This is a genomic window from Frankia sp. ACN1ag (genome assembly GCF_001414035.1).
GTDB lineage: Bacteria > Actinomycetota > Actinomycetes > Frankiales > Frankiaceae > Frankia > Frankia torreyi.
Genome location: NZ_LJPA01000026.1, coordinates 56,082 through 109,201 on the forward strand (window position 1 = coordinate 56,082; position 53,120 = coordinate 109,201).

The following is a 53,120-nucleotide window of genomic DNA, read 5'->3' on the forward strand; positions in this document are numbered from 1 at the left end:
CCAGGCGTCGGCGTTCCCGGCGGTGGCCCGGGCGAGCAGCACCCGCGAGCCGGCCCGGGCCTGGGCGCACCAGGCCCGCAGCAGGCTGTTGACCATGCCGGCATCCGCGTGACGGCCGAGTGAGGCGGGGGCCGGCGCCGAGGCTGTCGGGGCGGCTGCTGTGGCCGAGGCGGCTGCCGTGCCCGGCGCCGCGGCGGGCACGACGGGTGGGAGGGGCCGGGCGGGCAGGAGGGGAAGGCCCGTCCCGGCGGTGCGCGGCGAGCCGAGCGGATCTCCCAGATGCGACGGGTCCGCAGGGCCTGACGGCTGGTCGGCGGCGCCTGCGGGACCGGCGGCTGCCGCGGACGTCCGCAATGTCGACGACGGCGTGCCGGCCCCGGTCTCGGCCCGCGAGGAGGCCTCAGGTACGGCAGCCAGGCCGCCCGCGGCGCCCGCGGCGCCCGCGACGCCCGCGGCGGGTGCGATCAGCGGGGGTATGCCGGCAGCGGCGGGCTGGCCGAGTGCGGTGGGCGCCGGCGGCCGGACCTCGGCAGCCGCCTCGGTGCCGCCGGTGCCGATGTTGGCGGCGCTGCCGGTGTCGGTGTTGGCGCGGCCGATGGGGGCGCCCTCGCCGAGGGTGATCGTGCGTAGCTCGTTCATGCGGGTGCCGGCCACGTCGAGTCGGGTCTTCGCCCTGGCGACCGGATCGCGCACCAGCGATACCTGGAGGTTCTCGACCCGCCGTTTGACGCTGTAGAGCGTCTCACCGGGCAGAGCGTCCTGCGCGCTGACGGCGAGACCGGCCAGGGCCACCGCGCCGGCGAGGGAGACGGCCAGCAGCGGACGGGCGGCGCGCAGGACCCGGCCTCGCCGCGCCGGGGCCGGACGCACCCGCCGCCCGGTGTTGCCCGAGCCGCGCGCCGCGGTGCTGGTCTGGTCGGTGAGAGAGGCGAGCAGGTGGGAGCGCACGGCGTCACGGCGGACCGGATTCATCCGGGGGGTCGGGAGGTCACGCAGAGCCGCCGCCGCGTTCGCCAGGCGGATGTCGGAAGCGTCGGTCGGCGGGCGCCGGCCTTCCAGCAGCGCGGCGGCCCGCTCGGCGCGGGTCCGGCGCAGCCGCCACCACCGGGAACCGCATGACCCAGGCCCGGGTTGTTCCACCCCGGCGGAATCCCGGTCGCGGCCGCGCGCTGCCCTCACGTCCTCCCCCTGGGAGCGGTCGCGCGGCGGCGGTCTGGGAGCCGGCTGCCCCCGTGCCGGCCCGACCGAGGTCTACCGCCGTTCAGTTACCGAACTACCACACAGTGTTCACGTGTACTGTACTACCCTTTTCGATCTTGGAGTTGGGCTGCGGGAACTGGGCTGTCACCCGGTCGGTCGGGTTGCCGAGCACGGCGAACCGGTCGATCTTCAGCCCACGCTGGCGCAGGACGTTCTCGGCGTCGCGGTAGGTCTTGCCGATCACTTTGGGGACGGTGACCTGAACGCCGCTGCTGTCACCGCCGCTGCTGTCACCGCCGCCGGTGGAGTCGGTTCCGTCGTCGGGCAAGGCGGCGACCGTCAGCGTCACGGTGCTCTTCGGCGCGATCGGCTGGCCGACGCCGGGGTCGGCGCCGATGACGTTGCCGGGGGTCGTGTCCTCGGTCACGGCCAGATCGCGCTGGACCGTCACGCCCGCGACGCCGAGGGCGTCGATCTCCGCCTTGGCCGCGTCGTAGGGCTTGCCGATGATGTCGGCCGGCATCTGCCTGGTGTCCGGCCCGCTCGACATGATCAGGGTGACGCCGTCGCTGGGCTTGAGCACCGTGTTGACGGCCGGGTTGGTGCCGATCACATGGCCGGCCGGGACGGTGTCGCTGGCCTGGTTGACCAGCCCGCCCACGGTGAGGTTGACCTCCTTGAGCCGGGCCGTGGCCTGGTCCTGCGTGAGGTTCGCGAGGTCCGGCACACCGACGGTCGCCGGCCCGGAACTCAGCCGCAGAGTGATCACCGCGCCCTTGTCGACCTTCGCACCGTCCTTGGGGTCCTGCTGGGCGACATGGCCGGCGGCCACGGTGGGGTTGGCGACCGGATCGAGGTAGGTCGGCCTGAGCCCGTGGTCCCGCAGCATCGCCTCGGCATCCGACTTGCTGAGGCTGGTCAGCAGCGGGACCTCGATCTTGTCGCTGGACAGCAGGCGCAGTGCGAGAAAGCCGAGCAGCAGGACCAGGACAGCCGCGCCGCCCACGGCGAACGGCGCGTACCGGCGCGCGCCTGAGCCGGGGCTGGCGGCACGGCGGCGCCCGTGCCCGGCGCCGAGGTAGCTGGTGGAGGTCGGGGTCGGTGGGGCGGCGGAACGGTAGAGCGCCCCGGTGCCGGGCTGGCTCGCCACGCCGCCCGCGTACGGCCGCCCGCCGGCGGCGTCGTGCTCCGCGATGCCCGCTCTCGGCTGTCTCGACTCCGCACCGGTGAACGGAACGGCGCCGTGCGGATCGTCGTAGTCGGCGTCGTAGTCGGTGGGCTGGAAGGGGCGGGTGTAGTCGGGCCCCGGGTCCTCGGGGGGCGGCCCCATCAGGCCGATCCGCTCGACCTCGCCGGTGAAGCCGGTCTGGTAGGCGTCCGGCGCGGGCAGGTACGGCCCGATGCGGTGCAGCTCGTCGAGCAGCGCCGCGCCGTCGGCGGGCCGGCGGGCCGGGTCGCGTGCCGTCGCCCGCAGCACGAGGCCGTCGAGCTCCGCCGGCACGCCCTCGACGACGGTGGACGGCGCCGGCACGTCGCCGTGGACGGACTGGTAGGCCATCGACATCGGGGTCGCGCCGCTGTGGGGAAGATGGCCGGTCAGCGACTCGAACAGCACGACCCCGGCGGCGTAGACGTCGCTACGGGTGTCGGCGGTGCCGAGGGTGACCTGCTCGGGCGCGAGGTACCCGACGGTGCCCATCACCACCCCGTCGGTGAGCGCCTGGGTGGGCTGGCCGAGCGGGCGGGCCAGGCCGAAGTCGGCGACCTTCACCTGGCCGTCGTCGCCGAGCAGGATGTTCTCGGGCTTGATGTCGCGGTGGATGATGCCCGCGTCGTGCGCGGCGGCGAGCGCCTCCATCACGGGCTCGATGATCTCGACGGCCTCGGCGACCGGCAGCCGCCCCCGGGCGCCCAGGTGCTGGCGCAACGACCGGCCGCGTACCAGCTCCATGACCAGGTAGTTGATCAGACCCGCCGGGGTGTGGTCGGAGCCCTGGTCGAGCACCGAGACGACCCGGGGGGTGTTCAGGCGCGCCACCGCCTTGGCCTCGCGGTGGAAACGGCCGACGAACTCCGGGTCGTGGTTGAGGTTGGGATGCATGACCTTGAGGGCGACGAGCCGGTCCAGCCGGTTGTCGTGTGCGACGTACACCGTCGCCATGCCGCCGACGGCGAGTCGTTCCTGCGCCGTATAGCGGCCGTCGAGAAGCCGACCTATGACGGGGTCGGCCACGGTGGCATCCACGGGAGACAGTTTACGATCGTCGCCGAACCATGCCGCTACCGGAGCCACGTGGAGTTAGCTCCGGATTCGACTGAGGGGCGGCGGCGAACGCAACGCCATGCCCGCGGACATGGCGTTGCCTATCGCCTTACCGGCCGATGCTCTTCGGTTGAATACCTGACCCTGCCGGTATGCGGCGATCGCGCTGCGCGGATCCGCCGCGGCGCACGGATACCGCCGCCCATCCGCCCCGGCCGGCGATGGGCGTGCCCCGGCACGTTCGAGTCGTCGCCGTCCGTGAGGATGAGATTCGCGGGACGTCGCCCGTCGGGGTGCCGCCCCCGATCCGCGGGCCCCCGGTCCGGCCGCCGCACGTGGGCGGCGTGCATCGATCCGGCTCGGTGGCGGTTGCGGGCCGGCTAGACTGGGGTCGCACCGGGGAGCCCGTGGACATGGGCTGAGAGGCCGGCCAGGAACACCGTCGGCGACCCGCATACCCGATCGCGGTCATGCGCGCGTGGGGAGGATGGTCATCATGTCGCAGGCTCCGTCAGGTCGCGCCGTTCCCGCGTCGGAGTGGTCCCGGCCGCCCGGCCCGGCGCTGTCCGGCGCCGTCGAGCCGGTCGAGAGTGATGAGCTCGTGATCGCCGGGCGGTCCTACGGCAGCCGCCTGCTGGTCGGGACGGGCAAGTTCGCGGCTCACGAGGTGATGCGCGACAGCCTGCTCGCCTCCGGCGCCGAGATCGTGACGGTCGCGCTGCGCCGGGTCGATCTCGACCGCGCCGGCGAGGGCGACGTGCTCGACTTCGTCCCGCCGGGGATGACGCTGCTGCCCAACACCTCCGGTGCGGCGGATGCGGCGGAGGCGTTGCGGCTGGCCCGCCTGGGCCGCGCCGCCACCGGCACCGGCCTGGTCAAGCTGGAGGTCACCCCGGACCCGCGGACGCTGGCCCCGGATCCGATCGAGACCCTGCGCGCCGCCGAGCTCATGGTCGCCGACGGCTTCACCGTCCTGCCGTACTGCTCGGCGGACCCGGTCCTGGCCCGCCGCCTGGAGGAGGCCGGCTGCGCCACGGTCATGCCGCTGGGTAGCTGGATCGGCTCGAACCGCGGGCTGCGCACCCGGGACGCGATCGAGGCGATCGTGGCGGGTGCGGGCGTGCCGGTGATCGTCGACGCCGGCCTCGGTGTGCCCTCCGACGCGGCGGAGGCCATGGAGATCGGCGCGGCAGCGGTGCTGGTCAACACGGCCATCGCGGTGGCGGCCGACCCGGTGCGGATGGCCCGGGCCTTCGCGCTGGCGACCGTCGCCGGGCGGCTGGGCCACCTGGCCGGGCAGGCGGGGACCGGGACGGCCACCGCGGCCTCCGCGTCCTCGCCGCTCACCGGCTTCCTCGGCGCTCTCGGCACCCCCGCGAACGGCAACGGCAGGGTGGCCGGGTGAGCGCGCCGCCGGGAGAGTTCGCCCGCGAGCTCGTCGCGCTGGACCTGTCCGGCCTGTCCGACCGGTCGCGGCGCGCGACGACGGCGGAGGTCGACGAGGTGCTGCGCCGGGTCCTGCCCGCCCCGGGCGGCCGGGGCGAGCCGGCGCCGGGGCGGGTCGGCCTCGACGAGCTGGCCGTCCTGCTCTCGCCGGCCGCGACGGGTCGGCTGGAGGAGCTCGCCCTCGCCGCCCGGACGACCACGCTGCGCCGCTTCGGCCGGGCCGTGCGACTGTTCGCCCCGCTGTACGTCTCGAACGCCTGCCTGTCGTCCTGCACCTACTGCGGCTTCGCCAAGGGTCTGCCGGTCGCGCGGCGCACGCTCAGCGTCGACGAGGTGGCGGCAGAGGGTCGGCTGCTGGCCGAGCGGGGCTTCCGCCACGTGCTGCTGGTCGCCGGGGAACACCGCATCGAGGTGTCCGCCGACTACCTCGTCGCCGTGGTGGAGCGGCTGCGGCCGATGTTCCCGTCGCTGTCGATCGAGACGCAGACCTGGTCGGACGACACCTACGCCCGGCTGGTGCGGGCCGGGCTGGAGGGCGTCGTCCACTACCAGGAGACCTACGACCGGGCCCGTTACGCCGAGGTGCACGTCGCGGGCTGGAAACGCGACTACGACCGCCGGCTGTCGTCGTTCGAGCGGGCCGCGGGCGCCGGGGCACGCCGGCTCGGGATCGGCGCGCTGCTCGGCCTCGCCCCGGACTGGCGGGCCGACGTGCTCGCTCTGGCCGCCCACGCCTCGTTCCTGTCGCGGCGGTACTGGCGGACCGAGGTGTCGGTCGCGCTGCCGCGGATCAAGCCCAGTGCCAGCGAGTTTCCGCCGGTTGTCGTCGTCTCCGACGCCGAGTTCGTGCAGGCGTACGCGGCCCTGCGGCTGTTCGAGCCCGACCTCGCGCTGACGCTGTCCACCCGGGAGCCGGCGGCGATGCGCGACGGCCTGGTCCGCATCGCCGTGACGACGATGAGCGCGGGTTCCTCCACCGAGCCCGGCGGCTACGGTTCGCCGGGTACCGCTCAGGAGCAGTTCTCGATCTCGGATGAGCGCCCGCCGGCCGAGGTCGCCGCGATGCTCGTCACGGCCGGCTACGAGCCGGTGTGGAAGGATGCCTTCCCTCTCGTCGACCCGCGGTGATGGCGGAACTCGACGCCGTCGGCGCAGAGCACTCCGCCCAAGGTCGTTCGGAACCCGGCCCGGCGGAGCCGGCCCGGACGATGCCGACACTAACGCGCTGTTCTGCGTGCGGACGGTGTCGACGCAATTCCCCTATGCGCGGTTTGAGGGTAGATGTGGCGCACTGTTCGTAATGTAGAGAGGGCATGCTCCGTCCTTCACGACCCGAATGACCGCGCGCGTCGGTAAGACCACTAGAGTGCCGGGCGTGCCTCGCATTCACCTGGTGTCGAACCTGCCCGGGGTGAACGCGCTCGGCGACCATCTGCGCGCAGCGGGTCTCGGCCCGACCTCGGCACGGTCGGCGGACGCGCTTCTCGTCCTCATCGATCGTCCCCTCGACCACGTCGAGCAGGAGCTGCTCGATCGCGCCCGGCAGTCCGTTCCGGTGCTGCTCGCCGGCCCGACTGTGCGCGCCCTGCCCGCCGACAGCCCGCTGGTGGAGGCCTCCGGCCTCATTCCCGGCCGGGCGACGCCCCCCTACGAGCTGCGGTTGCAGGCCGGGCCGCAGGGCGGCGCGATCATGGCCCGATCGGGTGACTTCCGTCCCCGGGAGAGCTGGGTCATCCCGGAGAAGGTCGCCGATGACGTCGAGCGGCTGGTGCTGATCCGCCACGAGATGGGCGACTATCCCGTCTGCACCTGGCGGCCGGCGACGGGGCTCGGCATGTTCACCCTGGGCACGGGTGCCGCCGTGCTCGGCGACGCGGCCTATCACCGGCTCGTCGGGCGGTGGCTGCGGCACTGCCTCGGCGTGCACGACGCGCCGCCGGTCGGCGTCGGCCTGCTCGGCACCCCCGACACCACCGCGGCCCACCACGCGGGCCTCGACGCGACCGAGGGGCTGGAGCTGACCGCCCTGTGCGACGGCGGCCCGGGTCGCGCTCCCGCGCACGCCGCAGGTCGCCTGCCCCGTCGGGTCGAGGACCCCGACGACCTGGTGAACGACCCCGAGCTCGGCGTGGTCGTCGTCGCCACCCCGACGCACACCCACCTCGAATGGGCCGGACGGGCGCTGGAGGCCGGCAAGCACGTGGTCGTGCAGGCGCCGCTGTGCCTGGCGACGTCCGATGCCGACCAGCTCGCCGAGCTCGCGGCCGAGCGTTCCCTGCTGCTCGCCGTCTACCCGGAGGGTCGGGCCGACCCCGGCTATCGCGCGCTGCGCGCGGCCGTCGGTCGTGGCGCGATCGGCGAGCCGCTGCGGCTGGAAGTGCACCGCGGCGGGCTGCGTCGACCCGTCGGGACCTGGCGCGATGACGAGCGGATCAGCGGCGGCCAGCTCTACGATCGCGGCGCCGCCGGCGTCGACCAGGTGCTCGCGCTCGTCGACGAGCCGGTCGAGTGGGTCAGCGCCGCGGAGCTCAAGCGGGTCTGGTACCACGTCAGCAACGCCGACCACAGCCGGCTGCTGCTGCGCTTCGCGAGCGGCGCGGAGGCACAGATCACCGTCTCCGACCTGACGGTGGCGGCCCGTCCGAGCCTCGAGGTGCTCGGCAGCGTGGGCACGCTGATCCTCGACGACGCCCCCGCCGCCGCGAACCTCGAGCCGCCTGACGGTGGGCCCGCGGTCACGGGCCGGCACGCCGGCCGCCGGGCCGCGCAGGACGACGACGCGGCCGGGGCGGCCTCGTTGCTGCTGGCCACCTACGACGGCGTCCGGACCCGCTATCCGCTGCCGGCGCCCGGGTCGGCCCGGGTCGGCACGGAGGTGTTCTACCGCGACCTCGCCGACAGCCTGGTCTCCGGTTGGCCTCTTGCGGGCTACGGGGTCGAGGCGGCCCGCCCGGTGGTTGCGGTGCTCGAGGCGGCGGTGCGTTCGGTGGCCACCGGCGGCGCGCAGGTCGTGCCGCTGTGATCAGGTCGCCGTGACCGTGCGCCGGCCCTGAACGTCTCCGGGACTGACGAGGTCACGGGTGGTGCGGACCCCGCCGGCACCCCACGACGCCGTTCCGGACTTAGGTGTTTACTGTTGACCATGGATTGGCTGACCCTGCCTGACGCCGCGACGCAGTTGCAGGTTCCCGTGACCCGAGTCCGGCAGATGGTGCGCGACCGAACGTTGCTGGCCCGGCGGGAGGGCGGCGTCCTACGGGTGCCGGCGGAGTTCATCGGCGACGGCGCGGTGGTCAAGGGCCTGCCCGGCCTGCTCACGCTCCTCGCCGATGCGGGGTTCACCGACGACGAGGCCCTCGACTGGCTTTTTCGGGAGGACCCGAGCCTGCCCGGCACCCCGATGCGGGCGCTCGTCGAGAACCGTGGCAAGGAGGTCAAGCGGCGAGCCCAGGCCCTCGCCTTCTGACCAGGCAGCGTGGTCGTGGGTCCTGCGTGGTCGTGGGTCCTGCGCGGTGCTGGGCTTCCGGGCTGTCGGGGGCTGCCGACTCCCGTAGGGTCGGGTCATGGTCGATCGCCCGCCGCCCGCCTCGGCGCCGGCGCCCACCCCGCCGACGGGACCTGCCCGGGCACAGGTCGTCGTCAACGGCGCCGCCCGCGTGGTCGCGGACGGCCAGCCGCTGCCCGACCTGCTCGCCGAGCTCGGCCTGCGGCCCGGTTCGGTGGTCGTCGAACGCAACGGGGTGGCGCTCACCCCGTCGGAGTTGTCCGGCATCCGGCTCGCGGATGGTGACACCTTGGAGATCGTGCGTGCCGTCGCCGGAGGATGAGTTGACCACAACGGGACCGACGCCGCCCGCCGACGCGGGGGACAGGCCGGCGGCAGCGGACAGGCCGGCGGCAGCGGACGGGTCGGTGCGGGCGGACCGGCTGCGGCGGCTCGCCGACGCCCGGCTGTATCTCTGCACGCCGCGGCGGGCCGAGTTCGGCCCGTTCCTCGACGCCGTGATCGGCCCCGCCGGCCGTGGTGGCGTCGACCTGGTGCAGCTTCGCGAGAAGAGCCTCGAATGGGCCGACGAGGTGCGCGGCCTGCGCGAGATCCAGGCGGCTGGCGCCGGCCGGGAGACCCTCGTCAGCGCCAACGACCGCGCCGATCTCGCCGCGTTCACCGGAGTCGACATCCTGCACGTCGGCCAGGACGACGTACCGCCTGCCTTCGCTCGCCGGCTGGTCGGTCCGGACGTCCTGATCGGCCAGTCGACGCACAGTCCCGAGCAGTTCCTGGCGGCTCTGGCCGATCCAGACGTCGACTACGTGTGCGTCGGTCCGGTGCACGCGACGCCGACCAAGCAGGGACGGCCACCGGTCGGGCTGGGGCTGCCCCGGCTCGCCGCCCGCCATGCCCCGCCGTTCGAACCGGGCGCGAAGCCCTGGTTCGTCACCGGCGGGGTCGGTCCGGACACCCTCGACGACATCCTCGCCACGGGGGCCCGCCGGGTGGTGGTGGTGCGAGCGTTGACCGCCGCCGAGGATCCCGCCGCCGCAGCCGCCGCGCTCGCCCGGCGGCTGCGTACCGCTTCCAGCGGCAGCGCGTGCGGCACCTGAGCTACCTCGCCGTCCTGGCCGGCTGCCTGCTCGGCACGGCGCCGCTCGAACTGTTCCTGGGTACCAGGGTCTACGCCCGTCCGCGTCGCCTGCTGCTGACGCTGCTGCCCGTCGTCGCGATCTTCGTCGGCTGGGACGTGTACGCCATCGCCGCCGGTCAGTGGAGCTTCGATCCGCGCGGCGTCACCGGCGTGCGGCTCCCCGGCCACCTGCCGCTGGACGAGCTGCTGTTCTTTCTCGTGGTTCCCGTCTGCGCGGTGATGACGCTGGAGGCCGTCCGCTCGGTGCGCGGCTGGCCGGCCGGTGACGAGCCGGACGACGATCCCGCCGGCGAGTCCGCCGACCTCGCCGACGCCGACGCAGACTCCGCCGCCGACGCAGACTCCGCCGCCGACCTCGACGCCGACCTCGATGCCGACGCTGACTCCGCCGCCAGCCTCGACGCCGGCCCCGGCTCCGGCGACCTCGAGGTGGCCAAGGCCCCGGGCGCGGCGGGCGGGCCAGGGGGCCCGGGGGGATGAGTTACACGGCGCTGGCGGTCCTCGGAGTCGCCGTGGCGGTCGCCGCGGACCTGTGGCTCCTGCGCACCCGGCTGCTGACCCGGCGGATCTTCTGGGTCTCGTATGGGATCATCGTCGTCTTCCAGTTGCTCGCCAACGGAATCCTGACCGGGTTCGGCATCGTCGTCTACGAGCCGGGCGCGATCGCGGGGCTGCGGATCGCGTACGCCCCGGTCGAGGATCTGCTGTTCGGCTTCGCACTCGTCACCCACACACTTACCTGGTGGGTCTGGTGGGGTCGTCGGCTGGACCGGTCACCCCGACGCCGCCCCGCCCCCGCCGAGCGCCACAAATAGCCACGTTGCGTTACATTTGCGAAACTGAATGAAATCTCTCCGCACTCCGTGACGGAAACGAGCGAATTGGCTCCCTGGAGGTCATCCATCGGCCTAACCTCGACCGTGATGACGCACGATGTTGCGGGGGGCCCAGGTTCCGCGGGGCGGCACCGTTCTCCCTGGGGTAAGCCGGGCAGGATTCTGCCCATCCGGTGGGGGCGCATCATCGCCGTAGTGGTTGCATTGGCGCTGGTGGTTGTGAGTCTGGTGCTGATCCGTGGTCGATTGGCCGGGGATGGCCGCGCCGCCGGGCCCGTCCACCGCTCCGGCGTCCCGACCGCCCCGTTCGCGCCGAGCGCGCAGAGACCCTCGGACGTGCTGACCGCGACCACGGCGACTCACCGACCGAGCTCGACTGCGGCCGCATCCTCGACCCCCGCGGTCGGCAGCGCCGCCGCGACCACGACCGCGCCGGCTCCGGCGATCGTCTCGCCGTCCGGCGCGCCCACCGGAGTCCGTTCGCGCGCCGCGGGGCGCAGCGGCGCCGCGGTCGTCCCGATCGCACCGCGGCCCACCGGTTCGGTCCTCGCCGTGAGCGCGACGACCGTCGATCTCGGCCCGGTCGACTCGGTCTGGCGGCTCGACCTGCGCGGCGAGGGCACGGCACCGGTCGACGTCGCGGTCGGGGCGAGCCCCTCCTGGCTCGCCGTCGTCCCCGACCGTCCCCGCGTCAACCCGGGGGCGGACGTCCCCCTTGTGATCACGCTCGACCGGTCGGTGGCCCCGCCGGGGCCGGTCGACGTCACCGTGCCGGTCAACGCCCGCAACGGCGTGGGCGGTGCCGACGTGCGCATCACGGCCAGCGTCGACGGACCGCCGCGCATCCAATCGGTGACGGCCGCACCGGATCGGATCGTGCGGGCGGGCTGCCCGCCGGCGGCGGGCGTGGCGCGGTCGACGGTGACGGTGACGGCGCTCGACGAGACCGGCATCTTCGCCGTGGAACTGGCCGCAGTCCTGCCCGGCGGGCGGACGACGACCGAGTCGCTGAGCCTCGGCCAGGCCACGGGAGACCGCTCGACGTGGACCGGCACGCTGGCGTCGACGCAGGACCCCGGCACGATCAACTACACGGCCACCGTCACGGATCTGGAAGGTCGGCGCTCGCAGTCGTCGGGTTCGCTCGTCGTGCTGCCGTGCCCGTCCTGAGCCGGCGCCGCGGGGTGTCCCGCGCCGGTCAGCGGCCCGAAAGTGCGGCCCGAAAGTATGGTGCCGCCCGGCTCGGGGGGTGCCGGGCGGCGAATCCATCATCGCAGGAACGCCCCGGCTCGCCAAGACCTTGGCCGGTGTCCTCCACTGGCCCCTCGCTAACGTAGGCGAGTAAGGCCAGGTCAGGAGGGGCGTCGATCGGGCCGTTCCCCGGCCAGGTGGTGGCCATGGCCGCCGCCGGTGGTCGGACCCGTGGGTGTGTCGTCGAGCCCGGGTGTGTCGTCGGGGCCGGCTGCGGGTGTGGGCGGCCGGGGGCGCGCGAACAGCCGGGTCGCGGTGATGACGCCTGTGACGGCCGCCCCTGCGGAGACCGGGTCGGGCGGGGTCAGCCCGGGTCGTAGATGCTCCTCCACTCGCAGGTACTTGCGGCCGGCCCGCAGGTCCGCATCGTTGCGCAGCCGGACGATCAGCGGAAAGGCCGACAGGGCAGCGGTGTCGAACAGCCCCGTCGTGTAGACGAGCTGGACGCCCAGCCGGTCGGCGACGGCGAGCTGGAGGTCGAGGAGGTAGCCGGCGCTCGCCCGGCCGATCGGATTGTCGAGGAACAGCACGCCGGCATGCGGGGCCCGGAGCTGGCCGCGGTCGTTGGCCCGCAGGGCCGCCATCGTGCAGTACAGGATGATGGCGGCGGTGAGCTGCTGACCGCCGGAGAAGACATCACCCAGCTCGCTGACTCGCACCCGCTCGGTACGCAGGACTGCGTCCGGTTTGAGGATCTCGACCCGCACGCCACGGGGAAGCGCGGCGCGGACCCCGCGCAGCAGCAGCCCCATCCCGTCGCGGAGCACGGCGGCCGCGGCACGGGTGCCGCGTGCGTCGCCGGTCCCGACGCCGACGGCCACGCCCGGTCGGGGTCGGGTGGCCACCGCGGCGGCGGCCGTCTCGTCGACCACCCGGCCGAGGGCCTCCGTCAGCGCCCGGTCATCCGGCTCGGCGAACGTGATGCGCAGGAAGTCCTGACCCGACCAGTCGCCGAGCTGGTCGGGGAGGCGGGACAGGCGGCCGGCGGCACGCAGCGTGCCGAGCGCGGCGCGGACCATCCCCTCCAGGCGGGCGACGATCGCCTCGCGGTTGCGGCCGATGTGCGCGAGGTCGTCGTCGAGGCTGCGCAGCCGCGGCGCGAGGGCCTGCGCCCAGGCCGCCGCCCCGTCGGCCACGGCCTCGCGTCCTGCCCGCCGCATCTGACGGCGGGCGGGGCTGCGCACGGCGTCGAACCGGTCCTGCGCCGCCCAGGCGGTGACCACGTCGGCCGCCGTCCGCACGGCGCCGGCGGCCTGGCCGTAGCCGGCGGCCGCCTCCCGCCACGCGAGGCGCAGCCGATGGGAGCTCTCCCGAGCCTGGCGCGCGTCGCCCGTGAACGGGACGGCTACCGCGACCCCGTCGGCCGGCGCGGGATCGTCCATCGCCGGCCCGGCGAGCGCGGACGCGCCCCGTTCGCGCTCGCCGGCGCCGCCTGTTCCGGCGCTCGCCGGGCCCATGGTCGGCTGGGTCGCAGCGGGCAGGTCCGCGAGGCTCTCGGCGATGGCGGTGAAGGCGTCCAGTTCCTCGGTGTGCCGGGTGGAGCGCTCGACGAGGTCGTCGCGGACAGCGCGGGCCCGGGCGTGACCGTCCTCGGCGTGCTCGACCGCCGCGGTCGCGGCGCGCAGCAACTCCCCGGCGTGACCGAGATCCGTCGGGACCTGTTCCCCGGTGAGCGGCGCCACCCCGCGTCGCTGTACCTCCGCCGTGGCGGTGCGCAGTTCCTCGCGCAACGCGCCAAGCCGCTCGCGGGCGCCGTCGAGTTCGGCCCCGACCGCCGCGGCCGACCGGCGAGCCCGCGCCTCACCGGCCGCCCGGGTCGCGCTGTCTCCGCCGCTGACGCCCGCGAGAAGCTCGCGGGCCCGTACGCGCACGGCCGGCTCGAAGGCCTCGAGTGCCGCTCGGGCGGCGGCCTCCTCCCGGCGGGCCCGATCGACCTCGCCGCGCAGGTCTGCGCCGACCTCCACCTGCGCGTAGGTGCGGCTTGCGGCCTCGTAGGCCGCGCGCAGCACCGCCACGGGCGGTCTCGGCTCGTCGCCCGCGCTCGCCGTCGCCGCGGCATCGCCCGCACCGACGACGCTGCCGCTCTCCGCGCGGGCGGCCGCGGCGTTGCGGCGCGCCTCGTCCGCGCGCCGGACGGCCTCGGCGGCCGCCCGCCGCTGCGTCGCGGCGTGTTCCCGAGCTGCCCGGGCCTCGGCCAGCCGGTCCTCGGCGACCGCGGCGACCTGCTCGATCTCCCGCTCGGTCGCGGCCAGGTCGCCGACGGACCGAGCGAGCTGGTCCAGCGCGGTCGCCCGCGCGGCAGCCTCGGCGGCGGCCAGCCGCAGCGGTTCGACGTCGGCGAGCGCGCGCCGTGCCGCCTGCTCGGCTGCGGCCGCCTCCCGGCCGGCAGCGGCGAGCTCCGCCTCGGCGGCCGTCAGCGTCTCCCGGGCGGCCGTGAGCTGTGTCCCAAGCCGGTCGAGGTGTCCGGGGGGGTGGGTCCGCCGCCAGCCGGCGAGGGCTGCGGCGAGGTCACGGTCCGTCGCGATCCGGTCGGACAGCGCCGCGGCGAGCGTGGCGCGCTCGTCCTGGCGTGCACGGATGGTCTCCCGCTCGGTGGCGGCGGCCGCGGTGTCGTAGAGCGCCGGGTTCGGCCGGACCATCGTGATCCGTTCGCCGTCGATGACCGGGTCGGCGTCGTCGAGCAGGTCATCGACCCCACCCACGGCAACCACACTGTCGGGGAGCAGGGCGGCGGCGTCGAGTACCTCGCGGATCCGCGCGTGACCCGCCCGATCTGTGATGATCACCCCGTCGGCGAGGTGGGGCCGCGCCCGCAGGACCCGTTCGCGCCGTGCGGCCGGCACCGCATGCGCGAGATGGGACCAGCCGGCGACCGCGGCGATCCCGGCGGCCTGCAGGACGTCGACCGCCGCGGCGACCTCCTCGCGGGGTGGGCGCAGGCCGCCCCCGCCCAGCGCGCCGAGCAGGCGCCGGTCGGCGTCGGCGGCCACCGACAGAGCGAGCCGGCGCGCCTCCGCCGCGGCGACCGCCTCCGCCAGCCGTTCCCCGGCGGCCTCGGCGACCGCGTCGAGGATCCGGTGCGCGCCCGCGGCGGCCTCGTCGTCGCTGACGGTGGGGCTCGGGTCGGTGCCCCGGGACTCCCCGTCGGCGGCGCTGGCCTCCTGGTCGGCGGCGGCCGGCTCGTCCTCGTCCTCGCCCGCGACCTCGTCCGGTCCGCCCAGTCCGCTGGCCGGGCCCGCGTCGCCGAGCAGCTCCGCGAGTCGGCCGTCGGCGAGCAGCGCCGCCGCGCCGGCCCGTGCCTGGTCGAGCTGGCCGGTGAGCCGATCCAGGGCCGCGCCGGCCGAGACGACGCGGTGCTGGGCGGCGCGGGTCGCGGCGTCCGCCGGGCCGCGGTCCTGGGCGTGGGTGGCGTGGCGCAGCGCGTCACGCACGGCGGCGGCGGCCTGCTGAGCCTCGGCGCCGGCCCGCTGCGCCTGACGGGCGAGATCGGTGCCGCCGGGGGCGATCAGCCCGGCCCCGGCGGCGGCGGCCAGAGCGTCGAGCGCCGCCGCCCGTCGCTGGTGCAGGGCCTGTTCCCGGGCGCGCGCCTGCGCGGCCTCGTCGCTGGCGCGGCGGTCCGCGCGGTCCGCCGCGCCAGCGCGCCGGTCGTGCTCGCCGGCCTCGGCCTCCGCCTGCCGGGCCGCCTCGCCGGACGCCTCGGCCAGCCGGTTCAGGCCGAGCAGCAGGGCCCGCGCGGCGCCATCACGGTCGGCCAGCGCGGGCGCGGCGACGTCCTCCGCATCGGCGACGAGGCGGGTCAGCCGTTCCGCCTCGGCCGACGCCGCCGCAAGCCGTAACACGTCCTCGGTCGCCCGCCAGGCGTCGATCTCGGCGGCTGCGGCGCGGGCGTCGGTGACGAGCCGGTCCCGCTCCCGCTCGGCGTCGGCGAGGCGCAGCTCGGCGATCCGTCGGCGCAACGCGAGAACGGCGCCGTGCCGGCGCGACCGGGCCTCGTCGGCGTCGCGTTCCGCGTCGCGGGCGGCCTGCACCTGGGCGGCGAGCCCGGCCAGGGCGGCGGCGTCGCGGCGCACCCTGGCCCGCACGCCGTCGTGCAGGTCCGCGATGCGGGCCTGGGTGGCCGCGTAGCCCGCACCGGCGCTGGCACGCCGTTCGACCGCGTCGGCCAGCGGGGCGAGTCGCGCCAGCGCTCCCGCGACGAAGTCGCGCTCGGCGCCGAGCGCGGCCCGTTCGGCGAGCTTGGTCGCGTAACCGTCGACGACGTCGGCGATGCCCGCGGGGTCCTCGGGCGGGGTGACGGCGCGCAGCAGAAAGTCGACGAACTGCTCGTCGGAGCCGAACGAGAACGCCTCGGCCGCCTCGCCCTCGCCGGCGTTCATCGCCCGCTGGTAACGGAACAGCTCGGGATCGAGGCCGAGGGTATCCAGGTGTTCCCGCCAGGCGCCCTGGTGCGTCTCCCAGGTCAGGTCGAGCGCCGGGTCGGCCCCGTGGGCGTCGTGGAGCCGGCCCCGCAACCCGGCGAGGGTGACCTGGCGGCCTTCGGCGGTCAGCGGCAGAGAGGTGATCTCCAGGCTGCCGCCGGGGCGGAAGGAGTACCAGGCCTCGGTGAGTCGAGCGGCGTCGGCCGCGCCGCGGCCGCGCCACTCGCTCACCTTGCCGGTCACCACCCGGTGCCCGGTCACCGCGTGCTGCCACTCGCAGATGACGTGAGCGCAGTCGCCGGGCAGGACGAAGTTGTCCAGCACCCGCCCGTTGGAGGTGCCGACGACCTGCCGCCGACCGGGCAGCACCACCGAGAAGATCAGCTTGATCAGGACGCTCTTGCCGCCGCCGTTCTCCAGGAACAGCACCGAGGCGGGGGAGGGGCGCCGTGGCCGACCCGGCGCGACCGCCGTCCCCGCAGCCGCCGTCCCCGCGACCGCGGTCTCCGCAGCCGCCGTCCCTGGGTCGATCGCCGTGCCTGGGCCGACCGGGGCCACCGGCGACGGCGCGCTGGAAAGCGCGGGAACTGCGGGGAGGGCGGCGTCGCGGCGCTGGCGGGGCGTGACGGGGAACAGCCCGTCCTGGCGCGGCCCGGCGACCGGCGCGCCCACTCCCGAGAAGTCCAGCAGCACGTCACCGAAGCGGGCGCCCGGCGGCCCGATCGAGTGCAGCCGCACCCGCGACAACTCATACATCCGCGGCCTCTCCGGCCGGCGTCGTCTCCAGCAGGGCCGGCTCGTCGACGAGGACCCGCACGCTGCCGGCGCCGTCGGTGACCGTGACCACGCCGAGGGCCAGCAACTCCTCGAAGGCCGCATCCGCGGCCAGCTCGCGGACCTGGACCTGATAGCGGGGCGTGGTCCGGTACGTGCCGCCGGCCTCGTCGCCGACCGGAACCAGGCAGCCCGACTCGACGAGGAAGTTCATCGCCCGGGCGATGATTCCCGTCGTCGACCCGGCGAGGCGGCGCGCGTCGCGGGTGGTGCCGGTCGAGGTGCGCCGGGAGTAGAGGCGCCAGGCGGCCTCCAGCCGTGGCGCGTCGACCGGCGGATCGGTGTTCAGGTCGTCGGCGGTGCGTTCGGCCAGCAGCCGGCAGGTCTCCCGGACGAACGCGTCGACGCCGTGCACGCTGACCCGCCCGACGTAGGAGGCGTCGGCGAGGTCGGCCGGCCGCGGATAGGCGAGCGCGGCGACGGCGAGCTGGGCGAGGGCGTGCAGCAGCCGGTCGGCCGCGCGGTGCTCGCCGCCGGCGCGGCGGGCATAGTCGCCGATCCGAACGGCGAAGGCCGAGTCGTCGGCGCCGGCCGGGACCAGACCTGCCCGCTCGGAGACGTCGAGCACGACCAGCCCGAGGCCGGCGGCGATCGCCTGGGTCAACGCGGCGAACTCCGCCTCCCGCAGGTAACGCCGGACCAGGTCGCGGTAGTCGGGGTCGCGAGCCGGCACCAGCCGGGGCCGCAGGCCGAACGACACCAGCCGGGACGCCTCGTGGGCGTCGGCGCGCCGCCGCTCGGCCCCCTGCACCCCGTCGACCGGCCCGCCGTCGACCGGCCCGCCGTCGATCGGGTCGCCGTCGATCGGGTCGCCCTGTGGGTCCGGGACGCCCGTGTCAGGTTCCCGGCTCATCGTGACCTCCTTCCCGCCGGCGCGGCCGCGCCGCCCGCAGCCTGCAGTTCTGTCAGGACTGAAGTGATACCAGCCGGGTCCGACGATTCCGCTTCGCCCTGCGGCCCCCGGGCGACCGCATCATCCGCGACGGCTGCGGCAGTGCCGGCCGTCCCCGCGATCGCCGCCGCGCTGGCCGCCGCCGCGCTGGCCGCCGCCGCGCTGGCCGTCTCCGTGCTGGGAGCCGCGACGATCCGGGCCCGGCCGACGAGCAGGTCGGCCCCGCCGAACTCCGGATCGTGCAGCGGCGTGCCGTCGTCGACGGCGACCGTGAGGGTCGTCTCGCCCGCCTGCCGGGACGCGTCGACGCGGGGGTTGACCGCGTGCAGGGCCAGCAGCGCGACGAGGTCGACGACGTCCCGGTCGCCCCCGCGGCGGGCGTCGGCGAGCAGGGCGGACAGCCGGCGCGGCGCCGCTGGGTCGAGCTCGAGCAGCCCGAGCGCGTGGGCCCAGGTCTCGTCGTCGAACCGCGCCGGCTCGGCCAACGGCACCAGCTCGGCCTCGACCACCTCCGCGCCGAGCGTGTCGCGTTCCACCGGCGGGCGAAGCAGCAGATCGACCAGATCGAGGACCCGAGGGGCCCGGGGCGTGCGCACGCCCACCGCACCGGGGAAGAACGCCGCCGCCGGGCGCTGTGCGTCTCCGGCGGCCAATGCCAGCGTCGGCACCAGCAACTGGGCGTGCAGGTCGACGCCACCGCGCGCCGGGGTGACGGCGAACTGCTGGCGGTCCTGCTCGGCGCGGAACACGGCGCCCGCCTCCAACAGCCGGGCCTGGAGCTGGGTGTGCCGACGGATGCAGTCTCCGACGATGGCGACCAGGTCGGCAGCCTGGCGTTTGTGGTCGGCGTCGTCGGCGGAGTCGCGGTAGCGGCGGATGTGGGTGAGGATCGCGTTCTCGTACCGGTAACGCTGCTCGACGTGCTGCAGGGCCTCGTCGACGAGGGCGGGCATCGCGTGCAGCCAGTCGACGGCCAGGACGTTGCGCCGCGTCGCGTCGAGGTGTCGGCGGAGCTGCTCGGCGTACTGCACGGTGCGGTACCGGGCGGCCTCCGCCGCGCTGCGGGCGTCGGCGAGCCGGCCGCGGCGGATGAGCGTGTCCAGGGCGACCTCGGCGGCGACCTGCGCCGAGGTGATGTCGGTGTCCAATGCCCCGACCAGCACGGTCACCGCCTCGTCGGTGGCCCGCAGGTAGATCTCCCCGTGTGGATCGGCGAACTCGACGAGCAGCTTGAAGTCGAAGCGGCGCCGTTCGTAACGGCCGTCGGCGTGCAGGGTGCCGTAACCCGCCTCGAAGCCCCGGTTGACGTTGCCGACGTTGATGAGGTTGTGCAGCACCCAGGACGCCACCCGGTCGTGCTCGGCGGCCGGGCGGGCGGGCGCCTGGGCGGCGGCGAGCGGGACCAGGCGGCGGCGCACCTGGTCGTGGTCCGCGCCGCGGTCGAAATCCATCGCCACGGTGACCTGGTCGATCGCGTGCAGGCCGAGCTCGGCCATCGCGTAGACGGAGAAGTCCGCGCCGTCCAGGTGCGCCTTGCGCACGTCGAGGTCGTGCAACGGCTGCGTCAGCGCCAGCGCCTTGAGCCGGCGGATCATCCCGACGTCGCCGACGAGCCCGACCGCGGTGGGCAGCCGGTCTGGACCGGTTGTCGACGCGGGCTCGATCATCCGTCCGAGCCTAGTGGTTGGCGGGGACCGGGCCGCCCACGACCCGGCTGCGGTGCCCGGGCGGTGCACGACGGTAGGAGCGGGGTGGAGCGTTGCGGCGGGCGACCGCCGACGGGATTCCGGCGCGGTGCAAATTCAGTGCACTCTTTTGGCCGTTGGGGTGTCGGGGGCGCATGGTCGGCCGGGTACGGAAGATCCAGGGTGATCTCGCTCACGAAGCGCACCCCCGGCGGAGTGTGGGCCCGGCCGGCCGGCGTCAGGGGGAAGCGACGTGCCGGTAGTGCAGGCCTTTCATGGGTTGTCAGTGCCCTGGCGGGCGGGGGTCGAGGGCCCGCTGACCCTGGTCGCAGCGGCGTGACCCACGCGACCCAGGAGGGCTGTCGAGCGACCGTCAACAGGCCGGTGGGGTATTCTCAACTCGGTTCCATCGCGTGGCTGAGGCGTCACCACGATGAACGTTCGGCGCGGACGGGATCGACCGGGGGTGCGTACACCCGACGAGGGGTGGCGCTGGCTCGCCGGGCACCAGGCGGTGCCCGTTCTCCCTTTCTCCCACCCGCGGCGCGGCGGGTGGGGCGGGCGGGGCATCGGCGGCGGTGCCGTACGGCCGTCCCGGGGCGTGGGGTGACCGACGAGACGACGCGCCGCCAGGCGCCGAGGAAACGGGTGGACGACGCCGTGGACGCTGCTCTGGACGAGCTTGGGTTGCCGCGCCAGGCCGCTGCGCAGGCGCGGCCCGCCTGGGAGGAGCCGTCGACGGTCGCGGATGGCATGGCGACCCAGCGAGAGATGGCGGCCCAGCGAGATGCGGCCGCCCAGCTCGGCGCGGCCCTGCGCGCGTTGACCGACGCCTCCGTGCGCACGCTGGCGCCGACCGCGACCCTGCTCGACGTCGCCGCCCGGATCACTCAGTGTCTGCCCGCGTTGACCGCCGAGCAGCGCGACGTCGGTGAACCCGCGCCACTGGACGACCCGGTCGCGAAGCTGTGGCTGTACAACCCGGTCATCGGGCAGGCCAACCCGATCGCGCCCTGGCTCGAGACCACGCTGGTGGACGGGGTCCTCACCGGCCGTGCCACCCTCGGCCTGCCCTACCAGGGGCCGCGCGGTTACCTGCACGGCGGGGTGAGCGCCATGATGCTCGACCAGGTCCTGGGCGACGTCGTCAGCGCGAGTGGCCGATCCGGCCTGACCGTCTCCCTGTCGGCCCGCTACCGCCGGCCGGTTCCGCTGCTGGCGCCGCTGCTCGTCGTCGGGCGGGTCGTCGAGGTCGCCGACCGGAAGATCACCGCGGCCGGCACCATCGCGCTGGAGTCCGAGCCCGACCAGCCCCTGGTCGAGGGCGTCGGCATCTTCGTCGTTCCCCGCCCGGACCAGGCCGCCCGACTGTTCGGCGCGTTCGGCGCCCCGGCTCCCGACACCCCAGGTACGCCCGGCACAGTCCCCTCAGCCGCCGTCCCCCCCAACCAGCCGTCGACCGCCTGACCCTGTGGAGGAACGACGACCATGACCACGCCCGACGCATGACCACGCCCGACGTCGGACGGCTTCCCTCCGCACCCGCGCAGCGCGACGCCGGCACGCGGCCCGTGCGTTGGCGCCGTCCCCTGCCGCCGGTGGAACAGGTCCGGCCGGGACTGTGGAGCATCCCGCTCCCGCTGCCCTGGGCGAAGCCGGCCCACGTGACCGTCTACGTCTTCGAGACCGCGGACGGCCCCTACCTGATCGACGCCGGCTGGGACTCCGACGAGGCCTTCGCGGCCCTGGAGGCAGGGTTGGACACGGTCGGGACCTCGGCCGCCGAGGTTCAGGGCGTCGTCGTCACCCATGCCCATCTCGATCACTTCGGGATGGCGGGCCGGATCCGTGAGGCGTCCGGCGCCTGGGTGTCGCTGCACCCGTTGGACAACGCGATCCTGAGCCAGTTCGAGAACGGTTTCGCCACGCGGATCCCGGGGCTGATGGCCCGCGCCGGCGCCCCGGCCGAGGTGACCGAACACCTGGTCAAGGGCACCCAGGCGGCCGTGCGCCGGATTCCGCGCCCGGACGTCCTGATCGAGGACGGCGGGCGACCGGACATCCCCGGGTGGGAGCTGCGCGCGCTGTGGACCCCCGGCCATTCGCCGGGACACCTGTGCTTCTGGGAGCCGGCCAACCGGCTGCTGCTGTCCGGTGACCACGTGCTGCCGTCGACCGTGGTCGGCACCCCCGAACCCGACGAGTCCCATCCCGACCCGCTCGGTGACCACCTGCGCGCGCTCGCCCGGCTGCGTGGGCTGGACGCCGCAGAGGTACTGCCGGCGCACGAGCACCGGTTCACCGGCCTGGAACACCGCCTCGCCGAGATCGACGCGATGCACCGAGGCCGGCTTGCCGAGGTGCTCGCGGGCCTGCGCGCCGGTGCGAGCACCGTCTGGGAAATCGCCGACCACGTGACCTGGCACCGCCCGTTCCGCAACCTGCGCGGCGTGGCGCTCCAGAACGCTGTCACCGACACCTTCGGGTGCCTGGCCGCCCTGGTGGCGACCGGCGCCGCCCGCGTCGACGACGGCGCCCCCGCGCGCTGGCGGCTCGCCGACGCGTAGCCGGGCGCGGGTGTCCGCGGACGTGGCAGGGCACCGCCTTCCGGACTTTGGCGTAGGCGGGGATTTCGGGCCGCATCGGTTCGGGCCGCACCCATCGGTACTAGGGTGTGGGACATGACGTCCGTGTCGCTGTCCAAGGGCGGGAATGTCTCGCTCAGCAAGGTCGCCCCCAACCTCACGGCAGTGACCATCGGGCTGGGCTGGAAGGTGCGGCAGACCAGCGGCGCGGACTACGACCTTGACGCCAGCGCGATCGTCGTCAACGAGGCCGGCCGGGTGCTCTCCGACAGCTACTTCGTCTTCTTCAACAACCTGGTCAGCCCCGACGGCGGGGTCACGCACCTCGGCGACAACCTGGTCGGCGGCGGTGGCGGCGACGACGAGCAGATCAACGTCGACCTGCGAACGTTGACCCCGCAGGCGGCGAAGGTCGTCTTCGCGGTGTCGATCTACGACGCGGACACCCGCCGGCAGACCTTCGGCCAGATCCGCGACGCCTTCATCCGGGTCACCGACGCCACGACCGGTGCGGAGGTGGCCCGGTACGACCTCACCGAGGATGCCTCCACCGAGACCGCGATGATCTTCGGTGAGCTCTACCGTTACGGCGGCGAGTGGAAGTTCCGCGCCGTCGGCCAGGGCTACGCCTCCGGGCTGCGCGGGATCGCCCTGGACTTCGGCGTCAACGTCTCCTGACTCTCCCTGCCGGGAGGCACTCACGGCCAACGCGGCCCCGATCACTCCTGGCCGCCTCTTCGCAGGACCAGGGGGCCGAGAAGGGCGATCAGTTCCTCGGGGTCGAAATGATGCCGATACCGATGGCAGGCACCGTCGTTCGCGTCCTTGGCCAGGTCGTCCCACCGCAGCGTCCAGCCGGCGCCGGCCGCGAGTTGGCGTAAGAACGCCCGCTGGGTGCGGCCGTTGCCCTCCCGGAAGGGATGGATCGCGTTCATGTCGCCGTAGAACTCGGCGAGCCGGGAGACGAAGGTCTCCCGGTCGAGGTGGAGCAGATACTGATTCCTGGCGAGGCCGGTGAACAGTGCATCGAGCTGGCTGTCGATGTTGGGTGCCAGGCAGAAGGGGTGGCCGTCCTTCGCGATGTTCACGCTTCTGGTGGTGCCGGCCCAGTCGTACACGTCAGCGAAAAGCTGCCGGTGGAACCTCCGAAGGTGCGCGGCATCGTAGGCGCCCGGCAGGAGTGAGATGCCAAGCTGCGTGTAGCGGGCCGCCGAGAGCTGTTGCTCCACTTCGGCGAGTTCGTCCCGGTCGATGATCATAAGCCGGTTCCTCAGGCATTCGGAACCTGGCCAGCAGTACGGGTCACCAGCGGCAGCGATCGCGCCTCCAACGCCCCCGGGCCGACCATGCCGAGGCACAGCGGGTCTTGATGCCAGAGGTATTTCAAGGACGGTAGCGGCTATCGCCCTCCGCTATCGCCCTCAGTGATGATACCGGGCGAGAATTTCCCTGACGATGTCGTCTGCCGAACTCTCGCCGGTGGCAATCCTGCCGAGCTGCTTCGCCGTCGAGGCCGACAGTTCGTAGCCCTCGAGCCGCGCGTTACCGACCGCTGCGGACACCGCCTCAGCCGGGGACATCCTCAGGCGGGAGAAATACTCCTTCATGACCGTGGGATCGATCGGCTCGTTCGAGCGCTCGCTGTCGTCGAGCCCCGCTCGCGCATGTCGCCAGGGAGCTTCCGCGTGCGTCATCCGAGAGAGCTCCTCGCCCGTGAGCTGCCCATAGGTCTCGAGGACCCAGTTGACGAGGTGGCGGGAGCGATCGTCGAGGCGACGCGGGTCGCCACGGACCCAGGTCCTCACGCCGTAGGCCCCCCGGTGGGCGCTGTAAAGCTGGGGCACGACGGGACCGAAGGTCCAGGCCTCGATCTCGTCGGGGAAGAGGACCGTCCCGTAGGTCGCCAGGTGCCAGGCCTGCGAGTAGTAGGCCAGCTTCTGCAGGCNCATGGTGTCGACGTCTCCGAGGGTCGTGACGATCAGCGACGCGACATCATGGACGTTTTCCGCCATGGCCTGACATCGCCTCCCGGTCCGACCTCGCGGCTGCTTATACTGAAGATTTTATCGGTCCGTCGTCGGGGATGCACGAGCGCCGTCACGTCGATGGTGTGATCTCGCCGCCCCACCTGGCAGCCGCCGTGCGGGTATCGGTGCGCGGCCGGCTCGGTCGCTCGGGGCGGTCATGGATCCACGATAGATCGTTCACCTCAGGATGTCGAACATATGTTCGTATGCGTGACGTCCGTGCGGAGCGGCGCCGTATGGGGACGCCCCGGGGCCGCCGGAGGTCAGATGCGGCGCCAGCCGGTGGCGGGGCTTGAGGTGCCGATCGTGGGCACGATCCGGGTGCGCGAACCGCGCGGCGCGACGACCATGACCCGCACCGTCCGGGTGTTCGCGTCGATCCGGTAGAGGATCCGCCAGGTCCGGCCGCTGGCCTCGTGCATGCCGACCTGCTCGCCCGGAATCGGGGTGCCGGCCTTGCGCGGATCGTCGCGCAGCTTGCCGTCGAGGAACCGGCGGACCTCGCCGCGGGTGAGCTCGGCGAGCTTGGCCAGGTCCCGCTCGGCCGAGGCGGAGAGGGTGACCTCGTGCTTGTCGCTCACCGCGGGCCACCCATTCCGCCGCCCGAATGTGGCCGGGGCCGTCCCGTGCGGGAGAGGACGACTTCCGTGTTGTTCACATGGTGATCCTATGCGGCCGCCCGTCCCGCGGCCCCCGCTTCGCGCTCGTCGGGCGGGAAGTGCGGGTTCGGCACGGATGCCCGCGGGCCATCCCTCGTCCCCACGCGACCGGATGACACGGACCGTCGCCGCTGTTGACACTTGGCATGCGCTACGGAGACGACGACACGATCCGTCATCTGCTCGCCGACACCGAGGTGTGGGCGGTCGTCGGGCTGTCCAACGACACCCGCCGCACCGCGTTCGGCATCGCGGAGTACCTGCGTCGCAACGGTAAGCGGGTGGTGCCGGTCCACCCGTCGGCGCCGGTGGTCGCGGGGGAGCAGGGGTACGCGACGCTGAGCGAGATCCCGTTCGCCGTCGACGTCGTCGACCTGTTCGTCCGCTCGGAGCTTGCCGGGCCGGTGGTCGACGAGGCGGTGAAGATCGGCGCGAGGGGCGTCTGGCTCCAGCTCGGCGTCCGCGACGACGCGGCCGCGGTCCGTGCCGGTGAGGCCGGCCTGGACGTCGTGATGGACACCTGCCCGGCGATGGAGGCCCCCCGCCTCGGCCTCGGCTGGACCCGCTGACCGGACCCGCTGACCGGTCAGCGCCGGTGGCGACGCCGCACCGTGGTGCCCGCCGCCGCCGCGTCGCCGGTGTCGGCGGGACGGGTTGCCGGTCCGGCCGGGTCGAGGTGGTCCTGGCCGGCACGGCGTGTCGCCGACTTCTCAGTCAGCGACGGCCCGATCGGTGACGGCCCGATCGGTGACGGCCCGATCGGCGACGGCCCGATCGGCGACGGTCCTCCTGTCGACGCTGGCCCCGGCAGTGTGGGTTCGGGCACCGCGGGGGCCCACAGCGAGGTGCGGGTGATCTCGTCGGGGGCCCGGCGGGAGCGGCGGACCAGGGCGAGCCGGCGGGTCGCCAGCGCCGCGGCGGGCGGGATCAGGACGAGCACGGGCAGCAGGTAGCGATAGTCGAAGCAGACCGTGGCCGCCGGCACCACGAGGATCATGACGCCGGCGGCCGCGAGCAGGGCCGTGTCGGCGCGTAGCCGCCGGTGTTCGACCGTCTGGTCGTGCCAGCGTCGGCGGGCCCGGGCGCCGCGTACGCCCAGTCGCGGGGCGCGGCGCCGGGCCGGCACCGCGATCGCGACGACGGCGAGCAGCAGCATTCCGGCCAGCACCGGCCCGGGGGTGAAGCCGTACCGCTGGTACCCGCGCAGGAAGCCGGCGGCCGACTCGTGGACCTCGCGCTTCGGCGCGTCGCCGTGCAGGCCCAGCAGCGGCTCGCCGTTGTGCAGGAAGCGAGGCTCGTCCCCGGTGGGGAAGCGCCAGGTCGCGTCGGGCCAGTCCCGGTGCCCGATCGGTCGGCCGGGGCGGAAGTAGTGGGCGAGCTCCCCGCCGACCATCCGGACGTAGTCGCCGAACTGGTAGCGGATGACCTGGTGGGTGAAGTCGCGCAGCAGCGCGTCCCGCTCGTCGGCGGGCACGTGCAGCCGCCGGGACGGGCTGTTGACGCTCCACACGTAGTAGCTGGGGTCTGGCCGCTCGGCGACGGGGTGGGGGGAGCACAGCACGAGCTGCGGCCGGCTCAGGTGCAGTCGGTCGCAGTCGGCGATCGGTGCCACCCGGCCGTACATCCACACCGCGTCGCCGCCGGTGAGCGCGTACTTCCCGTGGCTTGCATGGAACCAGGTCGCGTAGCCGGCGAGCGGCACGGCCAGGGCGACGACGAAGGTCGCGAAGCGAAGCCAGCCGACCCGGCGCAGCACCAGGTAACCGACGACCAGCACGGCGAGGGCCACGCCGATCGTGCGAACCAGGCCCGCGCCAGCGAGCAGCAGCCCGGCCAGCCCGCACGCCCACACCGACGGGCGGGGCGACCAGGTCAGGGCGACGATCGCGGCGACCAGCAGCACCGCGAACAGCGTCTCGGCCATCACGTAGTGCTCGATGACCAGCTCGTAGGCGTCGAGCAGGATCGGCGCCGCGGCGAGCGCCGCGATCGGCGCCGCGACCCGGCGGTGCACCAGCAGGACGTAGAGGGTCACGCCCAGAGCCAGCCCCGCCGCGTGCTGGACGACGGTGACCCACCAGAGGCTGTCGGTGAACGACAGCAGCCGCAGGAACGCCGGGTAGCCCGCCGGCCGCATCGGGTCGGGGGCCTTCAGCGTCGACAGGCGTAGATAGGCGTAGGAGTCGCCGTAGAACTCGAACGCCGGCCGGTAGGCGTAGGCGGTGACCGCTCGCAGTGCCACGCCCGCGGCGAGCAGGATCGCGAACGGCAGATGGCGCAGCGGCCGGCGGTCGCGGCGCGGCGGCGGCCCGTCCCCACCGCCCGTGTCGGCGCCCAGGACGACCGGGGCGTCGGGTGAAGCCGGGGCCCTCGCGGCGCGCTTCGCGTCGCCGACATCATGCGGAGCGTTACCGCCGTCGCCGCGATACTCGGGTTCGTCCCCGCGCTCTGGTTCGCCGGAACGGTCCGGCTCGTCGGGGTAGACGGGGTAGGCCGGCCCCGCGGTGGCCGCCGAGGGCGTCGCCGCCGTCGTCCTGACCGGGGGCTGGGGCGGGGAGCCGCTGCCCTGATCAGGATGCGCGTGAACACGGGGCGGCGGGAACACGTGCCTGCCCAGGACGACCATCGTCGATGTCCGCCGTTCTCAGAACCCGACGGCCTCGGCCGGGTGCTCCTGCGTCTCGTAGTGCATGCCGACCAGCGGCGCTCCGCCGGGCGGATCGCCGGGCGCCCGCATCGCCGGGCGGGCGGCGGCGCGCTGATGGCCGCCGCTGGGCCCCGCGGTCAGCAGGCGCAGGAAGAACGAGCCGAACGCGGTCTGGGCGCCGAGCACCATCAGGGTCATCGCGAGCAGCGCCGGGCGCATCTCGTTCAGAGGACCGAGGTCGTTCGCGAGCCAGCGTACGAGCACCACGACGTCGACGACGAACCCGACCGTGAACAGGCCGGCCCCGAACGCCAGGCCGCGTTCGAGGGTGAACACCCGGTGGATCAGCGGCAGCGGCCAGCGGCGGCGCTCCTGCCAGCCGACCGCGTGGTTGTGGACGTCCGCGCAGACGCCGAGCAGCACGAGCTGCCAGCCGAGCAGTGCCAGCAGCGCGAACAGGATCGAGAAGTGCAGATCCAGCCGNTGGAAGCCGAGGTCCAGGGAGCCGGGGAGCAGGACCGCCTGGCCGACGAGCCCGAGCGCCAGCAGCACCAGACCCGGCAGGACGAACAGGTATCGCGGCGCGAGCAGCAGCATGAACCGCAGGTGGCGCCAGCCGTCGCGCAGCGAGTGCAGCTTGGAGTCACCCACCCGCGGGTGGTAGGTGATCGGCACCTCCTCGATGCGCAGCCCGGCCCGCCCGGCGGCGATGACCAGCTCGCTGGCCAGTTCCATTCCCTCGCAGCGCAGCCGCATCCGCAGGTACGCCTCGCGGCTGAACGCGCGCATCCCCGAGTGGGCGTCGGACGAGCGCACGTCGAACAGGCGGTTGAGGATGCCGGTGAGCACCGGGTTGCCGACGTAGCGGTGCAGCCAGGGCATGGCGCCGGGCAGGATCTTCCCGGCGAAGCGGGAGCCGAGAACGTAGTCCGCCCGACCGGCGCGCAGCGGGGCGAGCAGCGCGGAGAGGTCGGAGAAGTCGTAGGAGTCGTCGGCGTCGCCCATCACGATCAGCCGCCCCCTGGCGGCGGCGAAGCCGGCCAGGTAGGCGTTGCCGTAGCCGCGTCGCGTCTCGTGCACGACCCGGGCGCCCGCCTCCTGGGCGAGCTCGGCCGACCGGTCCGTCGAGCCGTTGTCGACGACGACGACCTCGCCGACGGCGCCCGCGGCGGCGAGCCCGGCGAGGGCCTTGCGTACGCACACGCCGACCGAGTCCTCCTCGTTGAGGCACGGCATCACGACCGAGACCTCGAACGCCTGACCGCGCGAACGGGTCGCCCCGCCGGCGGCGGGAGTCTCCCCGACGGTGTCGGCGCCGGTGCCCGTGGCACCCTCCATCGTCCGTACCCCCTCCATGGCCGGGCGTGCCCGCGACCGCCCACCGGTGGCCGTCCGTGACGGGAGTCCCTGACCGGTCGCCGGTGGGCCGGCGCCAGTCGTTCAGGCGGACGCATCAGCAGACCGACGCGAGTCATTCTCGCGGCCGGTGCCACGGATCGCTCGCCCGCAGCCCCGTAACCTACCGATCTGCTCGCATGGTCCGATTACCGGTGTCCATCTGCGGACACCTCGTGGCCTGCCCGAGCGGCTAGCACCTGGGCGCCATGCGGCTGCTGTCCTGGTCAGGACCCGATCAGTGCGCATCTCGCGATCGGCCCGCACTGTGGCGCGGCAGACACGCCGGGCCCTCCGCACGCGCCTCGGTGTGACGCTTCTTACGGGGAGGCGTAACGTCTGGTGCCCGTGCAAGCTGTTCGCGTTTCAGACGAGGTGCCGGCGCTTCCTGCGTCGACCGAGGACCCAGACGCTTCCTCCGCTTCCGCAGCCTCCCGGGCGCTTCCCCCACCCCGGCGTGGCTGCCCCCATTCCCCACCCTGCCCCACCGCCGAAGGCGCCGACCGGGACGCCGCGCGGGTGACCAACCAGCACTGGGACCAGGGCTGGAGTCTGCTGTGCAACGGGGTGATCCTGTTCGACGACACCGGGGAGATCCTGCCGACCGGTCGCACGGTCGAGCCGCGGCGTGCCCTGCCGCGGGCGGCCTGCGCCCCGCGGCCCCCGGCGCCCCGGCGGGCGAGCCAGGCTCCCGTCCGGGTCTGACCGGCCGGGCGCCGTCGGCGCCGTCCTGTCCCGCGGCTGTGTCGTGTCCCGTGGCTGTGCCGTGTCCCGCGGCTGTGAGGTTTCGTCCAGATTGATCCGACGGCCTCGCGGGCGGGTACGGTGCCGGGCGTGACGGCGAGATCGGCGGGCGGGTCTGTGCGGGGGATTGTCGGAGCGGCGCGGGGGACCGGCCTGGCCGACCGGTGGCGGGCGGAGGTGTCCCGCGGGTCCCGGGTCGGCCTGCCGCCGGCCACGAGTCCGGTCGGGCGCCGGGCCCGCCTGCTCATGCGCCGCGACATCGCCCTCGGCCGTAGTTTCGTGCAGGCGTTCACCCGGGCGGACCGCTCGCTGTTCACCGCGCTCGCCGGTGGGCGCCCGCTGCTCGACCCGGTCCTGCCGCGGCTGTCGCACGCCGCCGACCACGGTCTGCTGTGGTGGGGCGTGGCAGGGGCGCTGGGGGCCACCAAGGGGCGCCGCCGCCCGGCGGCCGCCCGCGGCCTGATCGGGCTCGGCGTCGCCAGCGTCCTGGCCAACGGGCCGGCCAAGCTGGTCTTCCGCCGCGACCGCCCGCCGACGCACGGCATCCCGCCGCTGCGCCGGCTCTCCCGCGACCTGACGACCTTCTCGTTCCCCTCCGGGCACGCCGCGTCCGCCGCCGCCTTCGCGACCGGGGTCGCCCTCGACGCACCCGGGGCGGCGGTGCCGGTGGCCGCCCTGGCCGCCGCCGTGGCGTTCTCCCGGGTGTACGTCGGGGTGCACTACCCCGGGGACGTGGCCGCGGGGATCCTGCTGGGCGTCGGCGCGGGCCTGCTCACAACGAAGGTGATGCCGCGGCGGCCCTGGGTGCCGGCGCGGGCGAGCCCGGCGTCGGCCTGGGCGCCGGCACTGCCCGAGGGGGACGGCCTCACCGTCGTCGTCAACGGGCGCTCCGGCCAGGGCAACCACGCCGATCTGCTCGCCGTGCTGCGCGCCGACCTGCCGCTGGCGGAGGTCATCGAGGTCGGGCCGGCTGACGACATGGCCGCCGCCCTGGCCGGCGCCGCGTCGAAGTCGAGGGTGCTGGGCATCGCCGGCGGCGACGGAAGCATCAACGCGGCCGCGCAGGTGGCGCTGGCCCGCGGCATGCCGCTGGCGGTCTTCCCGGCGGGCACGCTCAACCACTTCGCCGCCGACCTGGGCCTGGTCGGTGCCGGCGACTCGGTGCAGGCGATCCGCGAGGGTGCGGCGGTCGCCATCGACCTCGGTCGGGCCGACGGCATCTCCGCGGTGTTCGACCGGTTCTCCCGGATCTTCGTGAACACCGCGAGCCTCGGGGGCTATCCCGACATGGTGGCCGTGCGCGAACGGTTCGAGCGGCGCATCGGCAAGTGGCCCGCGATGATCATCGCCCTGTGCTGGGTGCTGCGCCACGAGCCGCCGTTCGAGGTGGAGATCGACTCCGAGCGCCGCCGGGTCTGGCTGATCTTCGTGGGCAACGGGGTGTACCGCCCCGACGGCTTCGCGCCGACCTACCGCAACCGGCTCGACGAGAGCCTGCTCGACCTGCGGATCGTCGACGCGTCGGCGCCGCTGGCCCGGCTGCGGCTGGTGGGGGCGGTCCTCACCGGCCGGCTCGGCCGCAGCCGGGTGTACGAGCAGCGCACGGTCGAACGGGTGCTGATCTCCTCCCACCAGCCCGGGCCGCTGCCCTTCGCCTGTGACGGCGAGGTCACCGAGGGGGTGGAGCGGATCGTGATCACCCCGAGCGGTGCCCGGCTGGTCGTCTACCGCCCGCGCCGCCCCGGCGACGGCTGAGTCGCGACGGCCGGCGCCCGACGGCCGGCGCCCGACGGCTGACGGGCGGAAGCTCGGGGCGGCCGCTGCCCGAGCCTGCCCGAGCGCTCAGCCGCCGCGGTGCTGGAGCGGGATGAGCGTGTGCAGCGGGCGGGTGAGCTGCGTGAACTGGGAGGAGTCGAGGAGGTCCTCGACGAGCAGCGCGCAGGCCAGGTCGGCGCACAGCTCCATGACCCGGTGATCCTCGCTGGAGTCGGTGGCGGCGCGCTTGCCGCGGCAGTCCGGGCACAGCCGCCAGAACCCCTCGGCGGCGCTGCGGCGCACCAGCGTCCACACCCGGCGGCGGCCGGTCACCACGGCGCTCGCGAACGCGGCGTCCATGGCCTGCTGGTGGGCGGAGTCGTCCCGGGTCAGGGCGCTGACCAGCAGCCCGTCGAAGACCTCCAGGCTGTCTGGGTCGTGGCAGCGGCCGGCGAGGACCGGCAGCGCGGCGAGGACCCGCTTGACGTCCGCGGCGGCCGGGCCCAGGTCGGGCTCGTGTGAGCGCGCCCGTGGGTAGACCGCGCGCCAGGGCCGCATGAGCGCGGCGTACTCGGCGCGGCCGAGGATGGGCCGCGCGTAGGAGGCGGCGACGGCGTCGCGCATCGCGCGCAGCGCGGTCGCCGCGACCGACGGCTCGACGGTGACGTAGTCGGCGCCGGCGAGGTCGTCGGCGTAGATGGCGCTCAGCGCGTCGAACGCGGCCAGCACCTCGACGATCAGCGGCGAGTCGGGGGCCAGCGCCTTGTCCCGAGCGGCGGCCAGGTAACCGGAGTTGCGCCAGGCGGCGGCGAGCGAGCCGAGCTCGGCGTCGGTGGTGTGCACGAGCTGGGCAAGGATGCCGAGGATGCCCCGCAGGTTGGGGTGCTCCTCCAGCCGTTCGATGCGGCGGGCTCGAAGGATCATGCCATCCGCCCGCCGCTGGTGGGGGCCCCGGCGCACACGGATCGCCGCGGGGTCACCGCGAGCCTGCCCGGCCACGGCGCGGATGGTGCCACCGCGAGTATGGGGGTCGTCGTGACACCGTTCACCTCGTCCTCCTCGACCGTCGCGGCCTGCGCCGGGCAGCCGTCGTCCGAATCCGTGCGGGTGAACCGGCCGGACATCCCGTCACCGGCCGGATCATGGGCGGCGCGGCGGATGCGGCGACCGTACCTGATCACTTCATGGTCCCGCGTACCAGGCAGGCCACATCTCGTCGCTCTCCGAGACCGTAGCTGCGCGGGGCGGCGTGCGCGGGGAGTGCCGCCTGCGTGGGGTCCGCGGCGTGGTACGCCGCGTCGCCGATCTCCCGATGTCACCTCCGTGAGACTAGTGTTCGCGGNCCCGATGTGGAACTCGTTGTGCCTTTAGGCGGGGCATGACGGTGGTGGCACGGCGGTGCCATTTCGGGCGCAGGACGGATCGGCATGGCTGCCGGAGGCGGTGTGGCACGTCGGTGTCGGCCATCCTGGTCACGCAGGGCGACGACGGCGCCGGTGTGCACCGGCGCGCCGCCGCAGAACCCCGCCGGGGTGAGGCTCGTGACACCACGGCCGGGCCGGCGGCGGCCGGCCGACGGACTCGGCCGGGGCCCGCTTGGGCGGCGATTTCCCTGGGAGTGCCGGCACCGGCGGGTGATGGTGGCGGCGCCGGCCGGGGGGTGCCTCCGTGCGGGGGTGGGACCGGGGGTGTCGCGACGCGTCGCGGCCCACCGATGGTGGCGCCCCCGCCGGGGTGGACCGGGGGTGCCGGGACGGCCGGCGCCGCCACCGCCGCATCCCCCCGACGGGTGGGACCGGGCGGCGCTCCGGCTGTGGACGGCGAGCGGGCCCGGGGTGGACAACCTGGTCAGGTCGTCCACCCCGGGCCCGTCATGGGTCAGTCGGCCTCGCCGGTCGGCCTGCCTCGCCGGTCGGCCTGCCTCGCTGGTCGGCCTGCCTCGCTGGTCAGCCGGCGTCGGTGCCGCCGACGGCGTCGTCGTCGTCGCGCAGGCCGAAGCGGCGGATCGCGTCCTCGACCAGGCTGGCCTTGACCTCGCCGGCCCGGACCAGGGACTCCAGGGCGGCGACGACGACCGACTCGGCGTCGACCTTGAAGTGCCGGCGCAGCGCCAGGCGGGTGTCGGAGCGCCCGTAGCCGTCGGTGCCGAGCGAGGTGAACGCCTGCGGCACCCAGCGGGAGATCTGGTCGGGCACCGCACGCATCCAGTCGGAGACCGCCACGACGGGGCCGGGGGCGCCGTCGAGGATGCGGGTCACGTACGGCACGGCGTCGTCGGCCTCGGGGTTGAGCAGGTTCGCCCGCTCGCAGTCGAGGGCCTCCCGCCGCAGCTCGTTCCACGAGGTCACCGACCACACGTCGGCGGCGACGCCGAAGTCGGCGGCGAGGATCTCCTGCGCGGCGAGCGCCCAGTGGATGGACGTGCCGCTGGCCAGCAACTGCGCCCGCGGTCCCGAGTCGCCCTCGGCGCCGCCGTTCGGCAGGCCGCCGACGAGCTCCTCGGCCGGCCGGAACCGGTACATGCCGGCGATGATCTGCGCCGGGTCGAGGCCGGCCGGCTCGGCCGGCTGGGGTACGGGCTCGTTGTAGACGGTGAGGTAGTAGAAGACGTTCTCGTCGCGCTCGCCGTACATCCGGTCCAGGGCGTCGCGGACGATGTGCGAGACCTCGAACGCAAACGCCGGGTCGTAGGCGACGCAGGCCGGGTTGGTCGAGGCGAGCAGCAGCGAGTGGCCGTCCTGGTGCTGCAGGCCCTCGCCGTTGAGCGTGGTCCGCCCGGCGGTGGCGCCGAGCAGGAAGCCACGGCCGAGCTGGTCGCCGAGCGCCCACATCTGGTCACCGGTGCGCTGGAACCCGAACATCGAGTAGAAGACGTAGACCGGGATCATGTACTGCGCGTGGGTGGAGTACGACGTGGCGGCGGCGATCACCGAGCCCATCGAGCCGGCCTCGCTGATGCCCTCGTGCAGCATCTGGCCGGACTCGGACTCCTGGTAGGACAGCAGCAGCTCGCGGTCGACGGCCTCGTAGCGCTGCCCGTGCGGCGAGTAGATCTTCGCCGTCGGGAACATCGCGTCCATGCCGAAGGTGCGTGCCTCGTCGGGGATGACCGGCACGAACCGCGCGCCCATCTCCTTGGTCTTCATGAGGTCCTTCAGCAGCCGGACGAACGCCATCGTCGTGGCGACGGGCTGCTTGCCCGAGCCCTTGCGCAGCTCGTCGAAGATCTTCGCGGGCGGCTGGGTGAGCGGCTTGGCCCGCACGACGCGGCGCGGCATCGAGCCGCCGAGGGAGGCCCGGCGCTCCCGCATGTACTGGATCTCCTCGGAGTCCGGCCCCGGGTGGTAGTAGGGGGGCAGGTCCCCGGCCAGCGCCGAGTCCGGGATCTCCAGGTAGAGCCGGTCGCGGAACTCCTTGAGCTCCGCCTTGGTCAGCTTCTTCATCTGGTGGGTGGCGTTGCGGGCCTCGAAGTCCTTGCCCAGCGTCCAGCCCTTGATGGTGTGGGCGAGGATGACCGTGGGCTGACCGGTGTGCTCGGTGGCCGCCTTGTACGCCGCGTAGAGCTTGCGGTAGTCGTGGCCGCCGCGGGAGAGCTTGCGCAGGTCGTCGTCGGCGAGGTCGGCGACCATGCGGCGCAGGCGGGCGTCCGCGCCGAAGAAGTGCTCGCGGATGTACTCGCCCGACGACGTCGTGTAGGTCTGGAACTGCCCGTCCGGGGTGGTGTTCATCCGGTGGACGAGGACGCCGTCGGTGTCCTTGGCCAGCAGCGGGTCCCAGTCGCGACCCCAGACGACCTTGATCACGTTCCAGCCGGCGCCGCGGAACAGCGACTCCAGCTCCTGCATGATCTTGCCGTTGCCGCGGACCGGGCCGTCGAGGCGCTGCAGGTTGCAGTTCACCACGAAGATCAGGTTGTCGAGCTCCTCGCGGGCGGCGACGCCGAGCGCCCCGATCGACTCCGGCTCGTCCATCTCGCCGTCGCCGAGGAACGCCCACACCCGGCTGTTCGAGGTGTCCTTGATCTGGCGGTTGAGCAGGTAGCGGTTGAACCGCGCCTGGTAGATGGCGTCGATCGGGCCGAGGCCCATCGACACGGTGGGGAACTCCCAGAAGTCGGGCATGAGCCGCGGGTGCGGGTAGGACGACAGCCCGCCCGACTCGCTCTCCCGGCGGAAGGCGTCGAGCTGCTTCTCCGTCAGCCGGCCCTCCAGGAACGCACGGGCGTAGATGCCCGGAGAGGCGTGCCCCTGGATGAAGATCTGGTCGCCCGAGTCGCTTCCCGGCGAGGAGCTCAGGTGGTCCTTGCCGCGAAAGAAGTGGTTGAATCCGACCTCGTACAGGCTCGCGCTCGACGCGTACGTGGCGATGTGGCCGCCGACGTTGAACTCGGGCCGGTTCGCTCGGCTGACCATGATGGCCGCGTTCCACCGGATATACGCCCGGATGCGGCGCTCGACATGTTCGTCGCCGGGGAACCAGGGCTCGCGCTCCGGCGGAATCGTGTTGATGTAGTCCGTGCTGGTCAGACCGGGAACCCCGACCGCCTTCTCGCGGGCTCGTTCGAGGAGCTTCAGCATGAGGAAGCGGGCCCGGCCGCGGCCGGACTCCTCGATGACCGCGTCGAGTGACTCCAGCCACTCGTTGGTCTCCGAGGGGTCGATGTCCGGCAGCTGACTCGGCAGCCCGTCGGTGATGACCGAGAACTTCCGGGTTGTGTCCTGCGCCACGCCTTCTCCTGCTCCTCAAGCTTCCGGGGCCGCCGGTGCCGCTCGAGAAGATCCTCCTCGTGCGTCCGTCGGCCCATGTGTCACTTCACGTGCTCGCGGATGNGGGAACCCGCATGATCGATGCATCGCCGCGTCCTGGCCGCTCGTCAACTTCTCCTGTCGGCATGCCGCTGCGGGTGGTCGGCCGACTCCCATCGGCCGAGGGCGGGACCCGGCGAGCGAACACGCCTTGGTCCCATCGTGCTCCGTCTGCGCGACCTCGTCACGCACGCCTTGGTTACTTTCGAGTAGAGAATCGGGCGATACGCGCGGCGTTGTCGACATGTCGTCCGCGGCGCAGCCGGTGAAGGGCCCCGCCTGGTAGACAATCACCCTGATGGACACCCGGATGAAGACCACGACGCTGTCCGTGCACACCGGCCGCCAGGAGCGTGTGGTCGACCTCACCCCCGACGCGGTGGAGTTCGTCACTGATTCCGGTGATGGCCTGCTGTCGGTGTTCGTGCCGCACGCCACGGCCGGGCTGGCCATCCTCGAGCTGGGCTCCGGCAGCGATCCCGACCTGCTCGCGGNCCTCGCCGAGCTGCTGCCCGCCGACGGCCGGTGGCGCCACGCGCACGGCTCGCCCGGCCACGGCCGTTCCCACGTCATGCCGGCGTTCATCCCGCCGACGCTCACCGTCCCGGTGCTCGACGGTCGGCTCGCGCTCGGCACCTGGCAGTCGATTGCGCTGGTCGATCTCAACGTGGACAACCCCGACCGAACGGTCCGGCTGTCCCTCCTGACGGGATGATCGAGCGTCCGGCGACGGAATGATCGTGCCTCGTTGCGGGTACCGGCGGGTAGTCGCCGCACGTCGGCCACGCCGTCATCGGTCCACAACCGACGGCGTGGCACTTGCGCAGCCACCGGGAGGTCCGGTGGACTAGGTCGAGACGCACCGGGTGATGGACCCCATCGCGCCGGTGCGTTCATGCACGGGACGTCTCCGCGGCCCTCGCGGAGCGTCACACACGAACAGGAGGTAGCGCAGGGTGAGTCCGACCGCGGCGAACGCCGAGGGTCAGCGCCGGGCGGAGCGACTGGGAGTCTCCGCCGGGACCCAGGTGCAGTCGCTCAACGAGGACGATGACATCGCCCAGGATCTGCTGGACGCGGTGACCAGCGCCAGCGGGACGGAGCTGGTCCCCGAGGACTCCGACGACGTCGTCGACATCGTCCTGCTGTGGTGGCGGGAGGACGACGGGGATCTGGCCAACGCGCTCATCGACGCGCGCCGCCAACTGTCCGACGAGGGGGTGATCTGGTTGCTCACCCCCAAGGCCGGACGGGACGGTCATGTCGCGCCGAGCGACGTGCTGGACGCGGTGCCCACCGCGGGTCTGGTGCAGACCAGCACGCTGAGCGTCGCGCAGGAGTGGTCGGGTCAGCGGCTGGCCGCACCGAAGTCGCAGCGCGTGCGGCACCGCTGAGGCCGGCGCGAGGGCGTCCGGCGGCCCGTGTGGGCCCGGGCGCTGTCGAGTCATGCCCGCGTCCGGGTCGGGTCGGGACCTGCGCCGGCCCGCGCGCGGCCTCCACCGATACGTGCGGGGACCCGAAGGGCCCGCGTGGCCGGCTGGCTCTCCCGCGCCCGGGCTCAGCGGTACAGCGGCACCTGCTGGCCCTCGACGGCCCCCGGGTAGCGGTCCCAGAGGCGGTTGAGTTCGAGCTGGAGGAACAGCGGCCCGAAGCCGATCAGGAACAGTACGAACGCGAGCACCGGATTCGTCTCCGGCACCCCGGCGGCGTGCTGGGCCGCGCGCGTGCGGGTACCCAGCCGCCAGGCGGCGACGAACGGCGGCACGAGGACCAGCCAACCGACGAGGAACGCCAGCAGGGACAGGGCCGGGTTGACCTGGATACGCCGGTCGTACTCACCCAGCTCCCGGTTCGTCTTGTAAACCCACACGAAGTAGTAGACCCCAAGGGTGATCAGGGGCAGGCCCAGCCAGACGGCGAAGGGGTTGCGGTGCTTGCCGAGTACCCCCGCCCCACCGAAGGAGTCCGGCGCGCCGTGCGGCCCATCCGGGCCGGGCGAGCCGTAGTCGGGGGTCGCGGGGTAGCCTTGTTCGGGCTCGGGGCCGGGCAGTGACTCGCGGAAGGCGTAGATCGGAAAGCCGCCGGTCGAGGTGCCCGGACCGTCGATCGGGTGGGGTTCCTGCGCGGGGTAGCCGTGCGGTTCGGGGTAACCGTGCGGGGTCGCACTCTGATTGGTCAAGGTGGTCCTGCCCTCATCGGTGTCCATACCTGTGGCGCACGCGGAGCACGCACCGTGTTACGCGCATGTCCGGCCGATGGCTCCCGTGTCGATCGGCCAGACTAGGCCAGTCTGACGTAGGAAACCCGAACACTCGCCGCATCAGTGTCCCGGGAGCGCGAAAGATACCTTCTGTTGGGATCGAATGCGGGTGAACCTTCGTCTGGGTGACAGTCGAGTGGCGGCCCGAAGCAGGTGATCGATGTCTGTCGGTGCGGGTGGTCCTGCGCCCTGCGTGGATCGGCCGTCGATCGTCCTCGCAGGTCGTGGTCAACGCCTGGGCGCCCGGTGAGGCGGACGGACGGCTCCCGGGCGTCCGTGTGGGCCATCCGCGGCTGGTCGNCCGGTTTCATCGCGGTCGGAACTGGCATGCTGGCTCTGGGACGGCGGACCGATCTGCGGGGGCGCCCGAACCGGTGGGTGCCGTCGCCGGTCCGCTCCCGTTCCCACCTGCCGTTGCGATCATTCGATCTGTGGTGATCCTCCGGATCGGCCCGTGCATCGTCCTCGGTGCTCGGTCATCGTGATCAGCGTCATTTGTGATTAGCCCCATCGTCGTGGAGAGGAAGCGCCCGTGACCGTCGAGGTTGGCTCCGTCGCCCCGGACTTCTCGCTGAAGGACCAGAACAACGAGACCATCACCCTGTCGGAGTTCCGTGGCAAGCGGAACGTCGTCCTGCTTTTCTACCCGCTGACCTTCACCGGCGTCTGCCAGGGCGAGCTGTGCTCGGTCCGCGACGACCTCGGCTCGTTCCAGAACGACAACGTCCAGGTGCTGGCCGTCTCCGTCGACTCGCCGTTCGCCCACAAGGTCTGGGCCGAGCAGCAGGGCTACGAGTTCCCGCTGCTCGCCGACTTCTGGCCGCACGGCGAGGTCGCCAAGGCGTACGGCATCTTCAACGAGGATCGGGGCATCGCCGTGCGCGGCACCTTCGTGATCGACAAGGAGGGCGTCGTGCGCTGGAAGGTCGTCAACAACATCCCGGACGCGCGGGACCAGGCCGAGTACCTCAAGGCTCTCGCCGCCCTCTAGGATCTACCTACGGGAGCCGGCCTGGCGTACCTGGGTAGTCGTGGGGCCGGCTCCCGCTGTCGACGGCCCGTTGGAGCGTCGGTGCCCGACCGGCCGGTCACCATCCGCCGATCGAGGCGCTCGATCGTTCCACGGGGCGTCGCCGCATGCGTAGTCTTAGTCAGCTTCGTTTTTCTCGTCTCCCGGGCGCGTAGCTCAGCGGGAGAGCGCTCGCCTTACAAGCGAGTGGTCGCAGGTTCGATCCCTGCCGCGCCCACGCGCTGGCTCCGCGTGCTTGTCGATCTTTGATCGCCTGCGCCGCAGCCGCAATGTTAGCCGGGGGGACGACCCCCCGAACCCCCCGGCGGGGCGCCTGCGGCGGCTTCCGGGGTGTGGTTGGCGGGGCCCGGTCTGTTGCCACCCGTCTGGGCCGCCCCCGGGGCGGCTGCTGGGGCGCTCGGGAGGCGTGGATCGCCGGCGGCCGGCACGTCGGTGCACGTGGATCCCTCAGTCATCTCGCCGTGACTACATCGCCTTGACCGTGGTGAAGGTGTAGCCGCGGGCGCGCAGTTCCCGAATGATTCCGCCCAGCGCGTCCGCATCCAGGGTCGAGCGGTCCTGCGGGTTCGCGCCCACGTGCATGAGGACGATCTCGCCGCTGCTCGCGGCGGCCAGCACCCGGTCGGTGACGCTCTGCATGCTCTGGCCACCGGAGGTGCCCTTCCAGCCGAGCGTGTCGACCGTCCAGCGGATCGGCACGTAGCCGAGGGCGTTGACCGCGCCGATCGTGCGCGCGTCACGGTCGCCGTACGGGAAGCGGAACCAGGGGCGCGGGTCGACCCCGGTGACGCTCTGAATGGTCGCCTGGGCACCGAGCAGCTCGGCGCGCAGGTCCGCGTCGGTGAGNCGGGTGAAGTAGGGGTGCGTGGCCGAATGGCTGCCGATGACCTGGCCGCGGGCGGCGATGGCGCGCGCGGCGGCCGGGAAGGTCTGTGCGAACCGGCCGGTGAGGAAGAAGGTGGCCGGCACGCCCTCCCGGCTGAGCGTCGAGAGGATCGAGTCCACGCCGTCCGCGCTGGCGCCGGCGTCGAACGTCAGCGCGACCATTCGGCGGTCGGTCGGGATGCGCTCCCAGTCCCGACCGACCAGGCGCGTGGGCACGCCCGTGGTCGGTGCCGTCGGTGCCGTCGGGGGCACCGGGGTCGACGGCCTAGTCGACGTCGTCGGCCTCGCCGGGGTGGGCCGTATCGTCGCGGTCGCGGTCGCGGTCGCCGTCGCTCCGCCCGGCCCGGTCGTCGTCGCGGTGGGCGGGACTACGCCGGTGCCGGTGCCGGTGCCGGTGCCGGGACTGGCGGGCCGTGCCGTGCTCGTGGCGGTGGCGGTGGCGGACGTCGGGCCGGGCTGCGTCGCGATGCCGCTGGAGCCGCCGCAGGCGGTGAACGCGACGGTGGACGCCACCACCAAGGTGACGAGGGCCTGCTGTGAGCGTCGCATGGCGCCTCCCGATCCGACGCGGACGAGGTCTCACCCGACGTCGTGAGCAGGAGCCTTGCACCGCCCACGGGTGCCGGCAACGGCCCAAGGTCNCAGCCGGGGCAGGTCGGACGGCCCGCCGCGGGAGCTCCGGCGGGGTCCGGATTTGGCTGGCAACCTTCTGGAGATCGCCGTCCTGCTCCTTGACGATGGCACTGAACTGATCATCCGCGCGATGCGGATGCGGATGCGTCTGCGGCTGGACCTGGAGCTGCGTGCGGTCCTGGCTACCGGGTTGCGGGCCAGTGCTCCGGCCTTCAGGCCGGGGGTGAAGGCCCGCGCGGGAAGGCCGTCTCGCGGCCTGAGCGTGCTCTAAACCGGACGGGTCTGTTCCTCGATGTACCGGCGGAGCACGTCCAGCGGCGCGCCACCGACAGACCCGGCGAAGTAGGAGCCTGACCAGAGCCGGTTCGCCCGCCAGTAGTGCCGGGCCAGGTCGGGGAACTCCTGGCGCATCCGACGGGACGACACGCCTTTCAGGCTGTTGACGAGCTTCGACAGGGCGATTTTCGGCGGGAAGTGGACGAGCAGGTGGACATGGTCGCCTTCGCCGTTGAACTCGACCAGTTCAACCTCGAAGTCGGCGCACACCGCCCGCATGATCTCTTCCAGGTGGGTCAGGTGNCGGTCGTCGAAGACCCGATGCCGGTACTTGGTCACGAAAACCAAGTGGGCGTGCAGGACGAAAACGCAGTGCCTGCCAGCGCGGATACCCAGATCTGTCGTCATAGACCAATGGCACGACTGTGATCGTGCAGCTCCGGTACAGCTTCCGCTTGTATCCGAGCGTCGGTCAGCGGGTCGCGCTGGCGCGGGCGTTCGGCTGCGCGCGCGTGGTGTACAACGACGCGCTCAGCACCCGAGAGACGGCGCGCGCGGCGGGGCTGNCGTTCCCGAAGTCGGGCGACCTGTCGAAGATGCTGATCACCGAGGCGAAGTGGACGCCGGAACGGGCGTGGCTCGCCGAGGTGTCGGCCGTCGTTCTGCAACAGTCACTGCGCGACCTCGACACGGCATACCGGAACTTCTTCGACGGGTTGAAAGGCAAGCGCCCGAGGATGGGGCCACCCCGGTACAAGTCGAAACGGGACAGCCGGCAGGCCGTCAGGTTCACCGCGAACGCCCGCTGGTCGTTCACCTCGGGCGGGAAGCTGCGACTACCGAAGATCGGCGACGTGGACGTGAAGTGGTCCCGGCGTCTGCCCTCGACGCCGTCCACGGTGACGGTGGTCCGGGACAGCGCGGGCCGGTACTTCGCGAGCTTCGTCATCGAGACCGGGCCGCAGGAAACCCTTCCGGGTTCGCACGCCGAGATTGGCGTCGACCTTGGGCTGACGCACTTCGCGGTCCTCTCGGACGGCACGAAGATCGACTCTCCTCGGTTTCTTCGCCGGGCCGAGAAGCGGCTGAAGAAGGCTCAGCGGGACCTGTCCCGTAAGAAGAAGGGTTCGGCGAACCGGGCCAAGGCCAGGCTGAAAGTCGCCCGTGCGCATGCGCGGGTGGCCGACGCACGGCGCGATTTCCACCACCAGCTCTCCACCAGGCTGATCCGCGAGAACCAAGCGGTCGCCGTGGAGGATCTTGCGGTCAAGGGGCTCGCCCGGACACGGCTTGCCACATCGGTGCACGACGCCGGATGGTCCGCGTTCGTCGGGATGCTGGAGTACAAGGCCACCCGGTACGGCCGGGTGTTCGTCCGGATCGGTCGCTTCGAGCCCACCTCGCAGGTGTGTTCGACCTGCGGTGTGAAGGACGGCCCGAAGCCGCTGGACGTCCGGGAGTGGACGTGCGCGGCCTGCGGGTCGCATCTCGACAGGGACGTGAACGCGGCGGTCAACGTCGCGAAGGCCGCCGGACTGGCGGCGTCTGCCCGTGGAGCGCAGGTAAGACCGGCACCCGTGCCGGCACCGCGCGGCGAAGCGGGAACCCACCCGAAGCTTGCCCCCGTCGGGGTGTAGCAGGCGGGAATCTCCGCCCTTCAGGGCGGAGAGGAGGTCAATCGTGCGCCCACTCCACCTGCTGATCGAGTCTCTCGGCGCGCAGGGTGGGAGGGCCGTCGTCACCGGCCTCGGGGCGACGAGATGGTCGCGGTCTCGCGTGAGGGGTGCCCGAACCCGGATCCGCCGGTCCGGCCCACCCGTTCACATACCCTGGACTGATCGACTTGGGGAGCAGATGCCGGACGACTGGCAGCAACTCAAGAATCTTGAACGGCGCCAGCTCGCCTCCCCGAAAGCGTCGCGTTCCTGACGACCGGAAGAATGTCGAGCCGGGCGGAGATCAGCAGGTAGCGGGACGCTGATCCGTGGCTCGCGGGGGCTTGCGCCAGACGGAGACGTGACTTTCGCTGTCGGTGGTGAAAGGGCTGCNGTCCCAGTCGGCGAACCGGCTCTCCGGCTCCAGGCCGGCGAGTTGCGCCATGAGGTCGCATTCGGCCGGCCAGATGTATCGGAACTCGCCGGAGCCGTGGCGCACCGTCCCGTCGGCCTCGTGCCAGTAGTGGTGGGAGGTGCACCGCTGGGTGGCGAGGTCGTAGGTGTCGAGCACGAGGTGTCGATCATCGGTGCGGATCGGGACCGCGGACTGGCCGGGAGGCAGGCGCCGTAGCGGCGNCACCCACAGCTCAACGACAAACCGCCCGCCGGGGGCGAGATGCCGGGCGGCGTTGCGGAAGCATGCCACCTGCTCCGCCTGGGTGCGCAGGTTGGAGATGCTGTTCCACACCAGAAAGACGAGGGAGAACTCGCCGGGCACAGCGGTCGTGGCCATGTCGCCGACGACCACGGGCAGGGTCGCCTCATCGACCTTGCGGCGCAGTCGGGCGGCCATCGAGGCCGACAACTCGATGCCGGTCACGGGAACGCCTCGGGCGGCCAGCGGGATTCCGACGCGACCGGNGCCGATCGCGAACTCCAATGCCGCGCCCGAACCGGCGAGACGGGCCAGCAGATCGACGGTCGGACCGAGCACCTCCGGCGCGAACTTCTCGGCGGAGATGGTGTCGTAGTGCTCTGCCGTTTCGTCGTCCCACACCTCGCTGCTCGTCACGGCGCCGCAGGCTAACGGGCGGAAAGCAGCTCTGTCGACCCATTTTCCATGCCTGGTTCGCCTGCTCCGCGAGGCAGGCACGCTATGGGCTTAGGCGATCTGACGAAGATCATCGCCGTAGTCAAAGATGATCCGCATCCGGGCGCCCAGCGCTCGGGCGTACCGGCTCAGCGTCGCGACCTCATTGACCTCGAGGTCACCGTTTTCGATCTGGCTCACCCGTCCGGGGGAGACGCCCATNAGCTCGGCCACCTGGCGCTGGGTCAGCCCGAGCCGTTTGCGCTCCTCGGCGAGATGGAAGGCGCCGACCCAGGCCTCGGTACGCGCCCGCTCGACGGCGAGCGCCTCGTCGTCGCCGTCATGCAGGTCGGCACGGATGTCCTGCCAATCATGGAACTCGGTCATGAGCCTTCCCGCCGTTTCCGCTCGAAAGCCAGCCATCCGTCGTATGCGGCCTCCGCAGCCGGGATCGCAGTCTTGTACCACCGCGACCAGTCGCTGGCCTTGTTGCCGGCGATCAACAGCGCCGCCTGCGACTCCGCCGCATTGTGACGCAGCCAGTCGGTCTCAGTCGGTGAGGTGGTTGATCGCGCCGGTGCGGACGGCGGCGCAGATCTGGCGCCAGACGGCGGCGGGGATCTCGATGTGGTGGCTGCCGAGGTAGCCGTAGCGGAGGTGGACGTGCCCGTCCCGCTCGGCGGCGAGGCCGCCGCTGGCGGCGGTCCAGGGGGTCCAGGCGGCGTTCAGCCGGTGGAACGCTCCCCGGTCGCCGGCGCGGATCTCCGCCCGCAGGGCGAACCAGATCGCCCTGGGCATCCGCAGGTCCGGGTCGGTGCCGGCCGTGTAGCTGATGGCGACGGTCTCACCGTCACGGGCGAACGCGACGTCGGGACTGACAGCGGGCCGGCGCCAGGCGAGCTGGTCCGGGGGGCTGGCCATGGTCGCTCCTGCGTAGTGGTCTCCGGTGACCCGTCGGCGCGGGACCATCCGGGTTCCTCGCCGACATGGGCAGTCTGTGCACGTGACCGGGTGACCGCCAGGTGTGCGCACGATGCGTGCGGTGCCGTGCCGTGCTGTGCGCCGCTGCGGCCGCGGACCCGACGTCAGGCGAACGGGGAGGAACAGCGACGGGTGAACGAGGACAGGACCGGCGCGGCGGCGCTGGGGCGGCGGATTCGGAGTCTGCGCGGCCGGATGAGTCAGGACACGCTGAGCCGACGGATCGGGTTTCATCGGACCCGGATCTCCAAGGCCGAGAACGGGGAGCTGCCCTCCGCCGATCTGTGCGCCGCTCTCGACGACTACTGGCGGACCGGCGGGGAGATCGCCGCCTGGCAGGCCCGACTCGAGGCGGCACGAGACGGCGACGGCGACGGCGCGGCCGGGACCGACCGCAGGCAGGTTTTCGAGTTCTCCGCGGCCGGGTTGATCGCCGCGGACACCTACCGGCGGCGCGCGCGCCGCAACCCGGACGTGCTCACCCTGACCGAACTCGACGACGAGCTCGACGGTCATGCGGCGGTGTTCACGACCACGCCCCATGCGATCCTCGCCCCGCGGGTGTATCGCACCTGGCAGTCCGCCGAGCGGCTCCTCGACGCGGGCGCCAAGACCAGGGCACAGGCGAAACTCACCCAGATAGCCGGCTACTCGGCGTACATGCTGTCGCGGCTGGCGTTCAATCTCGGCGATCAGGCCGCCTCGCGGCGCTTCGTCACCCAGGCCGGCGACCACTCCGACCAGATCGACGACCCGGTGCTGACCGCCTCCATGGCGGCGATGTCCTCCACCCTGGCGTTCTACGGCCACCAGTACGCCGAAGCCGTCGAAGCCGCGTGCCGGGCACCCGACCATCCCTACACCCGGGCCAGGCTCGCGGCCTATGAGGCGCGGGCCCTGGCCGCCCTCGGCGATCCGGCCGGCACCCGGGAGGCGCTGGAACGGATGCGGCGCGCCGTGATCGATGTCCCGGCCCGGCCGGGAAGCTCGCCGTTCGGACCTGCGACGGCCGAATCGTTCACCGCCGGGGTTCTGGCCCGTCTCGGCGCGGGCGACGAGGCGGAGCCGATCGCCCGCGGCGCCGTCGACGCCTTCGAGCGCGGTCGGGCCGTCGGCTTCGAGGACCACGGCCACGCCGTCATGGTTCTCGCGACCGCCCTCGTGCGCCGCCCGCGACCTGATACGGCCGAGGCGGCCCGGCTCGGGATGCGGGCCCTGGCGATCCTGGCCGCGAGCCCGACCCAGACGCTGATCAGCCGCGCGGGACGGCTCGCGGCCGATCTCGCCGGGCAGGCTCCCCTCCCGGAGGTCGTGGACTTCCGTGAACGGCTCAACGCCGTTACCCGGCCGGCTTTGATGGATGGATGATCCTCGACATAGGCGAGTCGCTCCCCGCGGTCATGGTGCCGACCGTGCGTACCGAGCGGCTCATCCTGCGCGGGTGGACCGCCGATGACATCCCCGCCTACACCCGNATGGCGTTGAACCCGCAGATGAGCCGCTACACCGGATCGCCGTCGAGTGAGGGCGCGGTCTGGAACATGTTCGCGTTGCAGATCGGGCACTGGGCCCTCAACGGCTTCGGTATGTGGCTCGCGCACGAGCGGGCCACCGGGGAGTTCATCGGACGCGCCGGCCTTTACCGGGAGTACGGCTGGCCCGGCCTGGAAGCCGCCTGGACCATCCGCCCGGAGCGGTGGGGGGAGGGATTCGCGACCGAGGGCGGTGCCGCCGCGATCGAGTACGCCTTCGTCGGTCTCCGCGCCGACCGGGTCATCTCGATCATTCACCCGGAGAACGCGGCGTCCATCCGGGTCGCGGGCAAGCTCGGCATGACGTTAGCGGAAGCCACCGAGCGTAACGGTCAGCCGCGGCACATCTACGCGATCAGCCGTCCCGACTGGCGGCCGCTCAGCGCGGGATCTCGGTGAGCTGTCCGTACGTGTGTACCTGTGCTAGGGGCCGTCCGTGCTGTGTGGTCATCCGTGCTATGTGGTCATCCGTGCTGCCCATGCCGTTGGTTGCGTGTTCAACCTCTGGTCGTCGGTGTGCAGGAGGCTCCGCGAGGAGCGCGAGCTCGCCTCCGCCTGCCCATGACGCCTGCCCATGACCCTGCACGAGGAGCAACTGCATTGCGTAGATATTCGCGTGGGAAAATGCGACTCGCTGTCGCCACAGTTCTGGCCGTCGCCGCCCTCGGCCTGTTCGGTATGCCGGCGGTGGCGCAGGGGCCGGCGGACGTGCGGATCAACGAGGTCGAGTCGAGCGGTGGATCGCCCGGCGACTGGGTGGAGCTGACGAACATCGGTTCGGCGGCTGTGGACGTCTCCGGCTGGGTCGTCAAGGACAACGACGACTCGCACGTGTTCACGGTGGCGTCGGGCACGTCGCTGGCGGCCGGGGGACATCTGGTTCTCGATGTCGATCCGGTGTTCGGCCTCGGTAGTTCCGATTCGGTGCGGCTGTATCAGCCGGGTGGTACGACGCTGGTCGATTCCTACACCTGGACCTCGCATGCGTCGACGACCTACGGGCGCTGCCCGGACGGCACCGGTTCGTTCACGACGACCACCGCGTCGACCCGAGGCGCGGCGAACGCCTGCCCCGCCAGCGCGTGGCCCGGCGGCTCGGCCGTCGCCACCGCGGACGACGCGAACGTGTTCGGCACGAACCTCAGCGGCCTGTCGTTCCAGAGCTCCGGTGTTCTGTGGGCGGTGAAGAACGGCCCCGGCACGCTGTACCGGCTCGTGCCGAACGGCGCGAAGTGGCAGCCCGACACGACCGGCGGCTGGGCCTCGGGCAAGGCGCTGCACTACGCCAGTGGGACCGGTGATCCCGACGCGGAGGGCGTGGTCACCACCCCTGACGGCGTGGTCGTCTCCACGGAACGGGACAACAGCAACAACGGCGTCAGCCTGCTGAAGGTCCTGCGGTACGACGGCTCCGCCACGGGCACCTCGCTGAACGCGACCGCGGAATGGAACCTCACCTCCGACCTGCCTGCCGTGGCGGCCAACAGCGGGCTCGAGGCCATCTCGTGGATCCCCGACACGTACCTCACCGCGCACGGCTTCCACGACGAGCACACCAACACCGCCTACGACCCGGGCGCCTATCCCGGCCACGGCAGCGGCCTGTATTTCGTCGGTCTTGAAGCGAACGGCACTGTCTACGCCTACGCGCTCAACCAGAGCGGCGGCGGCTACACCCGGATCGCCACCGTTTCGAGCGGCTTCGCCGGGGTCATGGACCTCGAGTACGAGCCCGCGACCGGCCACCTGTGGGCCGAATGCGACGACACCTGCCAGGGTCGCACCGCGACGCTCGACATCAACGCCGCCGGCCGGCTCGCCGTCACCGCCGTGTACGCCCGCCCCTCCGGGATGTCCAACTACAACAACGAGGGGTTCGCCCTCGCCCCGCAGGACACCTGCTCGGCCGGGCACAAGCCGGTCGTCTGGTCCGACGACGACAACGACTCCAGCCACGCGCTGCGCAGCGGCACCCTGACCTGCACACCCTGACGTCCCGACAGGGGTGGGCGGCCCGGCCGAGCCGCCCACCCCCATCACTCCCGTCGGGCGCAGGGTGGGTCAGCGGGCCGTCGTCCGGGAGTAGAGCAGGGCGTTCGGGGAACCGTCGCCGACGTTGGTCAGCGCGCCTTGGGTGGCGGCGTTCACGATGGCGGTGCGGACCCGGTCGGGGCCGGCGCCGGGATGGGTGCTCAGGAAGAGGGCGGCGGCTCCGGTGACGTGCGGGGCCGCCATGGAGGTCCCGCTGATGGTGTTGGTGGCGGTGTCGGAGGCGTTCCAGTCGGACGTGATGGCGGTGCCGGGGGCGAACAGGTCCACGCACCTGCCGAAGTTGGAGTACGAGATGTCGCGGCTGTCGTCGGCGGTCGTCGCGCCCACGGTGATGGCGCGGGGAAGTCGGGCGGGGGAGAAGTCGCACGCGTCGCTGCCGCCGTTGCCGGCCGAGACGGAGTAGGTCAGGCCGGCGTTGATGGACTGGCGTACCGCCAGGTCCAGCGCCCGGGACGCGTCGCCCTCCAGGCTCATGTTCACCACGGCGGGGCTGGCGTGGTGGGCGGTGATCCAGTCGATGCCCGCGATGACGCCGCTCACTGTGCCGAAACCGTCGCAGTCCAGCACCCGTACCGCGACCAGGCGGACCGACTTGGCGACGCCGTACGTCGATCCACCCACGGTCCCGGCAACGTGCGTGCCGTGGCCGTTGCAGTCGTCGGTGCCGTTACCGTCGCTGATGGACGAGAAGCCGCCCGAGGCACGGCCGCCGAAGTCCTTGTGGCTGGTCCGGATGCCGGTGTCGACGATGTACGCGGTGACGCGGGCACCGGTCGAGTCGTAGGTGTACTTGTGATCCAGCGGGCGGTCGCGCTGGTCGATGCGGTCCAGTCCCCAGTCGGGCCGCCGCTGCGTGATGTCGGCCCGGACCACCTGGTCGGCCTCGACGTAGGCGACGTCGGGGTCGGCGCGCACTGCGGTGAGCTGCTGGGCGTCGAGCCGCGCCGCGTATCCGTTCACGGTCTGGCGGAACTCCCGGTCGACCCGCACGCCCATACCCCGGGCACGGCCGACGGCGGGCGCCGGACCGCTCGGCGACGCGGCGGATTTCAGCACGACGATGTACTGGCCGGCGGGGTCGGATGGGGCTGCGAGGGCGGCGTCCACCGCGGCCGTCTGCGCCACGACGAAAGCGGTGACGAGCCCGCCGGTCGCCGCGAGTCGACAAAGGCTTCTTCTCATTGGTTCTACTCCTCCGGGCCGCGCCGGATCGGCGCGCCGGTCGCGGGGCGGGTGCACCGGGAGGCGGATCAGCCGAGCCCGAGGCCGCGCGCGACCGTCAACTGGATCTGGTTGGTCTGCCGGATGCCCTCCAGCGCCTTCCGGTTGGCGGCGAGGTCGGGGCGTTGGAGCTCCGACTCGACGTCGAACCAGACGCCGACCAGATTGGTCTGTTTCTTACAGGTGATGTCGGTCGCCGCCACGGCGGTTTCCGTCGCCGACACCGGGCCCGTGCGGAACCGCGGATCGGCGGCGGCGTCCAGCGGCGACGAATAGTGCAATCCATGCCTGCCCATGCAGGCCGACCAGGCGCGCAGGACCTCCTGCACGCGCCCGTCGCGGCCGGATGCGAAATAGCTGGTCTGGGAGAGCCGCTGCGCCAGGTCCGGGTCCGTGCCGGCGGGTGCGCCCGCATTCAACCGGCGTTTCGCCTCACCGGCACAGCCGCCGGCCGGGATGGGGCGCCCGTCGACGGCGCCTGGATGCCGGCCGGTGAGGATGTCGAGGGTCCCGGGATCCGGTGTCGTCGCCGATTCCGCGGGCGTCGGGGGTTCGCCGGCCGGTCGAGGCTTCGACACGCGGTAGCCGGCCGTCGCGGCCAGTGCCGCGTCGGTGATGCCGTAGCGGCGTTCGTTCAACGTGGCCGGCAGGTCCGAGGCGACGGGCCGCGGCCGCGGATCGGGCAACCCGAAGCGGCGCGTGCACTGGGCGAGCAACGCCCGGTACGCCCGGGCGACCGACGCGGATTCGCGCGGGCTGAGCAGGTACCGGTCGAGGGGAAGGTGCAGCGCGGCGCCGTCGAGAAGCACCGGCGGCCGGACCGCCGCCACGGCGGCGGGCGCGCTGGAGCGCGTGCCCCCGCAGCCGGCGACGAAGGCCGAGACGAGGGCTACGGAGAGGGCCAGCGCCGCCGCCGGCGCCCACCGGGAGGCGAGGTCGGGCCATTCGGGGGCGGCCCGCCGGCGGGGGGCATGATGCCGGCCGAAACGGCCCGCCTGGTGGGGCATCGGTCTCCTGTCGGTCACCGCGGCCGGCACAGCCGATCAGGGCCGATCCTGATCGTCCGGTTGGGGACGGGACCGGCCCTGAAACGGCGCGTTGTCGGCGGGAGCGGTCTAGCGATTGGATCGGTTTTCTAGCGGGCTCAGACCCAGATGAAGGACTCGACGTTGTTGATGAACGTGCTGGTGAAGTTGCCGCCGCTGCTGGGGGCGATGGTGCCCCAGGTGCCGGTGCTGTTCACGCCGGTGTAGACGCGGGCGGTGAGGTGCTGGTCGTAGTTCCAGGCGGATTCCGAGTTGTTTCCGACCCGGGCGCCCTGCCCGGCGCCGGGCGAGCTGAAGGTGTTGTTGTTGAGGTTGTTGTCCGAGAAGAAGAAGTCCGCGTGGCTGCCCCCGTAGTTCCGGAAGTACCACAGACAGAGGTCGCCGTCGCCGTTGCTGTACAGGTTGCAGGCCCCGTCGAGGTGCTGCGCGCTGACGCCCCCGCCGTTGCGGCCGGACCTGGTCGTCGCGGCGGCGCTGAGACCCGAGCTGCTCTTGGCCACCGGTGCGCTGGTCCCCGGAGTGGTGGCCGATCCGCCGCCGCTGGCGGCGAGGGCGGGTTGCCCGACGGCGACGACGCCGGCGACTGCCACCCCGCCAACGGCGACGGCGAGGCTCCGGCGAAGGGAGGTCCTGTTCATGTCCATGCTCCTTGCGTCGATGAGAAAATGTTTGAACGCCGCTCCCGCAACGACGTCACGTTGCCCCGGACGCCCTTCCCAGGCACGTCAGATGAATCGCCCGCGCGGCACGCGCATCGTGGTCTCCGGGTGCCCCGGCGGGTCTGGTCGTGACCTGATGAAAGTTGCTTCAACAATGAGGCTTCGTCGCTGGACTTGGTTTCGGTGGTAAAGCGACTGCCTGGTTGGGGAGAATGCTGGGTGCGGATTGAAAGTATGGCGTCGGGTCCGCGGTGTCCAGGATGCCGCCGTAGCGCGTGTCGAGCTGGAGTCGCGGGTTGTCGAGTGGCGCATGTCCCGTCTAATCGGGGAAATTCCGGCTGCTTTTCCCGTGCTGGCGGGCGTATCCGGGTGGTGGTCGGGGCAGGAACGGCGGCGGTGACGGATACCTGACACCGCCGGCCGCCGGGAGTTTCGGCAAACGGACTCGTTCCGTCCGTCTTGCCGGCGCACCAGGGTGTCTCGTGTGGCCGATCGGCGGCCGTCGACGGCGCCGGCAGCCTTCTCGAGGCCCCTCTTCCGCTGTCCTAAAGCCCCTGACCAGGCAAGGCGTGAAGCCGTCGAGTGGGCGAGCCGTTCGGCGTGCTCCCGTGGGGCGGATCGCCGACGCGGGCACACCCGGCGTGCCCGCAGCCGTCGGGGATCGGGCATCGAAGGCTGGGCGACTGGGGCCGACGGCGCCCGTCCGCGGTATCCCGTCCGCGGTATCCCGCCCGCGGCATCCCGCCCGCGCCGGGCCCTGTGGTGTGGCGGGCTCTGCGGGTGTGGCGCGTGAACGAGCGTCGATGAAGGAGTGCCGTCCGAACAGGACGGATGCGGGCGTCGTTCGAACGACTATTCGGCGCGGCTTCCGCGCGCCACCGAAGATCGCCGTTCTTTGACTATCGAAATAGTCGGGAACATCTTGTCTGACTCTTTGCATGGTTATACTTTTTCGCGGTCATCCCTGACAACGATGAGAGCGGTGGCGACATGGGCGAGCGTGCTGGCGATCAGTTGGTCGAGGTCCGGTTGTGCGGGCGGCCGACCCGGTCCGGAAAACCGTGCCGGATGCGCCTCTACGGGCCCGAGATCGCCTGCCGCACGCACCTCACCGAGCACGAGCGCGACGTCGCCGAGGCGTACCAGCGGGGGATGGGCGACGGTCATCGTTGCGGCTGGGAAAACGGTCAGGAAATTGGAAAGCAGCAGGTCGAGCGGCTCCAGCGGCGGATCCGGGAGCTCGAGGGGCTGCTCGGCCGCGGGCCGCTGCGCCACGAGGCCGGCGCCGAGCGGATCGTCGAGATCGACGGGTAGCGGCATCGTCCGGCGCCTCGACGAGGGGCGTTCGGAACCGGCACGTGATCGGTCCGCCGGGCCCGGATATCAGCGACGGCTACTGATCTTTAATGTGCCGGGTCGGGTTGATCCGGTGGTGATCGCTGGGGTGATCGTTGGGGGTTGGGTAGTCCGTTGGTATGAGGTATGCGACGGGTGGCGGGTTGACCGCTGAGGATCGAGATCGCCGGGAACGGATACGACAAGAAGCCGCNCATTTGTTCGAACAGGGTGTGTCGAACCGGGAGGTTGCCGCTGGGTTGCGGGTGACTGAGCGGTCGGTGGAGCGGTGGCGGCGGGTGTGGAAGGCCGGTGGGGTGGCGGGGTTGCGGTCGCGGGGGCCGACGTCACGCTGCCGGTTGGATGAAGAACAGTTGCGG

44 protein-coding genes, 1 tRNA gene, 13 pseudogenes and 1 riboswitch (1 of these 59 only partly in view) are annotated in these 53,120 nt (G+C 72.8%); of the genes and pseudogenes, 29 read left to right on the forward strand and 29 right to left on the reverse strand.

Going from position 1 to position 53,120, the window contains the following annotated elements:
- Both UK82_RS21715 and UK82_RS21720 read right to left on the reverse strand, forming a co-directional pair.
- Nucleotides 1-1,179, reverse strand: the 5' portion of a protein-coding gene (locus UK82_RS21715) for a DUF5667 domain-containing protein (RefSeq protein WP_152989972.1). 870 nt of this gene lie to the left of the window's left edge; only the first 1,179 of its 2,049 coding nucleotides appear in the window; the start codon lies at nucleotides 1,177-1,179; the stop codon falls past the left edge of the window.
- A 94-nt stretch (nucleotides 1,180-1,273) separates the two neighbouring features.
- On the reverse strand, nucleotides 1,274-3,433 hold the full coding sequence (locus UK82_RS21720; RefSeq protein WP_055409027.1) for a Stk1 family PASTA domain-containing Ser/Thr kinase: 2,160 nt from the start codon (nucleotides 3,431-3,433) through the stop codon (nucleotides 1,274-1,276).
- A 417-nt stretch (nucleotides 3,434-3,850) separates the two neighbouring features.
- A riboswitch (TPP riboswitch) is annotated at nucleotides 3,851-3,965 on the forward strand.
- Between UK82_RS21720 and UK82_RS21725 the strand changes: the two genes are divergently transcribed.
- The 8 genes from UK82_RS21725 to UK82_RS21760 all read left to right on the forward strand — a co-directional run bounded on the left by UK82_RS21725 (nucleotide 3,960) and on the right by UK82_RS21760 (nucleotide 10,367).
- Nucleotides 3,960-4,868, forward strand: a complete 909-nt coding sequence (locus UK82_RS21725; RefSeq protein ID WP_082122158.1) for a thiazole synthase — start codon at nucleotides 3,960-3,962, stop codon at nucleotides 4,866-4,868. It overlaps the preceding riboswitch by 6 nt.
- Entirely contained in the window at nucleotides 4,865-6,037 is a 1,173-nt protein-coding gene (gene thiH / locus UK82_RS21730; RefSeq protein WP_044887239.1) for a 2-iminoacetate synthase ThiH, read from the forward strand. The genes UK82_RS21725 and thiH overlap by 4 nt, the downstream gene beginning before the upstream one ends.
- 208 nt (nucleotides 6,038-6,245) lie before the next feature.
- Nucleotides 6,246-7,931, forward strand: coding sequence for a Gfo/Idh/MocA family protein (locus tag UK82_RS21735; protein WP_083507296.1), 1,686 nt, complete (start codon nucleotides 6,246-6,248; stop codon nucleotides 7,929-7,931).
- Nucleotides 7,932-8,051: 120 nt separating this feature from the next.
- Nucleotides 8,052-8,375 (forward strand): Rv2175c family DNA-binding protein, encoded by a 324-nt coding sequence (locus tag UK82_RS21740; RefSeq protein WP_044887238.1) that lies wholly within the window; start codon nucleotides 8,052-8,054, stop codon nucleotides 8,373-8,375.
- Between the two features lie 97 nt (nucleotides 8,376-8,472).
- Nucleotides 8,473-8,736: a sulfur carrier protein ThiS gene (gene thiS / locus UK82_RS21745; protein WP_055408995.1), complete on the forward strand. Its 264-nt coding sequence runs from the start codon at nucleotides 8,473-8,475 to the stop codon at nucleotides 8,734-8,736.
- A gap of 1 nt (nucleotide 8,737) precedes the next feature.
- Nucleotides 8,738-9,511, forward strand: coding sequence for a thiamine phosphate synthase (locus UK82_RS21750; protein WP_396230609.1), 774 nt, complete (start codon nucleotides 8,738-8,740; stop codon nucleotides 9,509-9,511).
- On the forward strand, nucleotides 9,499-10,032 hold the full coding sequence (locus UK82_RS39320) for a lycopene cyclase domain-containing protein (RefSeq protein ID WP_236706260.1): 534 nt from the start codon (nucleotides 9,499-9,501) through the stop codon (nucleotides 10,030-10,032). Before UK82_RS21750 ends, UK82_RS39320 begins: the two co-directional genes overlap by 13 nt.
- Nucleotides 10,029-10,367 carry a lycopene cyclase domain-containing protein gene (locus UK82_RS21760; RefSeq protein WP_044887235.1) on the forward strand — a complete coding sequence of 113 codons (339 nt, stop codon included), beginning with the start codon at nucleotides 10,029-10,031 and terminating at the stop codon, nucleotides 10,365-10,367. Before UK82_RS39320 ends, UK82_RS21760 begins: the two co-directional genes overlap by 4 nt.
- 380 nt (nucleotides 10,368-10,747) lie before the next feature.
- On the opposite strand, the gene UK82_RS39325 is transcribed toward UK82_RS21760, so the two are convergent.
- Nucleotides 10,748-10,924 carry a hypothetical protein gene (locus UK82_RS39325; protein ID WP_236706261.1) on the reverse strand — a complete coding sequence of 59 codons (177 nt, stop codon included), beginning with the start codon at nucleotides 10,922-10,924 and terminating at the stop codon, nucleotides 10,748-10,750.
- Nucleotides 10,925-10,940: 16 nt separating this feature from the next.
- Between UK82_RS39325 and UK82_RS39330 the strand changes: the two genes are divergently transcribed.
- Complete coding sequence (locus tag UK82_RS39330; RefSeq protein WP_236706262.1) at nucleotides 10,941-11,558, forward strand: hypothetical protein; 618 nt, start codon at nucleotides 10,941-10,943, stop codon at nucleotides 11,556-11,558.
- A 182-nt stretch (nucleotides 11,559-11,740) separates the two neighbouring features.
- On the opposite strand, the gene UK82_RS21770 is transcribed toward UK82_RS39330, so the two are convergent.
- Genes UK82_RS21770 through UK82_RS21780 form a run of 3 tightly spaced genes read right to left on the reverse strand, consistent with a single transcriptional unit; the run spans nucleotide 11,741 to nucleotide 19,450 of the window.
- Nucleotides 11,741-16,813 carry a hypothetical protein gene (locus UK82_RS21770; protein ID WP_055408999.1) on the reverse strand — a complete coding sequence of 1,691 codons (5,073 nt, stop codon included), beginning with the start codon at nucleotides 16,811-16,813 and terminating at the stop codon, nucleotides 11,741-11,743.
- A complete protein-coding gene (locus UK82_RS21775) occupies nucleotides 16,806-17,744 on the reverse strand; it encodes a hypothetical protein (protein WP_055409001.1) in 939 nt (312 codons plus the stop codon). The genes UK82_RS21770 and UK82_RS21775 overlap by 8 nt, the downstream gene beginning before the upstream one ends.
- The gene (locus UK82_RS21780; protein WP_055409003.1) at nucleotides 17,741-19,450 is read right to left on the reverse strand and encodes a hypothetical protein; all 1,710 of its coding nucleotides are present in this window, start codon (nucleotides 19,448-19,450) and stop codon (nucleotides 17,741-17,743) included. Before UK82_RS21780 ends, UK82_RS21775 begins: the two co-directional genes overlap by 4 nt.
- A 666-nt stretch (nucleotides 19,451-20,116) precedes the next feature.
- Between UK82_RS21780 and UK82_RS21785 the strand changes: the two genes are divergently transcribed.
- The 3 genes from UK82_RS21785 to UK82_RS21795 all read left to right on the forward strand — a co-directional run bounded on the left by UK82_RS21785 (nucleotide 20,117) and on the right by UK82_RS21795 (nucleotide 22,731).
- Entirely contained in the window at nucleotides 20,117-20,935 is an 819-nt protein-coding gene (locus UK82_RS21785) for a PaaI family thioesterase (RefSeq protein WP_236706263.1), read from the forward strand.
- 38 nt (nucleotides 20,936-20,973) lie between these two features.
- A complete protein-coding gene (locus tag UK82_RS21790; RefSeq protein ID WP_052681561.1) occupies nucleotides 20,974-22,035 on the forward strand; it encodes an MBL fold metallo-hydrolase in 1,062 nt (353 codons plus the stop codon).
- A 114-nt stretch (nucleotides 22,036-22,149) separates the two neighbouring features.
- Nucleotides 22,150-22,731 carry a TerD family protein gene (locus UK82_RS21795; protein WP_044888355.1) on the forward strand — a complete coding sequence of 194 codons (582 nt, stop codon included), beginning with the start codon at nucleotides 22,150-22,152 and terminating at the stop codon, nucleotides 22,729-22,731.
- A gap of 41 nt (nucleotides 22,732-22,772) precedes the next feature.
- Here UK82_RS21795 and UK82_RS21800 read toward each other — a convergent pair whose 3' ends face one another.
- From UK82_RS21800 to UK82_RS21810, 3 genes are all read right to left on the reverse strand, one after another.
- A complete protein-coding gene (locus UK82_RS21800) occupies nucleotides 22,773-23,312 on the reverse strand; it encodes a Fic family protein (protein ID WP_044888350.1) in 540 nt (179 codons plus the stop codon).
- A 162-nt stretch (nucleotides 23,313-23,474) separates the two neighbouring features.
- Complete coding sequence (locus tag UK82_RS21805) at nucleotides 23,475-23,996, reverse strand: type II toxin-antitoxin system antitoxin SocA domain-containing protein (RefSeq protein ID WP_313949823.1); 522 nt, start codon at nucleotides 23,994-23,996, stop codon at nucleotides 23,475-23,477.
- A gap of 347 nt (nucleotides 23,997-24,343) precedes the next feature.
- Nucleotides 24,344-24,661 carry a type II toxin-antitoxin system RelE/ParE family toxin gene (locus tag UK82_RS21810; protein ID WP_044888348.1) on the reverse strand — a complete coding sequence of 106 codons (318 nt, stop codon included), beginning with the start codon at nucleotides 24,659-24,661 and terminating at the stop codon, nucleotides 24,344-24,346.
- A 224-nt stretch (nucleotides 24,662-24,885) separates the two neighbouring features.
- On the opposite strand from UK82_RS21810, the gene UK82_RS21815 reads away from it, so the two are divergent.
- On the forward strand, nucleotides 24,886-25,308 hold the full coding sequence (locus tag UK82_RS21815) for a CoA-binding protein (RefSeq protein ID WP_044888347.1): 423 nt from the start codon (nucleotides 24,886-24,888) through the stop codon (nucleotides 25,306-25,308).
- A 17-nt stretch (nucleotides 25,309-25,325) separates the two neighbouring features.
- Here UK82_RS21815 and UK82_RS21820 read toward each other — a convergent pair whose 3' ends face one another.
- From UK82_RS21820 to UK82_RS39340, 3 genes and pseudogenes are all read right to left on the reverse strand, one after another.
- Nucleotides 25,326-27,365, reverse strand: coding sequence for a hypothetical protein (locus tag UK82_RS21820; RefSeq protein ID WP_055409007.1), 2,040 nt, complete (start codon nucleotides 27,363-27,365; stop codon nucleotides 25,326-25,328).
- 18 nt (nucleotides 27,366-27,383) lie between these two features.
- Nucleotides 27,384-27,869 (reverse strand): annotated as a pseudogene (locus UK82_RS39335) (glycosyltransferase family 2 protein); the annotation flags it as partial.
- Between the two features lies 1 nt (nucleotide 27,870).
- Nucleotides 27,871-28,724: pseudogene (locus tag UK82_RS39340) on the reverse strand (glycosyltransferase family 2 protein); the annotation flags it as partial.
- A gap of 432 nt (nucleotides 28,725-29,156) precedes the next feature.
- Between UK82_RS39340 and UK82_RS41625 the strand changes: the two are divergent.
- Entirely contained in the window at nucleotides 29,157-29,486 is a 330-nt protein-coding gene (locus tag UK82_RS41625) for a DUF5999 family protein (protein WP_255354335.1), read from the forward strand.
- A 285-nt stretch (nucleotides 29,487-29,771) separates the two neighbouring features.
- Nucleotides 29,772-31,280: a bifunctional phosphatase PAP2/diacylglycerol kinase family protein gene (locus tag UK82_RS21835; RefSeq protein WP_083507297.1), complete on the forward strand. Its 1,509-nt coding sequence runs from the start codon at nucleotides 29,772-29,774 to the stop codon at nucleotides 31,278-31,280.
- Between the two features lie 87 nt (nucleotides 31,281-31,367).
- Here UK82_RS21835 and UK82_RS21840 read toward each other — a convergent pair whose 3' ends face one another.
- The 3 genes from UK82_RS21840 to aceE all read right to left on the reverse strand — a co-directional run bounded on the left by UK82_RS21840 (nucleotide 31,368) and on the right by aceE (nucleotide 36,007).
- Complete coding sequence (locus tag UK82_RS21840; protein ID WP_011606163.1) at nucleotides 31,368-32,204, reverse strand: hypothetical protein; 837 nt, start codon at nucleotides 32,202-32,204, stop codon at nucleotides 31,368-31,370.
- Nucleotides 32,201-32,461: a hypothetical protein gene (locus UK82_RS21845; protein ID WP_055409011.1), complete on the reverse strand. Its 261-nt coding sequence runs from the start codon at nucleotides 32,459-32,461 to the stop codon at nucleotides 32,201-32,203. The genes UK82_RS21840 and UK82_RS21845 overlap by 4 nt, the downstream gene beginning before the upstream one ends.
- Before the next feature lie 765 nt (nucleotides 32,462-33,226).
- A complete protein-coding gene (gene aceE / locus UK82_RS21850; protein ID WP_044888343.1) occupies nucleotides 33,227-36,007 on the reverse strand; it encodes a pyruvate dehydrogenase (acetyl-transferring), homodimeric type in 2,781 nt (926 codons plus the stop codon).
- A gap of 388 nt (nucleotides 36,008-36,395) precedes the next feature.
- Here aceE and UK82_RS39350 point away from each other — a divergent pair.
- The 3 genes and pseudogenes from UK82_RS39350 to UK82_RS21860 all read left to right on the forward strand — a co-directional run.
- Nucleotides 36,396-36,579, forward strand: a pseudogene (locus tag UK82_RS39350) (YjbQ family protein); the annotation flags it as partial.
- Nucleotide 36,580: 1 nt separating this feature from the next.
- Nucleotides 36,581-36,800 (forward strand): annotated as a pseudogene (locus UK82_RS39355) (YjbQ family protein); the annotation flags it as partial.
- Between the two features lie 241 nt (nucleotides 36,801-37,041).
- The gene (locus UK82_RS21860) at nucleotides 37,042-37,479 is read left to right on the forward strand and encodes a DUF3052 domain-containing protein (RefSeq protein WP_009742958.1); all 438 of its coding nucleotides are present in this window, start codon (nucleotides 37,042-37,044) and stop codon (nucleotides 37,477-37,479) included.
- Nucleotides 37,480-37,643: 164 nt separating this feature from the next.
- Here UK82_RS21860 and UK82_RS21865 read toward each other — a convergent pair whose 3' ends face one another.
- Entirely contained in the window at nucleotides 37,644-38,264 is a 621-nt protein-coding gene (locus UK82_RS21865) for a DUF4234 domain-containing protein (protein WP_236706264.1), read from the reverse strand.
- A gap of 613 nt (nucleotides 38,265-38,877) precedes the next feature.
- Here UK82_RS21865 and UK82_RS21875 point away from each other — a divergent pair.
- Both UK82_RS21875 and UK82_RS21880 read left to right on the forward strand, forming a co-directional pair.
- Nucleotides 38,878-39,336 (forward strand): peroxiredoxin, encoded by a 459-nt coding sequence (locus UK82_RS21875; RefSeq protein ID WP_044888340.1) that lies wholly within the window; start codon nucleotides 38,878-38,880, stop codon nucleotides 39,334-39,336.
- A 184-nt stretch (nucleotides 39,337-39,520) separates the two neighbouring features.
- A tRNA-Val gene (locus UK82_RS21880) sits at nucleotides 39,521-39,592 on the forward strand.
- A 248-nt stretch (nucleotides 39,593-39,840) separates the two neighbouring features.
- Here UK82_RS21880 and UK82_RS39360 read toward each other — a convergent pair.
- Nucleotides 39,841-40,221, reverse strand: a 381-nt coding sequence (locus UK82_RS39360) for a polysaccharide deacetylase family protein (RefSeq protein ID WP_236706265.1), incomplete at its 5' end; no start/stop codon positions are given.
- A 1-nt stretch (nucleotide 40,222) separates the two neighbouring features.
- Nucleotides 40,223-40,512 (reverse strand): annotated as a pseudogene (locus tag UK82_RS39365) (polysaccharide deacetylase family protein); the annotation flags it as partial.
- Here UK82_RS39365 and UK82_RS39370 point away from each other — a divergent pair.
- The gene (locus UK82_RS39370) at nucleotides 40,469-40,855 is read left to right on the forward strand and encodes a hypothetical protein (protein ID WP_236706266.1); all 387 of its coding nucleotides are present in this window, start codon (nucleotides 40,469-40,471) and stop codon (nucleotides 40,853-40,855) included. The pseudogene UK82_RS39365 and the gene UK82_RS39370 sit on opposite strands and share 44 nt — an antisense overlap.
- A 305-nt stretch (nucleotides 40,856-41,160) precedes the next feature.
- Here the strand turns inward: UK82_RS39370 and tnpA are convergent.
- Together tnpA and UK82_RS39375 are read right to left on the reverse strand one after the other, a co-directional pair.
- Nucleotides 41,161-41,472, reverse strand: a 312-nt coding sequence (gene tnpA / locus UK82_RS21895) for an IS200/IS605 family transposase (protein ID WP_236706267.1), incomplete at its 5' end; no start/stop codon positions are given.
- A 1-nt stretch (nucleotide 41,473) separates the two neighbouring features.
- Nucleotides 41,474-41,577 (reverse strand): annotated as a pseudogene (locus UK82_RS39375) (IS200/IS605 family transposase); the annotation flags it as partial.
- Between the two features lie 23 nt (nucleotides 41,578-41,600).
- Between UK82_RS39375 and UK82_RS39380 the strand changes: the two are divergent.
- On the forward strand, nucleotides 41,601-41,735 hold a 135-nt coding region (locus UK82_RS39380; RefSeq protein WP_236706272.1), incomplete at its 3' end, for a helix-turn-helix domain-containing protein.
- A gap of 1 nt (nucleotide 41,736) precedes the next feature.
- Nucleotides 41,737-42,806: pseudogene (locus tag UK82_RS21900) on the forward strand (RNA-guided endonuclease InsQ/TnpB family protein); the annotation flags it as partial.
- A gap of 655 nt (nucleotides 42,807-43,461) precedes the next feature.
- Here UK82_RS21900 and UK82_RS39385 read toward each other — a convergent pair.
- The 5 genes and pseudogenes from UK82_RS39385 to UK82_RS21915 all read right to left on the reverse strand — a co-directional run.
- Nucleotides 43,462-43,745, reverse strand: a pseudogene (locus UK82_RS39385) (methyltransferase domain-containing protein); the annotation flags it as partial.
- A gap of 1 nt (nucleotide 43,746) precedes the next feature.
- Nucleotides 43,747-43,896, reverse strand: a pseudogene (locus UK82_RS43060) (SAM-dependent methyltransferase); the annotation flags it as partial.
- Between the two features lie 90 nt (nucleotides 43,897-43,986).
- Nucleotides 43,987-44,136 (reverse strand): helix-turn-helix transcriptional regulator (locus UK82_RS39390; protein ID WP_236706273.1); only part of this gene is annotated, 150 nt, incomplete at its 5' end.
- 1 nt (nucleotide 44,137) lies between these two features.
- Nucleotides 44,138-44,301 (reverse strand): annotated as a pseudogene (locus UK82_RS39395) (XRE family transcriptional regulator); the annotation flags it as partial.
- Nucleotides 44,302-44,463: 162 nt separating this feature from the next.
- Nucleotides 44,464-44,835 carry a hypothetical protein gene (locus UK82_RS21915; protein ID WP_044884521.1) on the reverse strand — a complete coding sequence of 124 codons (372 nt, stop codon included), beginning with the start codon at nucleotides 44,833-44,835 and terminating at the stop codon, nucleotides 44,464-44,466.
- A 192-nt stretch (nucleotides 44,836-45,027) separates the two neighbouring features.
- Between UK82_RS21915 and UK82_RS21920 the strand changes: the two genes are divergently transcribed.
- The 4 genes and pseudogenes from UK82_RS21920 to UK82_RS21930 all read left to right on the forward strand — a co-directional run bounded on the left by UK82_RS21920 (nucleotide 45,028) and on the right by UK82_RS21930 (nucleotide 48,419).
- A complete protein-coding gene (locus UK82_RS21920) occupies nucleotides 45,028-46,263 on the forward strand; it encodes a helix-turn-helix transcriptional regulator (protein ID WP_044884444.1) in 1,236 nt (411 codons plus the stop codon).
- Nucleotides 46,264-46,295: 32 nt separating this feature from the next.
- Nucleotides 46,296-46,369: pseudogene (locus UK82_RS39400) on the forward strand (GNAT family N-acetyltransferase); the annotation flags it as partial.
- Between the two features lies 1 nt (nucleotide 46,370).
- The gene (locus tag UK82_RS21925) at nucleotides 46,371-46,826 is read left to right on the forward strand and encodes a GNAT family N-acetyltransferase (RefSeq protein WP_313949824.1); all 456 of its coding nucleotides are present in this window, start codon (nucleotides 46,371-46,373) and stop codon (nucleotides 46,824-46,826) included.
- 225 nt (nucleotides 46,827-47,051) lie between these two features.
- Nucleotides 47,052-48,419, forward strand: a complete 1,368-nt coding sequence (locus UK82_RS21930; protein WP_082121773.1) for a lamin tail domain-containing protein — start codon at nucleotides 47,052-47,054, stop codon at nucleotides 48,417-48,419.
- 69 nt (nucleotides 48,420-48,488) lie between these two features.
- Here the strand turns inward: UK82_RS21930 and UK82_RS21935 are convergent, their stop codons facing one another.
- The 4 genes from UK82_RS21935 to UK82_RS33045 all read right to left on the reverse strand — a co-directional run bounded on the left by UK82_RS21935 (nucleotide 48,489) and on the right by UK82_RS33045 (nucleotide 52,725).
- Nucleotides 48,489-49,661: a S8 family peptidase gene (locus tag UK82_RS21935; protein WP_044884446.1), complete on the reverse strand. Its 1,173-nt coding sequence runs from the start codon at nucleotides 49,659-49,661 to the stop codon at nucleotides 48,489-48,491.
- A 68-nt stretch (nucleotides 49,662-49,729) separates the two neighbouring features.
- A complete protein-coding gene (locus UK82_RS21940) occupies nucleotides 49,730-50,707 on the reverse strand; it encodes a hypothetical protein (RefSeq protein WP_044884523.1) in 978 nt (325 codons plus the stop codon).
- Nucleotides 50,708-50,844: 137 nt separating this feature from the next.
- Entirely contained in the window at nucleotides 50,845-51,384 is a 540-nt protein-coding gene (locus UK82_RS21945; protein ID WP_044884524.1) for a peptidase inhibitor family I36 protein, read from the reverse strand.
- 963 nt (nucleotides 51,385-52,347) lie between these two features.
- The gene (locus UK82_RS33045; protein WP_128423271.1) at nucleotides 52,348-52,725 is read right to left on the reverse strand and encodes a hypothetical protein; all 378 of its coding nucleotides are present in this window, start codon (nucleotides 52,723-52,725) and stop codon (nucleotides 52,348-52,350) included.
- A 155-nt stretch (nucleotides 52,726-52,880) separates the two neighbouring features.
- On the opposite strand from UK82_RS33045, the pseudogene UK82_RS43065 reads away from it, so the two are divergent.
- Nucleotides 52,881-52,954, forward strand: a pseudogene (locus UK82_RS43065) (transposase); the annotation flags it as partial.
- A 1-nt stretch (nucleotide 52,955) separates the two neighbouring features.
- Nucleotides 52,956-53,120: pseudogene (locus UK82_RS43070) on the forward strand (helix-turn-helix domain-containing protein); the annotation flags it as partial.

What these genes read in the sequence shown, in the direction of transcription:
- UK82_RS21725 (WP_082122158.1), top strand. Translation starts at nt 3,960, where the DNA reads ATGTCGCAGGCTCCGTCAGGTCGCGCCGTTCCCGCGTCGGAGTGGTCC.
- UK82_RS21735 (WP_083507296.1), top strand. Translation starts at nt 6,246, where the DNA reads ATGACCGCGCGCGTCGGTAAGACCACTAGAGTGCCGGGCGTGCCTCGC.
- UK82_RS21740 (WP_044887238.1), top strand. Translation starts at nt 8,052, where the DNA reads ATGGATTGGCTGACCCTGCCTGACGCCGCGACGCAGTTGCAGGTTCCC.
- thiS (WP_055408995.1), top strand. Translation starts at nt 8,473, where the DNA reads ATGGTCGATCGCCCGCCGCCCGCCTCGGCGCCGGCGCCCACCCCGCCG.
- UK82_RS21760 (WP_044887235.1), top strand. Translation starts at nt 10,029, where the DNA reads ATGAGTTACACGGCGCTGGCGGTCCTCGGAGTCGCCGTGGCGGTCGCC.
- UK82_RS21770 (WP_055408999.1), bottom strand. Translation starts at nt 16,813, where the DNA reads ATGTATGAGTTGTCGCGGGTGCGGCTGCACTCGATCGGGCCGCCGGGC.
- UK82_RS21775 (WP_055409001.1), bottom strand. Translation starts at nt 17,744, where the DNA reads ATGAGCCGGGAACCTGACACGGGCGTCCCGGACCCACAGGGCGACCCG.
- UK82_RS21780 (WP_055409003.1), bottom strand. Translation starts at nt 19,450, where the DNA reads ATGATCGAGCCCGCGTCGACAACCGGTCCAGACCGGCTGCCCACCGCG.
- UK82_RS21790 (WP_052681561.1), top strand. Translation starts at nt 20,974, where the DNA reads ATGACCACGCCCGACGTCGGACGGCTTCCCTCCGCACCCGCGCAGCGC.
- UK82_RS21795 (WP_044888355.1), top strand. Translation starts at nt 22,150, where the DNA reads ATGACGTCCGTGTCGCTGTCCAAGGGCGGGAATGTCTCGCTCAGCAAG.
- UK82_RS21800 (WP_044888350.1), bottom strand. Translation starts at nt 23,312, where the DNA reads ATGATCATCGACCGGGACGAACTCGCCGAAGTGGAGCAACAGCTCTCG.
- UK82_RS21815 (WP_044888347.1), top strand. Translation starts at nt 24,886, where the DNA reads ATGCGCTACGGAGACGACGACACGATCCGTCATCTGCTCGCCGACACC.
- UK82_RS21820 (WP_055409007.1), bottom strand. Translation starts at nt 27,365, where the DNA reads ATGGTCGTCCTGGGCAGGCACGTGTTCCCGCCGCCCCGTGTTCACGCG.
- UK82_RS21835 (WP_083507297.1), top strand. Translation starts at nt 29,772, where the DNA reads ATGCGCCGCGACATCGCCCTCGGCCGTAGTTTCGTGCAGGCGTTCACC.
- UK82_RS21840 (WP_011606163.1), bottom strand. Translation starts at nt 32,204, where the DNA reads ATGATCCTTCGAGCCCGCCGCATCGAACGGCTGGAGGAGCACCCCAAC.
- UK82_RS21915 (WP_044884521.1), bottom strand. Translation starts at nt 44,835, where the DNA reads ATGGCCAGCCCCCCGGACCAGCTCGCCTGGCGCCGGCCCGCTGTCAGT.
- UK82_RS21925 (WP_313949824.1), top strand. Translation starts at nt 46,371, where the DNA reads ATGGCGTTGAACCCGCAGATGAGCCGCTACACCGGATCGCCGTCGAGT.
- UK82_RS21930 (WP_082121773.1), top strand. Translation starts at nt 47,052, where the DNA reads ATGCGACTCGCTGTCGCCACAGTTCTGGCCGTCGCCGCCCTCGGCCTG.
- UK82_RS21935 (WP_044884446.1), bottom strand. Translation starts at nt 49,661, where the DNA reads ATGAGAAGAAGCCTTTGTCGACTCGCGGCGACCGGCGGGCTCGTCACC.
- UK82_RS21940 (WP_044884523.1), bottom strand. Translation starts at nt 50,707, where the DNA reads ATGCCCCACCAGGCGGGCCGTTTCGGCCGGCATCATGCCCCCCGCCGG.
- UK82_RS21945 (WP_044884524.1), bottom strand. Translation starts at nt 51,384, where the DNA reads ATGAACAGGACCTCCCTTCGCCGGAGCCTCGCCGTCGCCGTTGGCGGG.
- UK82_RS33045 (WP_128423271.1), bottom strand. Translation starts at nt 52,725, where the DNA reads ATGCCGCTACCCGTCGATCTCGACGATCCGCTCGGCGCCGGCCTCGTG.